This window comes from Schwartzia sp. (in: firmicutes), from assembly GCF_978017985.1.
Map to the genome: position 1 here is coordinate 1 of NZ_CDXDFU010000027.1, position 41422 is coordinate 41422.

Here is a 41422-nt window from a genome sequence, read left to right on the forward strand (position 1 = left end):
CTCCTGCAGCATGGTCTTGTAGTCTTTAAGATTTTCCCCAAGGTCAACCTCAACAAGCTCCTGATGAAGCTGTTCGAGGATATATGTACGGGCTGCTTCGAACCCCTGATCAAGGTAGATAGCACCTATGACCGCTTCAAAGGCATCTGCGAGAATAGAAGGACGCTTTGCGCCTCCCGTCATACGTTCGCCAGGCCCAAGAAGGAGAAAATCGCCAAGCCGCAGCTCTGCTGCCCGACGATGCAATGCCGGTTCGCAAACAACCGAAGCACGGGCCTTAGAAAGGTCTCCCTCTGAAAGATTTGGGAAATGATGGAAAAGATAAGTGCTGGAAGCAAGCTCCAGAACAGCATCCCCCAAAAACTCAAGACGTTCGTTATGCTGCACGCTTGAATCATGGGCTTCATTTGCATACGACGTATGCGTTAATGCCTGATCCAGCAGTGCAAGATTATGGAATGAAATTCCAAGCCGAGAGGAAAGCTGACCTAAGTCAGCCTCCCTCTCGGCAGTCAATACCCTATCCATATTATTCGCTGAACTTCTTAACGACGAGGCACGCATTGTGACCGCCGAATCCAAAGTTGTTCGAAATAGCCGCACGAACCTTATGCGCACGGGACTTGTTAGGAACGTAATCAAGGTCCATTCCCTCGTCCGGTGTCTCATAGTTCATCGTCGGCGGAAGCATATCATTTTCAACAGCCAGTACAGCAGCGATACATTCCACACCGCCTGCAGCACCAAGCAGATGACCTGTCATGGATTTAATGGAGCTTACAGGAACATCCATAGCGCGTGCGCCGAATACCTTCTTGCAGGCTTCAGATTCACCCTGGTCATTCATATGCGTGGAAGTACCGTGTGCATTGACGTAGTCAATATCATCCGGTGTCAGGCCTGCATCAGCAATAGCGAGCTCCATGCATTTTGCCTGATATTCTCCACCCGGAGCCGGGCTTGTAATATGATATGCGTCAGAATTCGAGCCATAGCCGGCGAGCTCTGCGTAAATATGCGCACCGCGTTTCTTGGCATGCTCAAGAGTCTCAAGTACAACAATGCCTGAACCCTCGCCCATTACAAAACCGCTGCGGTTTTTATCGAAAGGACGGGAAGCATGTGCCGGGTCATCATTGTGATCAGAGCAAAGCGCCTTCATGGAGCAGAATCCTGCAACAGCTGCCGGAGAAATGCTTGCCTCGGTTCCGCCTGCTACCATGACATCCGCGTCACCGCGCTGAAGAACGCGAAGAGCATCACCAATGCAGTTAGAGCCTGTTGCACATGCCGTCACGTTGCAGCTTGAAGGACCGTGCAGGCCAAACGTAATAGCCGTCTGAGCCGCAGCCATGTTCGCAATCATCATAGGAATGAAGAACGGGCTGATGAAACGCTGTCCCTTTGCAAAAAGCTTCTCATACTGAGAATGCATCGTCTCAATACCACCGATGCCTGCTCCGATATATGTACCGATACGGTCTCTGTCCTCTTTTTCGAGGTCAATTCCCGCATCCTTCAAAGCCATAGCGGATGCCGCAACTGCAAACTGTGCATAGCGGTCCATACGCTTTGATTCTTTTTTATCAATATATTCTGCCGGGTCAAAATCCTTAACCTCGCCGGCAATCTGCGAAGGATAATCCGTCGCATCAAATCGGGTGATTTTATCAATACCGTTTTTTCCGTCCATCAGCGCCTGCCAAAAAACTTCACGGCCGATACCGATCGGAGAAACAACGCCAAGACCAGTCACCACAACTCGATTCGTCAAAAAAAACACCTCACTCTTAGTTCGCAACAGCCACTTCAGCAAGCAGCTGATCAAAAATATCTTTCACCGGAAGAATTTTCTTAATCCGGGAGATATATTCACCGGTAAAGACAAGTCCTGTATCAACATCTCCCTGCTGCGCGCGTATAAGCGAGCGGATAATACAGAAATTATGCTTGCATTCCTTGAGGCAGTTATCACAGCGTGTCGGCGGAACATTTCCATTCATGATGCGTTCCGCAAACGGATTGTGTACTGCACGGCCGGGAAGTCCGACCGGACTGTGGATAACACAGATATCCTCAAGTTTAGATTTAAGATAAAACTCCTTTAACATAGGAGCTGAATTTGCTTCAACACTGGAAGCGAATCTGGAACCCATCTGGACTCCGCTCGCACCCATCTTTATCAGGTCAACAACATCCTGTCCATGCAGAACGCCACCCGCGGCAATCACGGGAATATCGACAGCCGCAGTAATATCCGGGATAAGCTCCCTTACGGAAGTAGACGTACCAAGATGACCGCCGGCTTCCTTTCCTTCTACGACAATCGCCGTTGCGCCAAGACGCTGTGATATTTTCGCTAATTTAACGGAAGACACAATCGGAACGATCGGAGTCCCCGATTCCTTGCCTAATCCAAACATATCCCTGGAAAAACCAGCGCCGGCCACCACGAGGTCAATCCCCTCGTCAATTGCCGTCTTCACGACTTCACTGAATTTCTTCGCTGCCACCATGATGTTTATTCCAATAATTCCATCTGTCAGCGAACGCGCCAGTCGGATTTCATAACGAAGTTCTTCTTCCGACATGCCTGAAGCCGCTATGAGGCCAATGCCTCCCTGATTTGCCACTGCCGAAGCCAGCCGGGCCGTTGAGAGACGAATCGCCATGCCGCCCTGTACGACAGGAACCTTTGCAATTTTGGCGCCAATTCTCAGCTCTGGAAGCTTCAAGTGTAACTCCTCCCATCTCTGTACCCTGCCTTTAGAAAATCCCGTGAAATTTTCACGGGATTTTACTAAAAGAAAGGAACATACCAGAACGATTACTTGTTCTGATCAATATAGGTCACAACATCCTGAACCGTCTTAATCTTTTCTGCGGCTTCGTCCGGGATCTCGATACCAAACTCTTCTTCGAAAGCCATGATAAGCTCTACGATATCCAGGGAATCAGCACCCAGGTCATCAATAAATGTAGATTCGATCGTAACTTCATCAGCTTCTACACCGAGCTGTTCAACAACGATATCTCTAACCTTTTCAAATGTCGACATGTCTTTCACCTCCCTCCAGTGATCTTACTCAATATCCTAGTTATATCACATAACCATGCCGCCGTCCACCTTGAGCACCTGGCCCGTAATGTAGGCAGCCTGATCTGAGACTAAGAAAAGCACAGCATTAGCCACATCTTCCGGCTTGCCTGCGCGGCCGAGCGGAATTCCGCCCATCATAGCTTCTTTTGCTTTTTCAGGAATCACAGCCGTCATATCTGTCTCGATGAAACCTGGCGCCACCATGTTCACCGTGATACCACGTGCCGCAAGCTCCTTGGCTGCGGATTTGGAAAAACCGATAACACCGGCTTTTGCCGCAGCATAGTTCGTCTGACCTGCGTTACCCGTAAGTCCGACGACGGAAGCCATATTGACGATGCGTCCGAAGCGCTTCTTCATCATGAGCTTCGAGACAAGCTTCGTCGTGTAAAAAATACCTTTGAGGTTTGTATTGATAACCGCATCAAAATCCTCATCCTTCATGCGAAGGAGAAGTCCGTCACGCGTGATACCTGCATTGTTAACAAGAATATCGATCTGACCGAAAGCCTCGGAAACGGTCTGAACCATTGCTTCAACAGAGGCCGGATCTGAAACATCAGCCTGAACGGTAATAGCCTCACCGCCTGCAGCTTCAATCTCTTTTTTAACCTCTTCGGCAGCCGCCGCGCTGCCTGCAAAATTCAGAGCAACCTTTGCTCCCTCGGAAGCAAGCTTCAATGCAATGGCCCGCCCAATGCCTCGGGAAGCACCCGTCACAAGGGCGCACTTTCCATCTAAAAGCATATTAGCGAACCTCCTTCCATGTGTCAAGCGTTTTTTGCAGGCTCTCCACATTTTCAACATTCATGTTTCTGAGGGTACGATCAATGCGTTTATTGAATCCGCAAAGGGTTTTGCCCGGTCCGGCTTCAATGAAATCCGTTGCGCCGAAAGCCGTCATGGCAGCTACGCAGTCCTCCCATTTTACCGGGTGATCTGCCTGCTTTACAAGATTTTCTTTAATTTCGTCAGCTTTTGTTTCAAGCTCACCTGTATAGTTGGAAACAACAGGGAATTTTGCGTCGCGGATTGTAACTTTGTCAAGCTCCGCGGCAAGCTTCTCCGCTGCCGGTTTCATAAGCGTGCTGTGGAAAGGTGCGCTGACCGGAAGAATTACCGATTTCTTTGCGCCTGCCTCCGAAAGTGCCTTGACAGCAGCTTCCACGCCTGCCGTAGCACCTGCGATAACAGTCTGTCCCGGGCAGTTGAAATTTACTGCCTGAACCGGCGAAAGCTTGGACGCTTCCTCACAGATATTTACAATTACATCACGCTCAAGTCCGAGTACGGCAGCCATAGCGCCTTCCCCTACAGGGACTGCTTCCTGCATATACTGTCCACGATGATGCACAAGACGTACCGCGTCAGCAAAATCAAGAACACCTGCCGAAACAAGAGCCGAATATTCACCGAGGCTGTGGCCTCCGGCAACTTCCGGAACCACGCCGTTCTCTTCAAGAATCTTAGCTGCGATGACGCTGACTGTCAAAATCGCAGGCTGTGTATTTGCAGTGAGTTTCAGGTCATCAGCCGGTCCCTCAAAGCACATCTTACTGATGGAGTATCCGAGTGCGTCATCTGCTTCTTCAAACAAACGCTTTGCAGACTCATAACGGTCAAAAAGCTCTTTGCCCATTCCAACCGTCTGTGCACCCTGACCCGGGAAAATGAATGCAAGTTTACCCATTCAATTTCCTCCTTTCCTTACATTTATTTCAATGCCGACTGTGCATTATCAATAGCCGGCTGAATACCGTTTACGAGCTCCTGAATAATCTCATCGCAGGATTTGATATCCTTGAGCATACCGGAAATCTGTCCGATCATTACGGAACCCATATCTACATCGCCCTCGCGTGCAGCCATGCGGAGAGTACCGATTCCGAGCTTCTCGAGTTCCTCTACCGGTGCGCCGTTGCGTTCACGGTCGAGATAGAGACGGGAAAGCTTATTCTGAAGTACACGTGCCGGGTGGCCCGTTGCCATACCGGTAACAACCGTCGAACGGTCGCGCGCTTTAAGTACCATGTTCTTATAGTTCTCATGTGCGATACATTCCTTGGAAAGTACAAAACGTGAGCCCATCTGGACAGCCTTTGCACCCATAGCGAATGCAGCAGCGATTCCGCGGGAATCACCGATACCGCCTGCAGCGATAACCGGAACATCTACCGCGTCAATAATCTGCGGAACAAGTGCCATAGTCGTGACTTCACCGATGTGACCGCCGCTCTCCATACCTTCTGCGATAACGGCATCAACACCCGTGCGGACGAGACGTTTTGCGAGCGCAACGGAAGCAACGACAGGAATAACCTTCGTTCCGATTTCCTTCAGTGCCGGAATGTATTCACCCGGATTGCCTGCGCCTGTCGTAACAACAGCGACGCGCTCATCAACAACAACCTGCATGACTTCCTTAACAAAAGGAGACATCAGCATGATATTTACACCGAAAGGTTTATCCGTGCCTGCTTTTGCTTTCTGAATTTCAGCACGCAGGACATCCGGCGGCATATGACCGGCTCCGATAATTCCAAGTCCGCCGGCATTTGAAACAGCAGCTGCAAGCTCGGCAGTCCCCAGCCAAGCCATACCGCCCTGAAACACCGGATACTTAATGTTAAGCATTCGGCAGATTACATTCTCTTCAAACATGTTTGTTCCTCCTTAGCCCATTTTCATGCAGGACAACCGCATAGTCCGGCATCGAATCCCGCCTACGCAGCGGTATAGCTACCGCAAAGCGTTGTGCCCGCTGCTTCAGCCTGGGCTTTTTTGGAATCGATGCTTTGGAAATTTTGCATTCCAATCCTTATCATATAACTTTTTACCACACTCTGGCAAGTAGTGTATAAAACCTTCCGTCAGACATGGCTTTCAGACTTTTCCGCTTCCTCGAAATCATTCTGGAGAGCTTCATCTTTGACGATTGTCTCTTTTATAACTTCCAAAACATTGCTCTTGGCAAAATCATTTGCAACACGGATCGCGCTGCAGATAGCCTTGGCATTTGAAGAACCGTGGCTGATAATGCAGCAGCCGTTGACACCGAGAAGCGGCGCACCGCCATACTCGGAAACATCCAGACGCTTTGCCAGATGCTTGAGTGCCGGTTTTACCATGAGTGCGCCAAGCTTCGTTAAGATGCCTGCGCTCTTTATCTCATCCTTTACAAGACGGATTATCGTCTTTGCCAGGCCCTCTCCAAATTTCAGAACGACGTTGCCGACGAAACCGTCGCACACAACAACATCAAAGGTTCCTTTTGGAATATCGCGGCCTTCCGCGTTTCCTACGAAATTCAGAAGCGATATGTTTTTCAGCCGCTGGTATGTTTCTTTAACAAGCTCGCAGCCCTTTGTATCTTCTTCACCTATATTCAAAAGACCAATGCGCGGCTGCTTATGTCCGAAGACAAGCTCCGAGTATACAGAGCCCATGACTGCGCTCTGCACAAGATGCAGGGGTTTACTGTCAACATTTGCTCCGGAATCCAGCAGAAGCGTTGCTCCCTTAGGTGTCGGAATCGGAGTCGCAATAGAAGGTCTTTTTATACCACGAATACGTTTAAGTACAAGCTGAGCTGCCGCAACAGCCGCTCCGGTACTTCCGGCGGAAATCACCGCATCGCATTCACCGTCATGAACCAGCTTCATCGCTACCACTACAGAAGAATCTTTTTTCTGTCTGACCGCATCAGCCGGATGTTCTCCCATTTCCACGACCTGTGTCGTGTGATGAATCGTTATCGGAAGCTTCTCCCATCCTTTTTCGTGCTCCAGCACCTTGCGGATCTGAGGTTCGTCGCCTACCAATACGATTTCACAATCAAACTGTTTAGCGGCACGCACCGCTCCGAAAACAATCTGCTCCGGAGCGAAGTCTCCGCCCATCGCATCAACTGCAATCTTCATCAGGAAACTCCTTCCTGTACTACGAAGGGCACACTGCTTCAGCGCCCTATTTCCAAGCTGTTTTAGCCATCAATACGCTTGTTTCATCATTGAACGAACAATCATAGTGAATTATTATAGCGACTTTTTTTCTAAAATGCAAGCAAAAAGAGAGCAGGAAAATTCCTGCTCCCTTTTAACCATTTCTTATTCACCCTGGGAGATAACTTCTTTGCCGTCATAATAGCCGCATTCCATGCATACATGATGCGGGAGCTTCGGCTCATGGCACTGCGGGCAAGAAACATAGCCCGGCACAGTAAGTTTCCAGTTTGAGCGACGCGAATCACGACGCGACTTAGACATTTTACGCTTTGGCGCTGCCATTCGGGGTACACCTCCTTAAACATCCACTTCTTGTACTCAATCTTCGGTCTTCATGAAATCCTGCAAGGCAGCCAGCCGCGGATCTACAGAACGGCGATCGCAATCGCATTCGCCTTTGTTGAGATTCGCGCCGCACCGGGAGCAAAGGCCCCGACAATCCGTCCGGCACAGGTTTTGCATGGGCTGCGCTGTCAGAATCGTATCCCGAATCAGAGCAGCAAGATCTATCATATCTCCGGAAAAGGCAGTACACCCGTCTTCCCCGACCTCAGTATCTTCTCCCGACGCTTCCCGAAAATCCTCACGGAAAGGATATTTCTCCTCCCGCTCAATCTCTTCAAGACAACGGTCACAGACAAAAGAGCGGATACATTTCACCGCTCCGGTCAATCGATATGCGCCGCCCGTATTCTCCATCGTACCTTCGATGATAACATCACCGGAAATCGATGCATTCTGCGGAACAGCATCTAATGCTTTTGCTGTTGTCACGAAGCGGAAATCCGCACGCTCACCGAGCGCCGCCGCATCCGCAACCTTCAGTTTTATACTCATGTTCAGCATCAACCTCGTTCTATTATAGCGACCGACTATCCCATTGTCAAGAAAATCCGACAGCAGGAAAAGCTTCAGTCATTCCATAATTGTAACACAGTCTGTCAATGAATTGCTTTCTTTCTTACACGTCCTCCAATGATATCATTGACCGCATTGATTGTCACGAAAGCGTTCGGATCTTCCTCAAGAACGACTTCCTTCAGCTTGCCGACCTCAAGACGTGTAACAACCGAGTAAAGAATCTCACGATCCTCACCGCTGTATCCGCCGGCGCCGTGAAGCATTGTAACGCCTCGGCCAAGACGGTGAAGAAGTGCTTCGCTTACTGCCTCATGCTCTGTTGTCACAATCATGACCGCATAGGATTCATCAAGTCCCTTGAGCACCACATCAATCATTTTTGAAATGATGAAGTACGCAATGAGCGAATACATTGCCTTGTCCCAGCCGAACAGAAATCCTGCGCCTGACAAAATGAAAAGATTCATGAACATGACAATTTCACCCACGGTAAAGACCGTGCGCTTATCAAGTATGATGGCAACTATTTCCGTTCCATCAAGGGAACCTCCTGCGCGCATGATAAGACCGACACCGATACCGTCGATGATGCCTCCGAATATCGACGCCAAAAACACGTCCTCTGTCACGTTGGGAATAGGCTCAAAGATTGCTGACCACATAGACAGGCAGATAATCGCTGCCGTTGTCGCAATTGCAAAGCTTTTTCCTATCTGCTTGTAGCCCCAGAACAGGAAAGGCGCATTGAAAAGCACAAGAAATACGCCCAGCGGCCAGTCCGTGACTTCACTTGCCATGATAGAAAGACCTACAACGCCTCCGTCAATTACATGGTTCGGAATCAGGAACTCTTCAAGGCCGATGGCGGCAATAAGCGCACCAACCAAAATAGTCAGGTATTTACGCAGATACATCAATACTCTTTTTCTGCCACGAAGTACTTTTTTCTGTTTGCATGGTACAGCAGGCTCCAATGCCGCAGTCTGCTGAATCGGCTTTGGAGCTTCAACGGCCGGTTGGATTTCCGTCGTATCCATCTAAACTCCTCCATTTATCATTGTTATTATATCTATATCTTATCATAAAAAAACGAAAAAAGGCAGGATAGCTTGCCTGCCTTTTTTCCGCTAAGATAAAACTTCATTTGTGCTGCCCATACGATATCCGACCAAGTCAAGCGTTACATAGCGGAATCCAATACCGCGTAATTCTTTTGCAATCTCGTCACGGTGCCTGAGCAGGTTTTCCATTGAGTCGGGCTCTGCTTCAATGCGCGCAATACTGCCGTGATGACGCACACGGAGCTGTCCTTCTGTATACGGCCGAATTGCCTTCTCAGCCATCTCCACCTGGTGCAGCCGCTGATGGGTCAGTTCAAGACCGTACTCGACACGCGAAGCAAGGCACGCCGCACTGGGTGCATTCCAAACCTCCAGGCCCCATGCCTTCGCCTGTCTTCTGATATCCGCCTTCGTCCACCCGCATTCCATGAAGGGAGAAATCACATAAGGAGACAGCTCCTCCAAGGCCCTCATTCCCGGCCGGTAATCTTTTTTGTCATCAAGATTTCCACCATCCGCAACGAATGCATATCCTTCCTTTTTTGCGAAATTCACAAGCTTTTGAAATCTTCCTTTTTTGCAGTAATAGCAGCGTTCAGGCGTGTTCGCGCAGACATCGGGATTGTCCAGATCCTTTGCTTCCACAATCATGTGACGTACCCCTGCTTTTTCTGCCATAGCTTTTGCTTTGTCCAATTCATCAGATGAAAGCATCTCGGATTTTGCCGTTATCGCAATAACATTTTCATCAAGAGCAAGATGTGCCGCATACAGGAGTGTCGAACTGTCCACACCGCCCGACAATGCAACAACCAGGCTCTTTTTCTCCCGAAGAAAAAGCAGCAATTTTTGTAATTTTTCTTCCATTATATTATTCCTTATTCGCCGAGCCTTCTTTTCAACTCTGCCAAAGCTGCAAAACGGACATTTTTAAGAGGAACATTTTTCTCATCTGCAAGGCGCCTGCAGTCTTCATATTCTGCCGATACTGAAACAATATGTCCCTTGTATGCTCCTATCTTACAGTTGACCTCTCCATATGGAGTATCCACTCTAGCTGTGCGGCGTGTCGCTTCGATTCTCTCCGGAACACTCATCACACGGATACCGAGGCTGGTTGTCTCCTGCAGTACAATTTCCGTGCATGCCTCTTTGTTTTCCGCATCAGTCAAAACCGAAAGCATATATGCCGGACGATTTTTCTTCATATAAATAGGTGTCGACCATACATCAAGAGCACCTGCTTCAAACAGGCGGTCATAGATATATCCGAAATTCTGCGGATTCATATCATCTATATTTGTTTCCAAAACATATCTTCTCTGACCGCGGGTCCCCCGAAAATCTCCCAGATACACGCGCAGAACATTGGGAATCGTCAAATCCCAATAGCCCGCGCCGTATGAAACCGTAGATGCTTCAAAATCATAAGGAAGATTCTCCGAGAATTCCGCAAAGGCGTGTATTACTGCCGCTCCCGTAGGAGTCGTCATCTCTTTTTCGTCCGCCGCATGGTAAAAAGGAAATCCTGTCAAAAGCTCGGCTGTTGCCGGTGCAGGAACCATCATTGTCCCGTGTGCGCATTTTACAAATCCGCTTCCTGTATTCACCTTTGAAACGAAGATTTTTTCAATCTCCATATACTCAAGGCAGATGGCAGTACCCACAATATCTACAAGCGAATCTGTAGCACCTACTTCATGGAACCGCACCTCATCCATCGGAACTCCATGCACCTTGCCCTCTGCTTCTGCAAGGCATGTGAATACAGCAAGGCTTTTTTTCTTTACACTGTCGCTAAGTGATGAATCCTCAATCATACGCCTGATATCGGTCATGGAACGGTGTGTATGCGCCCGATGCAGGTGGTCGGGGGTATGTCCGAAATCGTGATGATGTGTGTGCTCCTTCTCGTGCTTTGTCTCACCTTCAGAAGAGTGAGGCTCCGATGCGTATTCCTCATCCGGAGCAGCCACCTCAACATCAACATATTTTGCCTGAATGCCGTTCTTGCTTACATCAGAAACATGGAGCGTAAATTCATCCTTCGGTATAAGCTTATGAAGCTCCTTCTGCAGATGTGTCAAAGGAACTCCCATCTGCAAAAAAGCACCTAAAAGCATATTGCCGCTTATACCCGCGAAACAATCAAGATATATTGCCTTCATACGATTCACCTCATACGATTGATTTTTCCCGCGAGAATTCCCGCGCCGAATCCGTTATCTATATTCATTACCGCCACGCCCGCAGCACAGCAGTTAAGCATCGACAGAAGTGCCGCAATCCCATGGAAGCTGGCTCCGTAGCCCACGCTTGTGGGGACAGCTATTACAGGTTTATCCGTCAGTCCCCCGACAACACTTGCCAACGCGCCTTCCATTCCTGCCACAACAATGATTACATTTGCATTTTCAATTTCCTTTTCATGTGCAAACAATCTGTGAATCCCGGCAACGCCCACATCGAAGCAGGTATCAACGGCATTGCCCATGAGCCGTGCAGTAAGTGCTGCCTCTGATGCTACGGGAATATCGCTGGTTCCCGCGGTTAAAACAAGAACGCGCCTGGTCTCATCAATTATTTTGTCTTTTACCTGCTCTATATACAAAATTCTTGCCGTCGTATCATAAACAGCCTCAGAAAGTGACTCTTTAACAAAGGCCGCTTTTTCTTCCGAAACATGCGTTGCCATTACGTTGTGATGGCTTTCTTCCGCCAGCGCTTTCATAATGGCAAGAATCTGTTCCTTTGTTTTGCCCTCTCCGTATATCACCTCCGGGAACCCCTGCCGAAGCTCACGGTGATGGTCTATCTGAGCAAAGCCCATATCCTCATAGGGCAGCTGCGAAAGCTCGTCCACTCCCTGTTCCAGAGAAATTTTTCCTTCCTTATATTGTACAAGCAATGACCGAATCCATTTCTTATCCATCTTTTCACCAGCCTTCAAAACACCTTGTATAGAAGATTCGACATAACTTTTATAAATCCTTTTTACGATTTTCTTTTCATATTTGTATATTGTGCAGGAAGAACACAAAAGAAAAACGCACAGCATAATATACTGCTGTGCGTCAGATTGCTTAATATATTTTACTGTTCCTGCTGCTCCACGTATTCATTCTGCGGGGACGGCATCTGCTGCTGAACCGGCATACGCTGCAGTTCTTCCTTTGCCTGCTGGAGAACCTGCATTGCATTTCCTACATTAATAATGAGGTGGTCAAAAACCTGATTTGCATACTGGCTGGAGTCTGTGCGAAGCTGCTGCGCCGTCGTATATGCGGCATTCAGAATCTCCTGCTCCTGAGCCTTTGTCTGCTCCATGATAAGCGCAGCCTTTTCCTGAGACTGTTTTACGACTTCGCTTTCATCTACAAGATGATTTGCATATTCCTTTGCCTGATTGACAATACGCTCCGCTTCCTCGCGTGCTTCTGCCAGAATCGCATCTTTATCCTGCATTACCTGCTCTGCCTGCTGCAACTCCAATGGAAGCTCGTTTCTCAGGTCATCAATGAGCCTGACAAGGTCAGGTTCCTCAATGATACTTTTATTGGTGAATACGATATGCTTTCCATCTACAACAAGATTTTCGATTTCATCTAAAATATTGCTTACTGCCATGCCCCAGCTCTCCTTTTTATCGTTTTCGATATGATATCTGACGCAAACCGTCAGCTGTTTTTCTCTATTTCCTTTACGCGGCGTTCAACCGCGGCCTCAACACATTCAGGAACAAGTCCGTGTATATTTCCGTGAAACATCGCAATCTCACGAATTCCCGAAGAACTTACGAAATAATATTCCTGCCCCGTAAGAATAAACACCGTCTCAAGATCAGGAGCAATATGCTTAAGCATCTGTGCCTGCTGCAGCTCATACTCAAAATCTGTAACGGAACGCAGCCCACGGACGATAACATTTGCATTGTGCTCATGCATGTAATCCGGAAGCAGCCCGGAAAACGCGCCGATGGTAAGGTTCGGAATATGCTTCGTTGACTCTTTTATGAGTTTTACGCGTTCATCTACCGAAAAGAACGGTTCCTTCCTTATATTATGGAATACCGCAACAGTAATCTCATCGAACATCGTGCTCGCACGCTCGAAAATATCAATGTGTCCATACGTCACAGGGTCAAAGCTTCCTGAGCAGACCGCCTTCGTCATACATTTTCCTCCTTCAACTGATAGAAACTCAGCTGAGTTGTGCGCCCATACGTTTCATTGCGTACGCGTTCAAGCCTTGAAAGCGCGGGGAGCTCATTTTCATCACGGCCATGCTCGACCACCACAACAGCCTTATCAGAAAGCAGCGGCAAGGTATCAAGTGCCGTAAGCACCTTTTCCCAAAGCCCCTTATGATACGGCGGATCGCAGAAAACGAGGTCAAACACGCGGCCTTCCCGGGCGAAACGCCCCAAAAGAGCAAGCACATCGCCGCGAAAAATATCAGCTCTGTCAGCAAGATGGGTATGCTCCGCATTTTCTTTTACCAGTGCTGCAGTAGCCCGGTCAATGAATGCCGCATTAGCCGCGCCGCGTGAAAGTGCCTCAAGGCCAAGGTTTCCCGTCCCCGCAAATGCATCGAGCACCCGGGTTCCATATACACGCGCGCCGAGGATATTGAACAGCGATTCCTTTATGCGGTCAGCAGTTGGCCGTGTCTCCATTCCCTTCGGCGTTTTCAGCTTCATACCGCGTGCTGTTCCGGTAATAATCCTCATACAGCCACTCCAATCTTCGGGACTGCCGATTTTCCTACGGCATCCCAAACTAACAAACCGCTTTTATTTTAACACATTTTTCTATATTCGTGAACATATATACATATTAAGTGCAAAAAAATCAAAGTCTCATTGTCAGCTTTACACTTTTCAGACATGATTTGAGTATTTTGCCTTTGGCAAAACACAAACAATGCCGTATAATAAATATTGTTGTTATAACCACAAACGGGGAGGAAATAACTTTGAGCGATAAAATAATTCTTACAGGCGACCGCCCGACAGGACATCTTCACATCGGCCACTATGTCGGTTCTCTTCGGCAGCGTGTTGCGCTTCAGAATACAGGCGAATTCAAAAAAGTATTTATCATGATTGCCGATGCCCAGGCTCTCACAGATAACTTTGCCGATCCGGGCAAGGTCCGCAAAAACATCACCGAGGTCGCCCTCGACTATCTCGGCGTAGGCCTTGATCCGGAGAAGTCCATTATATTTATTCAGTCGCAGATTCCTGAGCTCACTGAGCTTACAATGTACTATATGAATCTTGTTTCTCTCGCGCGTGTCGAACGCAATCCGACCGTAAAGGCTGAGATTCAGCAGAAAAACTTTGGTGAGGGTGTCCCCACAGGCTTTGTCTGCTACCCTATCAGCCAGGCATCTGATATCACTGCGTTCAAGGCAACAACTGTACCTGTAGGCGAGGACCAGAAACCGATGCTTGAGCAGACACGTGAAATCGTGCGCAAATTCAATGAAATCTACGCTCCTGTCCTCGTGGAGCCGGACATCCTGCTTGCTTCCAATGAGGCATGTCTGCGTCTGCCGGGTACTGACGGCAAGGCAAAAATGTCCAAGTCCATCGGCAACTGCATATACCTCTCGGATTCTGCAGATGATATCAAAAAGAAAATCATGTCCATGTATACGGATCCGACTCACATTCAGGTATCTGATCCGGGACACGTTGAAGGCAACACTGTCTTCACTTATCTCGATGCGTTCTGCAAACCTGAACACTTCGGACGTTATCTCAGCGACTACGCAAATCTTGATGAGCTCAAGGACCATTACAAGCGCGGCGGTCTTGGAGATGTCAAAATCAAAAAATTCCTCAATGAAATTCTTCAGGAGGAGCTTGAACCGATTCGTAAACGCCGCGAAGAATACGCAAAGGATATTCCCGCAGTATACGACATGCTCAAAAAGGGCTGTGAAAAGGCAGAGGAAACTGCCGCACAGACTCTTGCCGAAGTCAAGCATGCAATGCAGATTGATTATTTCTCGTAAGAGCATAAAGAAAGCCGACAGCCATTTGGCTGTCGGCTTTTTAATTGCATAATCATTTCCCAAAGGGGCGGAACGGTGGAATCCCTCCTGATGGTTTGGAATTAAAGAAATCCGGAACCTTAAGATCCTCAGCACCCTTCTTCTGTTCAGAAGATATCCTTTCCTCTCCCTCAATCGGCGGAAGCGGACGTACATTGGGTATCTCACGCTGAACCGGAGCCTGCTGAACAGGCATCTGAGGAATCGGCGGAGCCTGTTGCGCAGCAGGCTGCATAGCCACCTGCGGTGTCTCAGGAAGCGGCTGGCCCAGACGCGGCTGACGCACAATAACGCTGTCGATAAAATCCGTCGCCACAATGGTAGCGCGAACGTGTCCGTTAAGATTCTTATCAATTACCGTACCGAATATGACATTCACATCCGGATGAGTGTTTTCACGTATGTACTCCGTTGCTTCATTTACCTCAAAGAGACTCAGTGTTTCGTCTCCGCTGATATTCAAAATAATGCCGCGAGCGCCGTTAAGCGAACGCTCTATAAGCGGGCTGGTGATTGCAAGCTGCACCGCCTCCACCGCACTGCCCTTTTCGCTTTCTCCGATTCCAAGAATCGCATCGCTGGACTCGCTCTGACGGAAAATAGACGTAACATCTGCAAAGTCTACGTTTACAACACCCGTCGTCAGAATTACTTCCGAAATACAGCTTATTGCCTGCTTCAGCACTCCGTCGGCAAGTTTGAATGCCTCCATCAAAGGCATCTTCCTGTTGTCGATGAGCTTCATGAGGTTATCATTATGGATAACGACAAGCGCATCCATATACGCCTGCATTTTTGCTATACCTTCCATAGCAACACGCATCTTTCGTCTGCCCTCAAAGGAAAAAGGGGCAGTCACGACGCCTACGGAAAGGATTCCCATTTCGCGTATGCAGCGCGCTACAATTGGTGCGGCTCCGGTACCGACACCGCCGCCCATACCTGCCGTGATAAACACAAGGTCGGCGTCACGCAGCGCAACCTGCAGCCGGCTCTCATCGCTCAAAGCTGATTTCTCACCGATTTCAGCAGCGCCGCCTGTGCCGCGTCCTTTTGTAAGACGTTCACCAATCTGCAGAGTAGGCACGCCAGCCAGCTGCAAAGCGCCAAGCTGTTTGGCATCGGTATTGATAGCCAGAAGCTCAACTCCCGGAAGCTGGTCCTGAGCAAGGCGGAGCAAAACACTGTTTCCTCCGCCGCCAATACCGACTACCTTGATTCGTACGATTGCATTCCTGATATTCGCATCAAAATCCATATAGTTCGTCTCCTCCGCGTGGGAATCATTTCATCTGTTCAGCAACTTTTCTACAACTATATATATTTCGCGTTTCATTCTCATTTTCCTGCCTGTTATCATGAATTTACGCAAATATATCTCAATTTTTTTCAGCAAGACATGCGGCGATTGCGGCACCAAGTGCCGAACCATCTTCCACGGTACGGATTTCGACATTCTTCGCCTCGCTGCCCAAAAGCTCCACAAGTGCGTCATGAAGCGCAGCCTGCAGGAAAGGAACATTTTCATACAGTGAGCCTTCCACCGCAATACGCTGCGGAAGAATCATTCCACCTTCCGCCAAATGCCACAGTGTTCCGGTAAATTCAGCTGCCACGAGTCTTGCGGAACGGCGGCAAACGGCCTCTGCCAATGCTTCCGCCTGCGAAAGCTCTTCTTCGGAGAGTCCTTCAATCCCTCTGAATGCCAGTACTTTCTCTGCTCCTTCGGATAGAATCATTGACAGCTCCTCTCCCGAAAAAGCCATTACAGTCCCCTCATCAAGCCCTAAGCATGATTCAACAGCCAATGCATAAAGCTCTCCGAGATATCTTCCTGAGGTCATTTTTTCCATGCGCTGTTCACCCGGTTTTTCTGACCGCGCGTCAAGCGCAGTATCAAAAACATTCGGAACAAGCTTGGAAAAACCTCCCGATTCCATATTCAGAATCATCTTTGGACTCCGCCCGCCGAAATTCTCCAGATAACATACATTATGGCCTGTGGCGTAAATAGAACCGATATAAACGTCCTCCGCAGCATAAGCCGCCGCCAGCAGAACCGCTACTGTATCATTGACGACCGCTACAGGAGTTACATTTGAAAATCCATGACGTACAAGTGCCCGGCGAAGAAGTTCATTAACATATTTTCCTTCAACTCCCTGCACTGCAAATTCCTTCGTCCATATGATGAGTTTCGCATCATCAAGAGAATCCTGCTCCGAAGGAAACGAGAATGTATGCCCCAGAATACACGGAGTCTGATTGTCCCCGTCCAGTGCCGAGTCTACAAGTCCTGCCAAAAAATCAAAAAGCTCTTCTGCAGGGGTATCTTTTCCAATATAATCATAAATCGCGCAGCGAAGGGGAGCCGCTGCCTTTTTGATTATTTCCCATCGTCCTTTTCCATGAAGACGAAGGTGAAGAACGCGCACATTCGTTCCTCCGAAATCCAGTGCCAGATAATCTCCCGTCTCCGTTCCTTTGGGAAGTGCCACGTACGAGGGCAGCATACGGAGTGAAGATAGTCCATTCTGCTTCAGTCCCTGCTCAATATCAAACCGAAATGCCGCTGCGACAGATGAAAGCTCTCCTCCCCGAATGTGAAAAGCTTCCTCCGCCTCCCGCGCCTTAGCGCTGTTCCACACGCAGTTCACTGAAAGCTCCCATGGTCCGAAGGAAGGATTTCCGTCCAATATCCGTCCGGGTCGCTTATGAAGTAAATTTCATGCTCCGGGTCTTCGTAGCAAATGCAGTTCATCTGATCATGAAGCATATGCGCAACGGCAAAATTATCCACCGAAAAAGCCAGATGGACTTCATTCTCTCCGAGATCATACGGAGTTGTACGGTCATGCACAAATGTGAGCTCAAGCTCATGTCCCGAGTGTCCGTCGCTCAGATAAACGAAGGTACGACCGTGTCCCTCCACGCGCCTGCACTCGCGCAGACCCAAGGCCTCTCCGTAAAATGCAATAGACCTCTCCAAATCCAAAACGTGCAGATTGTTATGAACAAATGTAAACTGCATATAAGATTCCCCCTATGCGCGCGTCAATTCCCCTGTTCTGCAATTCCTTCAAGATATGTCCAGCGCTCCATCAGCGCATCAAGCTCTTCGGTAAGTCTTGTCTGTTCCCTGGTAAGTTCGGCAAGCTCCGTATAATCATCTGCCGCAACGAGTGTCATCTGTACTTCGACACCCTTCAGTTCTGCCTCCTTCGAAGCAATTATATCTTCTATTTCCGCATATTCCTTCTGTTCGCGGAATGTCAGCTTTTTCTTTTCTGCCGGTTTTGGAACCGGTTTGTCAGCTTCTGTCTGTGCAGCCCTTCCTGTTCCTTCAGACTCCGTATTTCTGATGGAAGCCATGCTTTCCTCTATGCGGGCCTGCTGTTCAGACCAGCCTCCGGTATATACAGTCCATTTGCCGTCACCTTCCGGAACAAGCACACGCTCTGCCAGACGGTCCACAAAATATCTGTCATGTGAAACGAAAATTATCGCACCTGCAAAATCATCAATGAAGCCTTCCAATGCCTGCATTGTTTCAAGATCAAGGTCATTGGTCGGTTCATCAAGGAGCAGTACATTAGGAGACTCCATGAGGATACGCAGAAGGAACAGTCTTCTCTTTTCTCCTCCGGAAAGCTTCGAAATAGGAGCCCACTGCAGGTCCTCCGGAAAGAGGAACCGCTCCATGAGCTGAACTGCTGAAAGCCTTGTACCGTCAGCAAGTGTCACATGTCGTGCCGTTTCCTGTATATAGTCAACAGCGCGCATACGAGCGTCCATCTCCGCTGTGTCCTGTGTAAGATGCCCTATTTTTACAGTCTGCCCGATAGTTACAGTCCCATTGTCAGGCGTGAGCTTTCCTGCAAACACATTGAGAAGTGTGGATTTCCCGACTCCGCTCGGGCCTAACACAGCCAGTCTGTCCTTTCGGCGCACTGTATAAGTGAGTCCGCGGACTATCTGTCTGTCACCAACCGAAGCCGAAACATTCTCAAGCTCGATTACAGTCCGTCCCAAACGGCTTCCCGCCAGTCCGATTTCAACAGTCTGCCTCGATAAATCAACACTCTCAGCCTTGACTGCTTCATACCGCTCTATGCGGGCACGCTGCTTTGTAGAACGTGCCTGTGCCCCGCGCCGTATCCACGCAAGCTCGCGGCGCAGAAAGTTCTGGCGTTTGCGCTCACCGGCTTCCTCACGTTCAATACGCGCAGCCTTCTGTTCAAGAAAACTGGAATAATTTCCGGTGTATGTATAGGTCTTTCCTTTATCAAGCTCAAGAATACGGCCTGCCGTATTGTCGAGAAAGTAGCGGTCATGTGTAACCATAAGAAGCGCACACTTCTGCTGGCGAAGGTATTCCTCCAGCCACACAATGGTATCACTGTCCAGGTGGTTAGTAGGCTCATCAAGCAAAAGAAGGTCAACGGGGCGTATCAGTGCCGCCGCAAGGGCAAGTCTTTTTTTCTCTCCGCCCGACAGGGTTCCAACCGGCTTTCTGAAATCGGTAAACCCGAGACGAGTCAGTATCATCTTCGCGCGATTTTCAAGCTGCCAGCCGTCGAGCGCATCAATACGTGCCGAGAGCTTTATGATTTTTTCTTCAGCCGCGTGGTCTGCAGAAGACTCTGCATCTGCCAGAGCCATCTCATATTCTCTAAGTGCCTCCATCAAAGGGCTTGTGCCGCGCAGCGCTTCCATCAGGATTGTGTTTTCCGGAGCAAGCTCTTTATCCTGCTCCAGATACTCCATATCAAGCCCGCGCTGGCGGTGGATTGTTCCCTCATCTGCCGGAAGGACTCCCGCAAGGGTTTTCAAAAAAGTAGATTTTCCCGTTCCGTTTACGCCGACGATTCCGATTTTATCTCCTTCGCCGACGGACAGATTAACATCGGTGAAAAGTCTTTTTTCACCGTAGCTTTTTGTCCATCCTTCAACCGATAAAATCATTCCGAATCTTCCTCCCGGCGTCCCGGCGCATGAATCTCGTCATGCTCTTCTTTAAGGTCATGTTCAAGCTTCACCAGCACACGCGTAATTCGAAGATGCTCGACTTCCTCGACAAAGAATGAATTGCCCTCGTATGAAACCTTCTGTCCGATTCTCGGTGGTGTTTCAACCTGCGCATAAAGCCAGCCTCCGAGAGTATCGACATTTTCTGCCTGAATATTTATTTCAAGGATATCATTGACCTCCTCAAGCATAAGCTTTGCATCAACAGAGAAAAGACGGTTGCCCTTGCGTTCCACTGTCGGCCTTTCATGGTCGAACTCGTCCTGAATATCGCCTACAATCTCCTCAACAACGTCCTCTATTGTTACCATGCCGGCAGTTCCGCCGTATTCATCAACAACAACCGCCAGCTGTACCTTCTTTTGCTGCATTGTCTGCAAAAGACGCGGAACGGACATAGGTTCCGGAACAAAAAGAGTTCTACGCGCCAAACGGCGGAGATTCGGGCGGCGTCCGTGGCAAAGCGGATCAAGCAGGTCTTTTATATGCAAAAATCCTATAATATCGTCCTTGCCCTCCCGGCATATAGGATACCGTGTAAGGCGTTTTTTTAGTGCCACCTGGATATTTTCTTCAACGGTATTTTCCAGGAAAAGACATACCATATCGGTACGGGGCACCATTATATCGCGCACCGATTTATCCGAAAAATCAAAGACATTATCAACAAAATCGTATTCCGTCTTATCGATTGCTCCGTGCTTGCGGCTTTCTGCCATCAAAATGCGCAGCTCCTCTTCGGAATGGACATCCTCCTTCTCCGGAGTAGGCTCAAAACCCAGAGCGCGCGTTACAAAATTCGCAACATGATTCAAAAGCCAGACAAACGGGTATGTAATCTTCTTGAAGATAAGAAGCGGAATCGCCAAAAACAAAAGCGCGTTCAGCGCCTTCTGTATGGCAATATTTTTCGGTGCAAGCTCACCGAGTATAATATGAGCCGCCGTGATTATTGAAAAAGCAACCGTAAACGAAATAGTCTCCGCAGCGGCACCTGTAATGCTTACCGCTTCGAACAGAGGCTGCAGCAGGCGGCTTAAAAACGGCTCACCAACCCAGCCCAAACCCAGGGACACAAGTGTAATGCCGAGCTGTGTTACAGACAGAGAAACATCCATCTGATCCACCAGCATTTTTGCATAACGTGCCCTTGTCTTTCCCGCCTTTATAAGTTCCTCGAGCTGTGACGGGCGTACCTTGACAATAGTGAATTCAGCGGCAACAAAAAAGCCGTTGAAAATGATAAGCACCATTATCAAAATCAGATTGCCCGAGACAAACGCAAAATCCAAACAAACAACCTCCAAAATCTCTACAAAATCACTTCTATTGTAACACCCTGTCCCCTGTCACGGCAAGACCGGACGTCCCTTGCTGTCATCATATGTAGCCGTGCAGTTGGGATAATTTGAGCAGCCCCAGAAATCACCGTTCCTTCCATGCACCAGCTGCAGGCTTCCTTCCTTGCAGTGCGGGCAAAGCCACGGGCTCTTCTCCTTGGGCTTGGTCATGTGCTCCATAGGTGCCGCGGAGGGCTTTGGCTCATTTCCCCATTTGCGTACCTTCGGAGCTGCCGTCTGTGCCAAAAAGGCCTGCGCCGAAAGCTCAGGCTGATACTGTGCAGTAAACGCGGCCATTTCATCTTCACTCATCATGAATGACGATGGCTGCGGAGCAGGCTTGTTCGGGGTGTACTGCCTCTGTGAAGTACGTGCAGCAGCAGGCTGATACGAGCCCCTGTTTGACGCACCCGAAATATCAGGCTTCCCGTCCATGTCATTGCAGGTCATTCTGCACCGTGGGAAATTTGTACAGCCCCAGAAATCCCCGTTCTTTCCATGTTTCTTTGTCAAAACACCCTGATGGCATCTGGGGCATGGATACTCTCCCTTTACCTCCATCTTCACCCCAAAGGCCTTTTCACAAAGGCGGCGCGCAAAGTCCTCCTGCTCCTTCAGAAACGCGTCAATGGTTCCGTTGCCTGCCGCCATGGAGTGGAGCTCGTCCTCCCACACGGCTGTTTTGTCAGGATATGTCATATCATCAGGCAGCGCATCTACCAAAAGCTCAGCCGACGGCTGAGGAATCAGATATTTCTTCTTGCCCTGCTGACTCAGAAACTTTCTCTTGATAAGGTCTTCAATGATTGAGGCACGGGTCGCTTCCGTCCCTATTCCGCTCACGTCCTTTAGCTGTTTCTTTGCCTCCGGGTCCTTCACATATTTATGAATATCCTTCATGGCAGCAAGAAGCGTGGACGGAGTAAATCTCTGCGGCGGCTTTGTTTCCTTTTCATCAAGCTTTCCGCTCTTATACTGCACGGCATCCTGCTTTTTCATCTGCGGAAGCTGTGCGCTTTCGTCGTCCTTCTCCTCGTCCTTTTCCGCCTGTTTTCCGCTATAGAGCGCCTTCCAGCCCATCTCCTTCACCACGCGGCCGCTGGCTGCAAAAAGTTCTCCGCCGTAACGGACGCTGATTTTTGTCTGGTCGTATGTATGCTCAGGATAAAACTGCGCAAGATATGCCTGTGCAATCAGGAAATACATATTCCGCTGCATAGGCGTCAGCGTCTGGAGCTGAACACGTACCGTCGTGGGAATGATTGCATGGTGGGCCGTGATTTTTTTATCGTTCCAGGCACGGCTGCGGATACTTTCGTCTGCGCCTGCCGCCCATGCCTGAAGCTGCTCATCATCGATGCCGGTAAGATTTTTCAAAATTGCCTTAGATGCGGGAATCTGGTTTTTCGGAAGATATTCGCAGTCCGAGCGCGGATATGTGGTAAGCTTCTTCTCATACAGCTGTTGAGCGGTATCAAGCACCTGCTGCGGGTCATAGCCAAATCTTTTTCCCGCCAGCACCTGCAGAGACGACAGGGAAAACGGCAGACGCTGGGGCTCCTTTTTGCCCGTGGTCTGATACGAAGAAATAATGCCGTCCGTTTTCGCATTCTCAAAAGACTGCAGTCTTGCTTCCGCTTCATTTTTATCTACCAGGCGCCCCTCACTGTCAAGTCCGTTCTGACTTTCCTTCGGTTTCCATGCGGCATCAAACTCACCATTTTCATGCGTAAAATGAGCCTTTATCGTGTAATAGGAAACAGGATGAAAATCCTTTATCTCACGCTCGCGGCGTACTACCAGAGCAAGCGTAGGAGTCTTTACGCGGCCTATAGGCAGTGTCATGTCATGGCCTGCTCTGCGCGCGGCAAGTGTGTAGGCACGGGAAAGATTCATACCGATAAGCCAGTCGGCACGCGCACGTGCAAGTGCCGACTCCTTCAAATGCGCGAAATCACGGTTGTCACGCAAATCAGCATTTGCTTCCCGTATGCTCTTTTCATCAAGTGCGTTCAGAAGAATACGAAGTACCGGCTTCTGATTACCTACATATTCAAGTACTTCATCAATAAGCAGCTGTCCCTCACGGTCCGGGTCTCCCGCGTGCACGATTTCGTCCGCGCGCTCAATAAGGCCCTTAACAATGCCGAACTGCTTGCGGCATGACTCCGCCACCATGAGCTTCCATTCCCGCGGCACGATGGGAAGGTCTTCCGTTCTCCATTTTTTATATTTTTCATCATATTCCTCAGGCTCTGCCTGCCGAAGAATATGTCCGAATCCCCATGTCACGATACCGTTAGGTGTTTCCAGAAATCCATCGCCCTTGCGTACCGGCGCACCGAGAATCTTTGCAATCTCCCTGCCCATGCTGGGCTTTTCCGCTATATAAAGACGCATCATTCACACTTCCTTTTATGGGAAAGCGACTCACTCACGTCTGTACGTCGCTTTTCTTTCCAAATACATACAGTATTTTACCATATTTTCATGGTTCTCTCTTGCATTTTCAAATCTCTCAGGTATAATATTTTTGTATATGTACACTTGTAAAGTATAACATTAAATAGATAAAAGGAGACTTATTATGGCAGACGAACAGACAAAAGAAGAACCAAAAAAGAAAGAATTCTCTGAGCGCGTAACACAGCTTATCGCGCTTTCTGCGCTTTTCCTTGCAATATGCGCCACCTTTGCATCACTGAAGGCAGGAGCCTACGGCAACAAGGCAATTCTTGCGCAGAATCAGGCCTCGGACGGCTGGTCTTATTATCAGGCAAAAAGCCTCAAGGAAAACACCTACAAGGTGCAGCTGGATCAGATGAAAATGAATCCCTCCCTTGATGCCGAAGCGAAAGCAAAAACTACTGAGAAATATAAGTCGACAATAGAGCGTTACAAAGCAGAGGAAAAAGAAATCAGCGAAAAAGCAAAGACTGCCGAAAGCCTGCGCGATAAATCCCTTGCATTTCAGGGACGCTTCGCCGAAGCACTGACCTATCTGCAGATTGCCATCCTGCTGGTTTCCCTCGCGGCTCTTGTAAAACACATATACTTCTGGTACATCGGCCTTGGAATAGGTTCAGTCGGTGCATACCTGTTTATCTCAACTTAAATGGACACACTCTAACCACAGGAGGCAGACAACATGACGAAGAAAACATTCCCTCTGAATCAGGCACAGCTTGAGGAAGTTATAAAAAAATATCCTACCCCATTTCACATTTACGATGAAAAGGCTATCCGCGAAAATCTCCGCCGTCTTTTCAAGGCTTTTTCCTGGGCTCCGTCCTTCCGCGAATATTTCGCGGTAAAGGCAGCACCGAACCCGGCACTCTTACAAATCATGAAGGAGGAAGGTGCCGGGGCAGACTGCAGCTCCATCGCAGAGCTTGAGCTCTCCCACATGGCAGACATAGGCGGAGAAAAAATCATGCTCACCTCCAACGACACTCCTGCAGATGAATTTCAGCGTGCCATTGAGCTTGGTGCTATCATAAACCTCGACGACATATCCCATATCGACTACCTCGAAAAGAACGCCGGCTTCCCTGAAGTGCTTTCCTTCCGTTACAACCCGGGAGCATGCATTGCAGGCAACGACATCATCGGACGCCCTGAGGAAGCAAAATACGGTCTCACGCATGATCAGCTCATTCAGGCGTATAAAATCGCGAAGGAGCGCGGCGTTAAACGCTTCGGTCTCCACTGCATGGTCATCTCCAACGAGCTTCATTCCGATGCCTTCATCAACACCGCACGCCTTATGTTCAATACCGCGGCTGAAATCTACAAGGAAACAGGCATCAAGCTGGAGTTCGTAAACCTTGGTGGCGGCATCGGTATACCATATCATCCTGAGGACAACGCAGTCGACCTCGAATACGTCGGTGAAGGTATTCACAAGGTCTACAAGGAAATCATCGAGCCTGCAGGTCTCAGCGGTCTTGCCATCGCAATGGAATCGGGCCGTGCCATCACAGGTCCCTACGGCTGGCTGGTATCTACAGTACTTCACGAGAAAAAAACCTACAAGGACTACATCGGTCTCGACTCCTGCATGGCTAACCTCATGCGCCCGGCTCTTTACGGCGCATACCATCACGTAACGGTAGTTGGCAAGGAAGATGCTATCTGCGATCATGTCTATGACATCACAGGCTCCCTCTGCGAGAACAATGATAAATTTGCCATTGACCGCTGGCTTCCGGAAATCTCCATCGGCGATCGCATCATTATCCATGATGCCGGTGCTCACGGACACGCAATGGGCTTCAACTACAACGGAAAACTCAGAAGCGCGGAGCTGCTTCTGAAGGAAGACGGATCGGTTGAACTCATCCGCCGTGCCGAAACTCTTGACGATTACTTTGCAACCCTTAACTTCCCCGGCTGCAAATATAAGATGAAAAAATAACTGAGTTTAAACAAATAAGAGCTGCCGCAAAAGGTTTCCTTTTTGCGGCAGCTCTTATTTTACAATTCTTTTCCCAAATATACCGGTACTCACAAATAAAATTTTATCTATGCTAAATTATCTATGGATAAAGTTTATAAATCATGTTATTATATATACAGAAAAACGGTTTATATCGTTTTTCCAAACTCCATCTGTTTATACCCCGTGTCTGTGTTTCACTGTACACAACCCACTGAACAGAACTGGCCGCCGTCCCTTTTTCCTGTCTTGAGACGGCAGTTGGTACCCACTCCTAAGGAACTGAACACACCTTAATGAGCACAGACACAAAAACCCCGCCTTTCGGCGGGGTCTTTTTTTATCCTTAAATCATTCCGATGCGTTAAGCACTGCTTCTCTCATTTCTTTTCCGGCCACAGTATTATAAAGTCCTGCAAGAACTACAGGCATTCTCTTTGTGCTTGTTGTCATCTGCTGTACGGAAACAACATTTCCTTTTGTATCAAGCACAGTTTCCGTAAGCATTACTTCGTAGTCATGATATCCGCGCGACTCTCTCTGCCGTTCCGTTTCATACTGCTGAACGAGAGCATATCTGCAGCCGTTGGCCCGGGCAGCAGCCGCTATTCCCGCAAATGTATCAGGAACCTCACTTCCTACGACGAGGCCGTCAATCTGATGTGAAAGCAGCTCCGCGGCCGCACGTGCAAGATAAGGCGCATCTCCGGCAACAGGCTCGTCAAAACCCGCGCTCACTGCCAGAAACACACGAGGTGAATCTCCCGGAGCAAGGGTAAAATCCGCCGGAATCGTATCGTAATACTCACGCATTATTCCGTCAACATAGCCGACCATCGCATGAGCCTCTCTTTCCGACCCTTTAGGTGCCGTAAGCTTGCGCTTTTCTCCAAACTGTGTGTATCCTGACCTCAGTGACTGCAGCACTGCTTTTACCGGGTCTCCGGACATAGTCACACGCCGTACATTCAGCTTTTCGAATTTCTTTGCAAAGGCATCATTTCCTACCGCGGGAGCACCAAAGGTAACAACATCTATCTGTTCCGCAGGGACTCCCATATCTACAAGACGTGCCGCAAGCAGTACAGATACAGCTCCGCCCAGACTGTGGCCTGTTATACATATACGGCTTTCAGGATGCGCAAGAAGCTCATCGCGAAGAAGCTCTCCCATTGTCCAGCCGTTTATCTTATTTGTGAAAAAAGCTGTTTGGGTATATGTGTTAAATCCGCTGTGCACAAGCGGTTCCTTTGCCGTCATTGTGGTTCTCGCAGCTTCAGCGGCAAACTCTTCAGGCGTTTTCCCGCCAAAGGGAATCTTTGTCAGTGAAAGATCGTTTTCGATATCCTTCCATGTTGACGTCCCCATAATGGAAAGCATATACTGTGCCTTTCCGCCGGGCTGATCCTGTCTGACAAGGTAAAACTGAGTATCTGCTTTTACGTTTTTTTCGTGAAAGGGTTCCATATTCCAGCCCGCTGCCGCAAGCTCGCTGCGGGCAATCTGCCCCAGCCTGTCGTTATAGCTTGCAAGAGACAGCCACGCACACATATAATCCTGTTCGATGGTAGATACCGCTTCTGCCCGCTGCATGATTCCCGTCAGGAAAATACATACAGCCAGCAGCACTGCTCTGACTAAGCGAAGTTTTTTCTCCATTGAACCTTACCCTCCCTTATCCGACATGTCTGCCGCAAATACTTAAGGAAAACCACTCAATACTTCTGGCGCTCGCGGAGATCTCTCTCCATATCGCGCTTTGCCGCCTTCTCGGCAAGGTCTCTGCGCTTATCGTAGGTGTGCTTTCCGCTTACAAGAGCAAGCTCTACCTTTGCCCTGCCCTTCTTGAAATACACCTTAAGAGGAACAAGTGTGAAGCCCTTTTCTCTTGTCTTCCCGAAAAGCTTGAGGATCTCCGCCTTATGCATCAAAAGGCGCTTCGGACGAAGCGGGTCGCGGTTAAAAACATTGCCGTGCTCATATGGGCTTATGTGAAAATTCTCGAGAAATATTTCCCCGTTCTTTATGGAGCCGTAGCTGTCCTTAAGATTGGCCTGTCCTGCCCGAAGAGATTTAACCTCCGTACCGAAAAGCTCAATCCCGGCTTCGTATGCTTCATGTATGAAATAATCATGGCGTGCTTTTCGGTTTTCGCAAACCATATGCTCAGCCAAATTTTTCTTTCCCATGCTGCTCCCTCCGTTACTCTTTGTCCTTTCGGCGTCCGCCCCGCGGTTTCTTCTCTGCCGCAGGCTTCGGGTCAGGCCATACGGCCTTGCTCGGAAGTCCGTCCAGGATAGGATTTACCTTACGCGAGGAATCACGTTTTGTCTTTTCCTTCGTCCCTGACGTTTTTTTCTCTGAGCTTTTTTTCGCAGCCTTTTTAGACTCTGATTTCACGTCAGACTTTTTTGCAGCCTTTTTCGACTTTTCCTTCTTCGATACTTCTTTTTTTGCAGCCTTTTTCTTTGAAGAAGCTTTTTTCTTGTCAGCAGGCTTCTCTGCCTTTACGGATTTTGCGCTGCTGCCTTTTTTCGCCTTTTCCTGTCCGTCGGACACGTAGACGCCGTTATCCTTAAGAATAAAGTCGATATTTCTTTCCTCTACGCTGGCGCGTACCAGAACTACCTCAACCTCGTCGCCGAGCTGATAGGATTTTCTTGTGCGTTCGCCAATCAGGGCATACTGCTCCTCAACGTACTCGTAGTAGTCATTTACCATGCGTGATACATGGACAAGACCTTCTACACCGTTTTCAAGCTCTACGAAAATACCGAATGCAGTAACGCCGCTGATTACACCCGTGAAGGTATCACCGACGAACTGAGTCATGTATTCTATTTCCTTCATCTCAGTAGTTTCACGCTCAGCTTCTACCGCCACGCGCTCTCTGAGAGATGTATGCGTCGCAATTTCAGGCAGAATTCCGCGCACGTAATCCTGCTTTTTCGCAGACATTGAGCCTGTTGCAAAGGTCTCACGCAGGAGTCTGTGGACAATAAGGTCCGGATAGCGGCGGATTGGTGACGTGAAATGCGTATAATACTGCGCCGCAAGTCCGAAATGTCCGAGATTTGCATCAGCGTAGCGTGCCTGCTGCATTGAACGCAGTGATACCGCGCTTACGATACGCTCTTCCGGACGTCCTTCCACACGCTCCAGCACCTTCTCCACATCACGGGGACGGATTGCTCCCTCCTCGTCCTGCTGTACATGAAGTCCAAACATAGCCAAAAGATTGTTGAGACGTTCTATTTTTTCGCCGTTCGGCTGCTCATGAACACGGTACAGGAAAGGAAGCTCCTTCTTTTCCATGTGCTCCGCTACAGTCTCGTTTGCGAGAAGCATACATTCCTCAACAATAGACTCCGAAAGCGAGCCCTCTCTCTTAATGAGCTCAATCGGGTGGCCTTCCGCGTCCAGCTTTACTTTAATCTCAGGAAGATCAAAGTCTATAGAGCCTCTTGCATGGCGCACCTTTTTGCGTGCATTGCGCAGCTCACGGAGAGTTTCAAGCATCGGGAGAAGGTCCTTATTCTTCTCCGTCGCCTCAGGATCATTGTCTACGAGAACTTTATTCACGATATTGTACGTCAGACGGCGGTATACACGTATGACCGCCGGGATAATTTCATAGCTTTCAACCTTACCGCTCGGGGAAATCTGCATTTCGCACGCCATTGAAAGACGGTCCTCGCCCTGGTTAAGGCTGCAGATTCCGTTGGAAAGCTCAAAGGGAAGCATAGGAATAACGCGGTCAACGAGATAAACACTCGTTCCGCGGGCATATGCCTCTTTGTCAAGGGGTTCTCCCTCGCGTACATACCAGCTCACATCGGCAATATAGACACCAAGGAACCAGCCACCGTCTTTACGGCGCTCCGCATAGACCGCATCATCAAAATCCTTGGAGTCATCACCGTCAATAGTGACCGTTGTAAAGTCACGGCGGTCACGGCGGCCTTCATATTCCTGCGGCATAACCGTCTGCTGAATATGATCTGCCTGATTCTGTACATCAGCAGGAAATTCCTGCGAAAGGTCATATTGGCGCATTACAGAAAGCACATCTACGCCCGGATCGCCCGTTTTTCCGAGTACTTCCGTAACCTGTCCTTCAGCACTGTGTCGTCCTTCAGGCCATTTTGTGATTTCCACAACGACCTTCATTCCGTTCTTTGCTCCGCCAAAAGCTTTTTTCGGCACAAAAATATCCTGTCCGAGCTTCTGGTCATCAGGCGTTACAAACGCAAAGGAGCGCGTTGCCGCAAAAGTACCTACAATTTTCGTGTTGGCACGTTCAACAATGCGGATAATTTCACCCTCGCGGGAACGTCCCGGTATAGGCGACGGCGTTACACGAGCGACTACGTGGTCGCCGTGCATGGCACTTCCCAGCATTGCTCCCGGAACAAAAACGTCTGTCTCGGTTTCAGTAAGGCGTACATCGGGAATGATAAATCCGTAGCCCTTGCCCGACATGCTGAGTTTTCCGACCACGAGGTTCATGTGCTCAGGCAGTCCATAAAGTCCGCTTCGGTTTTTAATGACTGCGGCACGTTTTTCCAGCGCAGAAAGCGCCTCCCAAAAAGCGTCCAGCTCCGCGCCGGAAATAGCCATTCCGTCCGCAAGTTCCTCCGCCGGCATATGGCGGTGGACCTTTTCTCTCATGTAAGTTAAAATCTTTTCTTCAATTTCTTTTTGCATATTTCACTCCATTACGGCTATTGTAGCCGTTCCTTCTGCTGTTATCGTCCCATCGGGCAGAGCGATTTCTGCCTTCATTTTGACGAAATTTCCTTTTTTCGAATCAATCCAGCCCGCAATGGTGAGTTCCTCTCCAATAGGGGTAGGACGGCGGTAGCGTACGTCAATTCGTGCCGTGACGGAACGCTGTCCGCTTATTTCATAAAGATAGCCGCCCATTGCTTCATCAAGCATTGTAGACACGATGCCACCATGAACAGTTCCTCCGTAGCTCTGATATTCACGTGTCAGTACCTTTTTCGTCACAAAACGGTCATTCTCTACACGAAAATCAAGGTGAAGCCCGTAGGGATTATTCGGTCCGCAGCCAAAGCAAAATCCATCGCCCTCTGCCTGGTTGCGGTTAAGTTCTTTTTCTTCCATGGTTATACTGCTCCTGTCTTCAAAAATGCAATCGTATTCTCAAAAACGGTATCCCGTTCACAGTCAAGCATCACACGGTGGCCCGAGGATTTTAGCCACAGGAGCTTTTTATCCGATGAGCCCACGTGCTCCATGATAAACCTTGCGCTCTCGGCATCCACAGTATGATCACGCTCACTCTGTACCACCAGAAGACGTGTTTTGACCTTTGAAAGCTGCTCCTTCGTCTCCGCAATCATTTTCAAAAGCTCGTGAATAGAGAGAAAAGGAATAACACGGTAACAGAAACCATATTCCGGCGGCACATTCTGCATTTTCTTTCTTATGCGCGGAAGAAATTTCCCTCTGCAGCCTTCACGGGGCGGAAGCAGATGAAGCTGCCGTGCCTCACGGATAAAAACCGGTGCTGCCAATGCTACCACCTGCCAGACAGGCTCCACAGTCGAAAGCCAAAGAGCGAGAAGCGCCCCCATGGAAATTCCAACAACTGCCGTCCGTTCACAAATGGCGGATAAAATATTCCATCCGTCGACGACTGCATCCCGCCAGTCATCTACAGTCATATGCTCCATATCCTCAGGAGTCGTTCCGTGTCCCGGAAGACGCACTGCAAGAACGGTAAATCCTGCCTTGTTCAATGCCTCTCCGAAAAGCCTCATTTCAGACGGTGACCCTGTCAGCCCATGTATCAAAAGTACGCCGTCAGTTCCTCCGGGCAAAAAAAACGCTCCGGCACCCTGTTGTATCACCAGCAACCCCTCTTCCGAAAGTGCGTAAAGAAAGTCCCTTCAAAGAACAAAAACGTCCCCGGCTTTACGTCGGGAACGCTTTAATCGTCTTCTTACATTGTCATCTTTGCAATGACGAGCGTAATGGCTGCGAAAAGAATCGCAAACACCACGGTAATGCGCGCCAAAAGTGCATCTATTCCTCTTGCCTTCCCGCTGAAAACGGTATCTCCGCCGCCATCGAGCCCGCCCATGCCGGCCGACTTCGGCTCCTGTCCCAGGACTGCCGCAATGAGGACGATCGCAACAAGCGCGTCGAGAACCATTAAAACCGTAAGCAATGTGTTGCCTCCTCCATTTAAAACCTATCACTTCATCTTACCACATCTTACGGAAGTTAGCAACTCATTGTTCCCCGTCTGCCTGCGGAGCTTCCATTTCGTGACCGACAGCACTCTCGATAAGAGCATATACCTCCTGCAGGTGCGCATAAGCTGAATCAATGATTTCAGTCATAAGCTTTGCGTCAAACTTCTCTGCCGAACACGGAACAACGGCATCAAGCACAAGGTCTCCGTCCTCGTTTACGTAGTATTTGAAGGATTTGAACTGACGGTTCATCTGGTTGATATAGTCAGCAATCTTTGCGCTGTTCTCTTCCGTTACAGAACGAAGCGCTGCCCAGACACGAACTATGGAATAGGCCGTGTTATCAAGAATAACAATCATCGGCACCTGATATCCGTCCTTAACCTCAAGACTGGAACGGAAAAGTACCGTATCAAAATCATCCTGCGTTTCCTGTATGCTGAAAATATCGTCTCCCAGTGTCGAAACATACTCGTTAAAAAGCTCGGCTTTCTTATTCAATGAAATCGCTCCTTATTTTAGTCAATTGTATAAACACGCATCGTACTGGTCTTACCTGCAACATTCTTGATTCCCGAGGTTATGACCGCAAGGTCTCCCGTTTTTACAAGGCTGTAGCCCTTGGCTATATCCGCAGCCGTTTCAAGAATTTCCGTTGTGCTCTTCCAGCGCTTTTTGGTCAGCATCGGAACAACACCCCAGCGAAGATTCAGATGACGCGCCACAACAGAATCGTAAGTCATGGCCGCGATAACTGCCTTCGGGCGGTATTTTGAAACCATCTGTGTCGTGTAACCGCTCTCGGTCGGCGTAATAATAGCCTTTGCGTTTATTTCATATGCTACCTGCACTGTTGCATGGGCAATGGCCTCGGTTGTCGCGCGGCGCATTATGCCTCTTCCCTCGAACAGGCTCTTGTATTTCAGGGCTTTTTCTATGCGGAGCGCTACACGGTTCATTGTCTGCACCGCTTCCACCGGATAATCGCCGCTTGCAGTCTCGCCGCTGAGCATGATTGCATCAGTACCGTCGAGAATTGCGTTAGCCACATCGGCAACCTCCGCACGTGTCGGACGCGGATTTGAAGTCATTGACTCAAGCATCTGTGTTGCGACAATGACAGGCTTTCCTGCCTTGTTGCACTTCTCGATAATTTCTTTCTGAATGAGAGGAACATCCTCCGCGGGGACCTCAACGCCCAAATCACCGCGGGCTACCATAATGCCGTCCGATGCCTCAAGAATCTCGTCGAAATTTTTCACGCCCGCAAGATTTTCAATCTTCGGGATAATTTCCATATGCCCGCCGTGTTTTTTGATGAGTGCCCTTATGGCATGCACATCTTCTACACGCTGAATGAAGGATGCCGCAACGAAATCCATATCATTTTCAATACCGAAGATGATATCCTTCTCGTCCTGCTTGGAAATTGGCGGCAGTCCGAGAGTGACACCGGGTGCTGCGACACGTTTTTTCGTGCTCATCGGTCCGCTGTTCAAAATTTTCGTGATAATGTCCTTGCCCTCGATTTTTTCAACCTTAAGTCCGACCAGTCCATCGGAAAGCAGCAGCGTATCACCGGGCTTGACCTCTTTCCAGAGGTTTTTATGATTGACCGACACATGTGTCTCATCACCCGGTGTATCTTTATACGTAAGCACGAAACGATTGCCCTTAACAAGCTGCACCTTGCCGTCCTTGAATTCTCCAAGGCGCATCTCAGGGCCCTTTGTATCAAGAATAAACGAAATGACCTTGCCTGCTTTTTTTGCCGCTGCACGAACCTTTTTTATGCGTGCCTTCTGTTCCTCATGTGTTCCATGTGAAAAATTGAACCGCGCGCAGTTCATTCCGTTTGCCATCAGTGCCTCAAGAACTCCCTTGCGTTCCGTTGCCGGGCCGACCGTGCAAACAATCTTCGTTTTTTTCAGCATTCCTTTAACCACCCTTTCTTCATCTATTTATGAAATAATATACATTGCATAACTTCTATTTGTATTGTACATCAACCACACTGCAAAGAAAATGAAAAATCTATCGTTTTTGAAAATTCGCAGTTCCTTTCATACTGTCAGCCGTCCTTGACAAGAGCTAGAAAAAATCGGTATGATAGATATGCTGTTTAAGCATTGTATAAAAAATACACTGATATAGTGTCTGTATAGAAAGGACAACACCTATGGAACTTTTCAACTCAATCATTTCTGATATAAGTAATGTTCTATGGACTTATATCATCATAGTCGTTCTCATTGCCAGCGGCATATGGTTCACCCTGCGCACACATTTCGTACAGCTCCGTATGCTGCCTGAAATGCTTCGCCTTTTGGTTCCGGGAGGAAACAAAAAACACTCCGCAGGTGCGGTAAGCTCTTTCCAGGCATTCTGTGTCAGTACCGCCTCCCGAGTCGGTGTCGGCAATATCGCCGGTGTCGCTATCGCAATCGTAACAGGCGGTCCGGGCGCAATCTTCTGGATGTGGGTAATCGCCTTTATCGGAAGCGCTACAGGCTTTATCGAAAGCACTCTTGCACAGATTTACAAGCTGCCACGAGGAAAGCACAATTTCCACGGCGGACCTGCATATTACATTCAGAACCGTCTCAATCAGCCTGCAGTCGCAAAGCTCTTTGCTGTACTTCTTGCCGTGACCTTCGGTCTGATATACGTTTCCGTACAGGCAAACACCATAGCCCTTGCGGTAAAATCCGCTTTCCAGGTTCCTCCGGTTATGACTGCGGTGGTACTTGCGCTGCTTACTGCCTTTTCCATAACGGGAGGCATGCTCCGTATAGCAAAGATTACGGCGTATTTTGTTCCTATAATGGCAGGCATTTATCTTTTGACGGCTCTTGCCGTTATCATCATGAATATCGACAAGGTTCCCGCCATGTTTGCGCTCATCTTCCATGATGCGTTCACTCCGCAGGCTGCTGTGGGCGGTGGTCTCGGAACTACGATTCTCACAGGCGTACGCCGTGGTCTTTTCTCCAACGAAGCAGGTGAGGGCTCCGTACCGAACGCTGCGGCTACCGCGCACGTCTCCCACCCTGTCAAGCAGGGCCTCGTTCAGGCATTCGGTGTCTATGTTGATACATGGATTGTCTGCACGGCTACGGCATTCATTGTTCTTCTCTCAGAGCAGTACACCATCGGCGGCGAACTTACAGGTATCGAGCTCACGCAGAAATCCCTTGAAAGCATTTTCGGTTCTCTCGCCCCCGGCGCAGTCGCGATTATGATTCTGCTTTTTGCTTTCAGCTCGGTAATCGGCAACTATTACTACGGCGAAATCAATATTGCGTTCTTTGAGCTTAAAACGAAGCTCCCGCTGACGTTCTACCGTGTGCTGGTCGTAATCATGGCAGCCTTCGGATGTGTAGCGCAGCTTCCTCTCGTTTGGAATCTCTCCGATATTTTCATGGGCTTCCTCGCTTTAACAAATCTCTATGCCATTGCCCGTCTCGCGAAATACGCGTATGTGGCTCTTGAAGATTACATAGAAAAGAAACGCTCAGGCACCGTCGAACCTGATTTCACTCCTGAAGTCATGGGCGATACCACAGGAATCCACGCCTGGGGAATGGAAAAAAGTAAATAATTTACAAAACACGAAGCTCCCATACGCCGGATTTTACTCCGACATATGGGAGCTTTTTCATAGAAGCAAATTGTTCACTTGATGAAGATAACCTGCTTTCTTGCATTGAAGAAATCTCTGTAAGCCATATAGCAGGCAATAAAAGATGCAATTGATGTAGTAGACATGAGCATAAAGGAAACCATCAGCTGATATTTAATCGCTTCCATTGGATGCGCTCCTGCCAGAATAAGACCTGTCATCATGCCGGGCAGTGATACGATACCCAGCGCCTTCGCTGCATCCAGTGTCGGAAGCATTCCTGTCTTTATGGCATCACGGATGATTTCAATGGAGGACGGCAGAATATCAGCTCCCAGAGAGAGCTTTGTTTCTACCTCTGCACGTTTATTCTTGAAATCCTGAGCCAATTGACGATAGCATAAACCCAAAGCAATCATGGCATTGCTTACAATCATGCCGCTGATGGGCACCACCTGATACGGCTCATATTTAATAATTTTTGACATCACCAGAACGAAAATGGTTGCGCTGGCACCCGCAGTTATGGCAATAAAGGAAATGGGCAGCCCGTTTTTCACGGCTACTCCGCGCTTTGCAGCATTATAGGCGGCATTGAAAAACATAACCAAAAGCAGAAGTGTTGTAAAAACAGGACTTTCGCAGCCGAAAATATATTCCAGCACATAGCCCACGGCCACAAGCTGAATAACTGCCCGTACCGCGCTGATTATAATATCCTTTTCCAATCTGAGTTTCTGCCAATAGGAAAAAAACAGCGCCACCAGAACAAGGGAAGACGTGAACACCAACGACATGACATCTACACTGGCTGTATTGTTCATTTTGCCACCTCCTCAAAGGACTTGACCCTGCCTTCTTCAATAGTAAGTATCTTATTGGCATATTTTCTGCTTTGCTCCGGGCTGTGAGTAATCCAAAGAATTGTTGTTCCCGAAGCATTAACCGATGCAATTATATCCTCCACAAGAAGGGTATTGTCTACATCCAAAGCAGAGGTGACTTCATCAAGGAGGAGGATTTTCGGCATAAAGAGCATACTCCTTATGAGAGACAGCCGCTGCTTTTCACCGCCCGAAAGATTTTCCACGTCACGGTTCAAGTAATCATCAGACATTCGGAATTGGTCGAACAACGATTTTATCCTTTCCATATCCGGTTTCTTTTTACGAATTACGTAAGGAAATTTGATATTATCCATTACCGTGCTTCCGAAAAGATGAGGAATCTGAAAGCAATACCCTATTTCCTTCCGCAGCTCAACAGGAGAATAATCCATGAAATTTTTACCGTCATAAAATATTTCCCCTTTTGTAGGGCTTATCAAATCACTGCATAGTTTAAGAAAGGTACTTTTTCCGCTCCCCGACGGGCCGACAACTGAAATAAAATCTCCTGCCTCTGCACTGACGGATATATCACTGAGAATATTCTTATCCGCCACAGAAAATGCAACGTACTTAAATTCCAGCAAGGACATTATGCTCCCCCCTGTCACAGTTCCTGTTAAACAAATTATCAGCTCTGTTTTAAAAATCCTGCATTATCAAAATCATCTCCCGTAAACACGGGTATATCCTTTCGGAAAATTCGTCCGGAATAACCCTCGTGGGGCATAGGAATAAGGCGTGCGGTGCTCTGTCTGAACGCATTGCGGTAGAGCGGGTCGCACAAAACAGCCTCTGACGAATTAATTGCATCTACCAAAGCCTCCTCGTCGATTCCCTCTTCCACATCAGGGTAAATCACACGGATTTCGGCATTCTGCCCCAGAACATCAGCCGCTGCCTGTGCCATGGAGAACGCATATACTTCCTCGCCCACAACCAAAAGGTCATTTTTCTTTATGCCGGCTTCTTCACCCGGCAAAAACAACCCCCTTTCAAACACTTTGCGGTTCTTCTTGTCATTTTCAGATTGAAGTACTGCCTCAGCGATTTTATCAGTCATTCCGCTGCCTACAGGAGTTCCTTCCACGAAAGGAATCCCTGCCTTTTCCTGCAGGAATCTCGCGGGCAGCCTGCCTGCCGAGGAAACCACCACATTTACAGAGGCACGGCACACCTCCTGCAGCCCTTCGAAGCTCTCCCCCATGGCACCGACAGCCTGTACCTTAAATCCACGCTTTTCAAAAGCTGCCTTCATGGAATCAACAATTTCCTGCCTGGAGAAATCTATAGGAGTAACGCCGAGAAGATTTATTGTCTTGGACTCTGAACGCAGAGAGAAGTCAGCAAAGCGCCGAAACCATTCCCTGAGCGCAAGTCCGACACCTCCGGTATACATGCGAAGCCCATTTGTAGGGACAGGCAGCACAGGTATACCCGTCTTTTTTTCTATAATGTGCGCGACTCCCTTAAAATCAAAAGCAATAATATGAGGAATAGACGCTCCGCAGAGAGTAATAAAGCGAGGCTTATAATCCTCTGCCGCCGCGCATACATCATCAATGAGAACATTATCATCGCCAAGGACAGCCGTAAGCTCGTCTATCCCCGACGCAAACATCAGCGCCTTCGAACCGTACCAGCGAGGTTCATCATGCGTCGTATAGGTGGAGTTGCACCCGTCAGGATCATGAAGTATCGTCATTCCGCCCAGCTCATACATAACCGAGCATACTCCCGATACATCTGCCGTATATGTAGATGTGAAAACATGCACATGCCAGTCGCGCATCAGCAGTCCTCCTTAACGCAGCAGTTCCAGCCCTTTTGCTGTATAAGCGTACGCATATCCTTCGGCTCTGCCGCTGCTTCCTCTATAAGCTCCATCAGCCGCCGTATTCCGGCATATCCATAGAGTCCCGCATTTTCAGTCATATTTACGAAATACGGAGTGTCATAGAGATATGCGCTCTTTTGCCCTATGCCTACGATTTTACCTTCGTATTTTGTGCGTGCGCGGCGCATATTCCAGCCGTGCGCCGAATAAATCTTGAGCTCAGGTTTTTCCCGCTGAAGAGCATAGAAAACCTCCTCCGGCTCGGAATTGACATCCATAACCACCGATTCCACACGGAATCCATGTCGAGTAAGATACAGAGCCAGCTCGAGAGGCCTGTCGACCGCGCTGTCATCTATGGAAACAGGAACATCTCCAAGCGCAGCTTTCAGCCTGTCAACAGCCGCCTCGGTCTTTTCCCTTTCCTCTCGCACCGTTTCACTGCTCAGTGGCAAAAGCCCCAATGCCTCCGCTGCCGCGCTCATATCCGCATCAATTGTATCGTAATCATAGGATTCTCTCATAACAAGCCAGCGCTGCTTGAGACGTATTTCCAAATCCTTTCCCGCCCATGCTGCCGCATTATGAAAGGTAAAATTTATTCCTGAGTGCTCCATGACCTTGAAGTCATCATACTTGCGCATTGTGGTGAGATCGCATATACGTATCCCATTCTCCCGCAGGAAATTCGTCAAATCGCAGTGCTCTTCCATGGGGAAGCAGTTCCCCACAAAGGACACCTGCTTTTCATCAAGCTCCGCAGGCTTCAGCACGCGCAGAATCTGCCGTCTGAGCGACGGCATAGGTGGAGTTTTCCTTTTCATTATGGGGTTCATGTAGCAGTCTATAAAATCTATATCCGGATACTCGCTTCGCAGGATTTTATAGACACGCTGATAATTCACCGCAAGAAAATGATGAATGCAGCTTGTAAAAATCATGACCATACGCGGGCGCTTCGGCAGCGTGTCAATAATATGCTCGACACCGTGCAGAACCTGTTCCTCCAGGTCTCCGTTCAAAATATTATCCTCGCCCACCGCGATAGTTGAGAGCTTTTCCATGGCCTCCGGCCCCATCTCCGCAGTGGTCAGAACCACTCCCCGAAGGCAGCTCACAGGACACACATAAATCTGATGCCCCTCAGGCACCAGTGTCCCATAATGTACTATATTCCACGCTCCGCGGCACGGACTGGAATAAGAAAGACCGATATCCGCGCGATAGACATATTCTATATCCTTAATGTATTGAAATTCCTTCATAGCTTCACCCTTTGCAGCTCACAAATCACATTTGTCTGCTGCGCGCTTGCCTTCCATATCGGAGCTTGCGTAAAGAATCCCTCTGTCTTCACCGCTCTGGGGCGCATTTGCAAAAATGTATTCGGCAAGGCTCCTTATTTCCTTTGCAAACGCACAGTCAGGAAAAGCTTCCATAACGGGACGATTCTGACGCTCAGCCTCCGCGATGGTATTATCACGCGGAAGGTCGGCTATAATAGAGGATTCTATGTCACTGCAAAGCGTCTCAACCTTTTCACGCTCATCAGGTACGCCGCGCCGATTGAGTATCACTCCGCCAAGAGAAGCATAACCGCGCTCCCTGAAATTGCTCACAGCCATTGCAATATTCGCTGCCGCGTATATAGCCATATTTTCTCCTGAGGTAACAATATAGACCTGGTCCGCATAGCCCTCGCGGATAGGCATAGCGAACCCTCCGCACACCACGTCGCCAAGAACATCATAAATAACCACATCAGGTTTTATTATATCGAATGCTTCACGTTCCTCAAGGGCCTCAAAGGCAGCAGCTATACCGCGCCCCGCGCAGCCAAGCCCCGGTACGGGCCCGCCGGATTCAGCGCACATGATACCGCTGACACCTTCAAACACTAAATCATTCAGTTCCGCCGAAGCACGCTTCTTTCTAAGCGTCTCAAGAATCGTCGGAATCCTTTTCCCGCCGTGGAGATATAAAGTAGAATCGGCTTTAGGATCGCAGCCCACCTGCAGCACACGCAGCCCCTTCTCCGCAAACGCGCAGGAGAGCGCCGCGGCTGTGGTGGATTTACCTATACCGCCCTTTCCGTAAATCGCAATTCTAAACATCAACAGACCTCCTATCGGTCATCATATACTAACAGTATAACCTATCTTCAAAAAAACAACTAAACAATTTATACCGCCAATCGGTAAGTTTTTCCTTAAAAAAGCGCAAACTAAAACCGCCGTACAGTTAAGCCGTACGGCGGTTATGCTTCATAATATGAAAGGAGTGAATCAAAATCTGTTCGAAATGTCCTTATCTCAGCAGCATAAGAACCTGAGTGGAATTTTGGTTAGCCTGCGCAAGCATGGACTGTGCTGCCAACAGAAGAACATTATTCTTCGTGTACTCTGTCATTGCCTGTGCCATATCAGCATCGCGAACCGCAGATTCGGACGCCTGGACATTCTCAATGGCCGTTACAAGGTTCGTTGATGTGTATTCGAGTCTGCTCTGTACCGCACCGATAGCAGTCTGTTGGTCAAGCGCCTTTTGAATTGCATTATCCATTACATTGATAGCTGCTGTAGCCTGCTTCTGACTTCCGATGTTCAGCGTTGAACCGTCAGTCCCTTGCAATCCCAAAGCCACCGCACGCATATCACCCAAAGCAATTTTTATTGCCTGATTTGCCTTCGTGCCAATCTGCAGAACAACCGCAGTATCTTCTATTTCTTCGTTTTCCCCGATAATCGTTTCATTCCAAGCATCAAGTACCGCATTGACCGATTTTTTGATATTTCCATCCGTATCAGATACGCTGACCGTAAAGCCCGCGATTTGACCGCTGGTACCGCTGTTCATGGCTGTAACGGTAATGGCGCTCTCATTGTTTGCCGTGTAAACAATCTCATCAGCACGGGAAATACCAACTTTATCGCCAGACAACAGCTTCGGACCTGACA

Annotated in this window: 41 protein-coding genes; 4 read left to right on the forward strand and 37 right to left on the reverse strand. The window is 48.7% G+C overall.

Annotated elements, in window-relative coordinates:
- The 17 genes from rnc to rsmD form a co-directional block, all read right to left on the reverse strand.
- Positions 1–528, reverse strand: a 528-nt coding sequence (gene rnc / locus ACY69O_RS01100) for a ribonuclease III (protein WP_462331627.1), incomplete at its 3' end; no start/stop codon positions are given.
- A 1-nt stretch (position 529) separates the two neighbouring features.
- The gene (fabF, locus tag ACY69O_RS01105; protein WP_462331628.1) at positions 530–1774 is read right to left on the reverse strand and encodes a beta-ketoacyl-ACP synthase II; all 1245 of its coding nucleotides are present in this window, start codon (positions 1772–1774) and stop codon (positions 530–532) included.
- Between the two features lie 16 nt (positions 1775–1790).
- Positions 1791–2735, reverse strand: a complete 945-nt coding sequence (locus ACY69O_RS01110) for an NAD(P)H-dependent flavin oxidoreductase (protein WP_462331629.1) — start codon at positions 2733–2735, stop codon at positions 1791–1793.
- A 92-nt stretch (positions 2736–2827) separates the two neighbouring features.
- Complete coding sequence (locus ACY69O_RS01115) at positions 2828–3058, reverse strand: acyl carrier protein (RefSeq protein WP_072934445.1); 231 nt, start codon at positions 3056–3058, stop codon at positions 2828–2830.
- 45 nt (positions 3059–3103) lie between these two features.
- On the reverse strand, positions 3104–3847 hold the full coding sequence (gene fabG, locus ACY69O_RS01120; protein WP_462331630.1) for a 3-oxoacyl-[acyl-carrier-protein] reductase: 744 nt from the start codon (positions 3845–3847) through the stop codon (positions 3104–3106).
- Position 3848: 1 nt separating this feature from the next.
- The gene (gene fabD / locus ACY69O_RS01125; protein WP_462331631.1) at positions 3849–4790 is read right to left on the reverse strand and encodes an ACP S-malonyltransferase; all 942 of its coding nucleotides are present in this window, start codon (positions 4788–4790) and stop codon (positions 3849–3851) included.
- 23 nt (positions 4791–4813) lie between these two features.
- Positions 4814–5761, reverse strand: coding sequence for an enoyl-[acyl-carrier-protein] reductase FabK (gene fabK / locus ACY69O_RS01130; protein ID WP_462331632.1), 948 nt, complete (start codon positions 5759–5761; stop codon positions 4814–4816).
- 209 nt (positions 5762–5970) lie between these two features.
- Positions 5971–7020, reverse strand: coding sequence for a phosphate acyltransferase PlsX (plsX, locus tag ACY69O_RS01135; RefSeq protein WP_462331633.1), 1050 nt, complete (start codon positions 7018–7020; stop codon positions 5971–5973).
- Positions 7021–7206: 186 nt separating this feature from the next.
- A complete protein-coding gene (gene rpmF / locus ACY69O_RS01140) occupies positions 7207–7386 on the reverse strand; it encodes a 50S ribosomal protein L32 (protein WP_462331634.1) in 180 nt (59 codons plus the stop codon).
- Positions 7387–7422: 36 nt separating this feature from the next.
- The gene (locus ACY69O_RS01145) at positions 7423–7941 is read right to left on the reverse strand and encodes a YceD family protein (protein ID WP_462331635.1); all 519 of its coding nucleotides are present in this window, start codon (positions 7939–7941) and stop codon (positions 7423–7425) included.
- 104 nt (positions 7942–8045) lie between these two features.
- Positions 8046–8879, reverse strand: coding sequence for a YitT family protein (locus tag ACY69O_RS01150; RefSeq protein ID WP_462331664.1), 834 nt, complete (start codon positions 8877–8879; stop codon positions 8046–8048).
- Positions 8880–9092: 213 nt separating this feature from the next.
- Positions 9093–9893 carry an ATP-dependent sacrificial sulfur transferase LarE gene (gene larE / locus ACY69O_RS01155; RefSeq protein WP_462331636.1) on the reverse strand — a complete coding sequence of 267 codons (801 nt, stop codon included), beginning with the start codon at positions 9891–9893 and terminating at the stop codon, positions 9093–9095.
- An 11-nt stretch (positions 9894–9904) separates the two neighbouring features.
- Positions 9905–11194 (reverse strand): nickel pincer cofactor biosynthesis protein LarC, encoded by a 1290-nt coding sequence (gene larC / locus ACY69O_RS01160; RefSeq protein WP_462331637.1) that lies wholly within the window; start codon positions 11192–11194, stop codon positions 9905–9907.
- 5 nt (positions 11195–11199) lie between these two features.
- The gene (gene larB / locus ACY69O_RS01165) at positions 11200–11958 is read right to left on the reverse strand and encodes a nickel pincer cofactor biosynthesis protein LarB (protein ID WP_462331638.1); all 759 of its coding nucleotides are present in this window, start codon (positions 11956–11958) and stop codon (positions 11200–11202) included.
- A gap of 161 nt (positions 11959–12119) precedes the next feature.
- The gene (locus tag ACY69O_RS01170; RefSeq protein WP_462331639.1) at positions 12120–12653 is read right to left on the reverse strand and encodes an ATP synthase subunit B family protein; all 534 of its coding nucleotides are present in this window, start codon (positions 12651–12653) and stop codon (positions 12120–12122) included.
- A 50-nt stretch (positions 12654–12703) separates the two neighbouring features.
- On the reverse strand, positions 12704–13198 hold the full coding sequence (gene coaD / locus ACY69O_RS01175; protein WP_462331640.1) for a pantetheine-phosphate adenylyltransferase: 495 nt from the start codon (positions 13196–13198) through the stop codon (positions 12704–12706).
- Positions 13195–13755, reverse strand: coding sequence for a 16S rRNA (guanine(966)-N(2))-methyltransferase RsmD (gene rsmD / locus ACY69O_RS01180; protein WP_462331641.1), 561 nt, complete (start codon positions 13753–13755; stop codon positions 13195–13197). Before rsmD ends, coaD begins: the two co-directional genes overlap by 4 nt.
- A gap of 245 nt (positions 13756–14000) precedes the next feature.
- On the opposite strand from rsmD, the gene trpS reads away from it, so the two are divergent.
- Entirely contained in the window at positions 14001–15047 is a 1047-nt protein-coding gene (gene trpS, locus ACY69O_RS01185) for a tryptophan--tRNA ligase (protein WP_462331642.1), read from the forward strand.
- Between the two features lie 52 nt (positions 15048–15099).
- On the opposite strand, the gene ftsZ is transcribed toward trpS, so the two are convergent.
- The 6 genes from ftsZ to ACY69O_RS01215 all read right to left on the reverse strand — a co-directional run bounded on the left by ftsZ (position 15100) and on the right by ACY69O_RS01215 (position 23854).
- Positions 15100–16344, reverse strand: a complete 1245-nt coding sequence (gene ftsZ / locus ACY69O_RS01190; protein ID WP_462331643.1) for a cell division protein FtsZ — start codon at positions 16342–16344, stop codon at positions 15100–15102.
- Between the two features lie 121 nt (positions 16345–16465).
- On the reverse strand, positions 16466–17743 hold the full coding sequence (locus tag ACY69O_RS01195) for a hexokinase family protein (protein ID WP_462331644.1): 1278 nt from the start codon (positions 17741–17743) through the stop codon (positions 16466–16468).
- Positions 17740–18117 (reverse strand): VOC family protein, encoded by a 378-nt coding sequence (locus ACY69O_RS01200; protein WP_462331645.1) that lies wholly within the window; start codon positions 18115–18117, stop codon positions 17740–17742. The genes ACY69O_RS01195 and ACY69O_RS01200 overlap by 4 nt, the downstream gene beginning before the upstream one ends.
- A 23-nt stretch (positions 18118–18140) precedes the next feature.
- The gene (locus ACY69O_RS01205; protein ID WP_462331646.1) at positions 18141–20051 is read right to left on the reverse strand and encodes an ABC-F family ATP-binding cassette domain-containing protein; all 1911 of its coding nucleotides are present in this window, start codon (positions 20049–20051) and stop codon (positions 18141–18143) included.
- On the reverse strand, positions 20048–21406 hold the full coding sequence (locus tag ACY69O_RS01210; RefSeq protein ID WP_462331647.1) for a hemolysin family protein: 1359 nt from the start codon (positions 21404–21406) through the stop codon (positions 20048–20050). Before ACY69O_RS01210 ends, ACY69O_RS01205 begins: the two co-directional genes overlap by 4 nt.
- Before the next feature lie 57 nt (positions 21407–21463).
- Complete coding sequence (locus ACY69O_RS01215; protein WP_462331665.1) at positions 21464–23854, reverse strand: DNA topoisomerase III; 2391 nt, start codon at positions 23852–23854, stop codon at positions 21464–21466.
- Between the two features lie 187 nt (positions 23855–24041).
- Between ACY69O_RS01215 and ACY69O_RS01220 the strand changes: the two genes are divergently transcribed.
- Complete coding sequence (locus ACY69O_RS01220; RefSeq protein ID WP_462331648.1) at positions 24042–24569, forward strand: DUF4337 domain-containing protein; 528 nt, start codon at positions 24042–24044, stop codon at positions 24567–24569.
- Between the two features lie 33 nt (positions 24570–24602).
- Positions 24603–25871, forward strand: coding sequence for a diaminopimelate decarboxylase family protein (locus ACY69O_RS01225; protein WP_462331649.1), 1269 nt, complete (start codon positions 24603–24605; stop codon positions 25869–25871).
- 372 nt (positions 25872–26243) lie between these two features.
- Here the strand turns inward: ACY69O_RS01225 and ACY69O_RS01230 are convergent, their stop codons facing one another.
- From ACY69O_RS01230 to pyk, 8 genes are all read right to left on the reverse strand, one after another.
- Entirely contained in the window at positions 26244–27551 is a 1308-nt protein-coding gene (locus ACY69O_RS01230; protein WP_462331650.1) for a lipase family protein, read from the reverse strand.
- Between the two features lie 56 nt (positions 27552–27607).
- On the reverse strand, positions 27608–28081 hold the full coding sequence (gene smpB, locus ACY69O_RS01235) for an SsrA-binding protein SmpB (RefSeq protein ID WP_462331651.1): 474 nt from the start codon (positions 28079–28081) through the stop codon (positions 27608–27610).
- Positions 28082–28094: 13 nt separating this feature from the next.
- A complete protein-coding gene (gene rnr / locus ACY69O_RS01240; protein WP_462331652.1) occupies positions 28095–30599 on the reverse strand; it encodes a ribonuclease R in 2505 nt (834 codons plus the stop codon).
- 3 nt (positions 30600–30602) lie between these two features.
- Positions 30603–31022 (reverse strand): PaaI family thioesterase, encoded by a 420-nt coding sequence (locus ACY69O_RS01245; protein ID WP_462331653.1) that lies wholly within the window; start codon positions 31020–31022, stop codon positions 30603–30605.
- A 2-nt stretch (positions 31023–31024) separates the two neighbouring features.
- Positions 31025–31771: an alpha/beta hydrolase gene (locus ACY69O_RS01250; protein WP_462331654.1), complete on the reverse strand. Its 747-nt coding sequence runs from the start codon at positions 31769–31771 to the stop codon at positions 31025–31027.
- A gap of 92 nt (positions 31772–31863) precedes the next feature.
- Positions 31864–32076 (reverse strand): preprotein translocase subunit SecG, encoded by a 213-nt coding sequence (secG, locus tag ACY69O_RS01255; protein ID WP_462331666.1) that lies wholly within the window; start codon positions 32074–32076, stop codon positions 31864–31866.
- 79 nt (positions 32077–32155) lie between these two features.
- The gene (locus tag ACY69O_RS01260) at positions 32156–32620 is read right to left on the reverse strand and encodes a YbjN domain-containing protein (RefSeq protein WP_462331655.1); all 465 of its coding nucleotides are present in this window, start codon (positions 32618–32620) and stop codon (positions 32156–32158) included.
- Between the two features lie 17 nt (positions 32621–32637).
- A complete protein-coding gene (gene pyk / locus ACY69O_RS01265; protein WP_462331656.1) occupies positions 32638–34053 on the reverse strand; it encodes a pyruvate kinase in 1416 nt (471 codons plus the stop codon).
- A 245-nt stretch (positions 34054–34298) separates the two neighbouring features.
- Here pyk and ACY69O_RS01270 point away from each other — a divergent pair, with 245 nt between their 5' ends.
- On the forward strand, positions 34299–35720 hold the full coding sequence (locus ACY69O_RS01270) for an alanine/glycine:cation symporter family protein (protein WP_462331657.1): 1422 nt from the start codon (positions 34299–34301) through the stop codon (positions 35718–35720).
- A gap of 74 nt (positions 35721–35794) precedes the next feature.
- Here the strand turns inward: ACY69O_RS01270 and ACY69O_RS01275 are convergent, their stop codons facing one another.
- The 6 genes from ACY69O_RS01275 to ACY69O_RS01300 form a co-directional block, all read right to left on the reverse strand.
- The gene (locus ACY69O_RS01275) at positions 35795–36565 is read right to left on the reverse strand and encodes an ABC transporter permease (protein ID WP_462331658.1); all 771 of its coding nucleotides are present in this window, start codon (positions 36563–36565) and stop codon (positions 35795–35797) included.
- Complete coding sequence (locus ACY69O_RS01280; RefSeq protein ID WP_462331659.1) at positions 36562–37221, reverse strand: ABC transporter ATP-binding protein; 660 nt, start codon at positions 37219–37221, stop codon at positions 36562–36564. The genes ACY69O_RS01275 and ACY69O_RS01280 overlap by 4 nt, the downstream gene beginning before the upstream one ends.
- Before the next feature lie 38 nt (positions 37222–37259).
- Positions 37260–38420, reverse strand: coding sequence for a nitrogenase component 1 (locus ACY69O_RS01285; protein WP_462331660.1), 1161 nt, complete (start codon positions 38418–38420; stop codon positions 37260–37262).
- Positions 38420–39730, reverse strand: coding sequence for a nitrogenase component 1 (locus ACY69O_RS01290; RefSeq protein WP_462331661.1), 1311 nt, complete (start codon positions 39728–39730; stop codon positions 38420–38422). Before ACY69O_RS01290 ends, ACY69O_RS01285 begins: the two co-directional genes overlap by 1 nt.
- A gap of 18 nt (positions 39731–39748) precedes the next feature.
- The gene (locus tag ACY69O_RS01295) at positions 39749–40579 is read right to left on the reverse strand and encodes a nitrogenase iron protein NifH (protein WP_462331662.1); all 831 of its coding nucleotides are present in this window, start codon (positions 40577–40579) and stop codon (positions 39749–39751) included.
- Between the two features lie 193 nt (positions 40580–40772).
- Positions 40773–41422 (reverse strand): flagellin (locus tag ACY69O_RS01300; protein WP_462331663.1); only part of this gene is annotated, 650 nt, incomplete at its 5' end.

What these genes read in the sequence shown, in the direction of transcription:
- ACY69O_RS01115 (WP_072934445.1), bottom strand. Translation starts at nt 3,058, where the DNA reads ATGTCGACATTTGAAAAGGTTAGAGATATCGTTGTTGAACAGCTCGGT.
- fabG (WP_462331630.1), bottom strand. Translation starts at nt 3,847, where the DNA reads ATGCTTTTAGATGGAAAGTGCGCCCTTGTGACGGGTGCTTCCCGAGGC.
- fabD (WP_462331631.1), bottom strand. Translation starts at nt 4,790, where the DNA reads ATGGGTAAACTTGCATTCATTTTCCCGGGTCAGGGTGCACAGACGGTT.
- fabK (WP_462331632.1), bottom strand. Translation starts at nt 5,761, where the DNA reads ATGTTTGAAGAGAATGTAATCTGCCGAATGCTTAACATTAAGTATCCG.
- plsX (WP_462331633.1), bottom strand. Translation starts at nt 7,020, where the DNA reads ATGAAGATTGCAGTTGATGCGATGGGCGGAGACTTCGCTCCGGAGCAG.
- rpmF (WP_462331634.1), bottom strand. Translation starts at nt 7,386, where the DNA reads ATGGCAGCGCCAAAGCGTAAAATGTCTAAGTCGCGTCGTGATTCGCGT.
- ACY69O_RS01145 (WP_462331635.1), bottom strand. Translation starts at nt 7,941, where the DNA reads ATGAGTATAAAACTGAAGGTTGCGGATGCGGCGGCGCTCGGTGAGCGT.
- ACY69O_RS01150 (WP_462331664.1), bottom strand. Translation starts at nt 8,879, where the DNA reads ATGTATCTGCGTAAATACCTGACTATTTTGGTTGGTGCGCTTATTGCC.
- larE (WP_462331636.1), bottom strand. Translation starts at nt 9,893, where the DNA reads ATGGAAGAAAAATTACAAAAATTGCTGCTTTTTCTTCGGGAGAAAAAG.
- larC (WP_462331637.1), bottom strand. Translation starts at nt 11,194, where the DNA reads ATGAAGGCAATATATCTTGATTGTTTCGCGGGTATAAGCGGCAATATG.
- larB (WP_462331638.1), bottom strand. Translation starts at nt 11,958, where the DNA reads ATGGATAAGAAATGGATTCGGTCATTGCTTGTACAATATAAGGAAGGA.
- ACY69O_RS01170 (WP_462331639.1), bottom strand. Translation starts at nt 12,653, where the DNA reads ATGGCAGTAAGCAATATTTTAGATGAAATCGAAAATCTTGTTGTAGAT.
- coaD (WP_462331640.1), bottom strand. Translation starts at nt 13,198, where the DNA reads ATGACGAAGGCGGTCTGCTCAGGAAGCTTTGACCCTGTGACGTATGGA.
- rsmD (WP_462331641.1), bottom strand. Translation starts at nt 13,755, where the DNA reads ATGAGGATTATTACCGGAACAGCACGCGGTATGAAGCTGAAAACGCCG.
- ftsZ (WP_462331643.1), bottom strand. Translation starts at nt 16,344, where the DNA reads ATGGATTTTGATGCGAATATCAGGAATGCAATCGTACGAATCAAGGTA.
- ACY69O_RS01200 (WP_462331645.1), bottom strand. Translation starts at nt 18,117, where the DNA reads ATGCAGTTTACATTTGTTCATAACAATCTGCACGTTTTGGATTTGGAG.
- ACY69O_RS01205 (WP_462331646.1), bottom strand. Translation starts at nt 20,051, where the DNA reads ATGATTTTATCGGTTGAAGGATGGACAAAAAGCTACGGTGAAAAAAGA.
- ACY69O_RS01215 (WP_462331665.1), bottom strand. Translation starts at nt 23,854, where the DNA reads ATGCGTCTTTATATAGCGGAAAAGCCCAGCATGGGCAGGGAGATTGCA.
- ACY69O_RS01220 (WP_462331648.1), top strand. Translation starts at nt 24,042, where the DNA reads ATGGCAGACGAACAGACAAAAGAAGAACCAAAAAAGAAAGAATTCTCT.
- ACY69O_RS01225 (WP_462331649.1), top strand. Translation starts at nt 24,603, where the DNA reads ATGACGAAGAAAACATTCCCTCTGAATCAGGCACAGCTTGAGGAAGTT.
- ACY69O_RS01230 (WP_462331650.1), bottom strand. Translation starts at nt 27,551, where the DNA reads ATGGAGAAAAAACTTCGCTTAGTCAGAGCAGTGCTGCTGGCTGTATGT.
- smpB (WP_462331651.1), bottom strand. Translation starts at nt 28,081, where the DNA reads ATGGGAAAGAAAAATTTGGCTGAGCATATGGTTTGCGAAAACCGAAAA.
- rnr (WP_462331652.1), bottom strand. Translation starts at nt 30,599, where the DNA reads ATGCAAAAAGAAATTGAAGAAAAGATTTTAACTTACATGAGAGAAAAG.
- ACY69O_RS01245 (WP_462331653.1), bottom strand. Translation starts at nt 31,022, where the DNA reads ATGGAAGAAAAAGAACTTAACCGCAACCAGGCAGAGGGCGATGGATTT.
- secG (WP_462331666.1), bottom strand. Translation starts at nt 32,076, where the DNA reads ATGGTTCTCGACGCGCTTGTTGCGATCGTCCTCATTGCGGCAGTCCTG.
- pyk (WP_462331656.1), bottom strand. Translation starts at nt 34,053, where the DNA reads ATGCTGAAAAAAACGAAGATTGTTTGCACGGTCGGCCCGGCAACGGAA.
- ACY69O_RS01270 (WP_462331657.1), top strand. Translation starts at nt 34,299, where the DNA reads ATGGAACTTTTCAACTCAATCATTTCTGATATAAGTAATGTTCTATGG.
- ACY69O_RS01275 (WP_462331658.1), bottom strand. Translation starts at nt 36,565, where the DNA reads ATGAACAATACAGCCAGTGTAGATGTCATGTCGTTGGTGTTCACGTCT.
- ACY69O_RS01280 (WP_462331659.1), bottom strand. Translation starts at nt 37,221, where the DNA reads ATGTCCTTGCTGGAATTTAAGTACGTTGCATTTTCTGTGGCGGATAAG.
- ACY69O_RS01285 (WP_462331660.1), bottom strand. Translation starts at nt 38,420, where the DNA reads ATGCGCGACTGGCATGTGCATGTTTTCACATCTACATATACGGCAGAT.
- ACY69O_RS01290 (WP_462331661.1), bottom strand. Translation starts at nt 39,730, where the DNA reads ATGAAGGAATTTCAATACATTAAGGATATAGAATATGTCTATCGCGCG.
- ACY69O_RS01295 (WP_462331662.1), bottom strand. Translation starts at nt 40,579, where the DNA reads ATGTTTAGAATTGCGATTTACGGAAAGGGCGGTATAGGTAAATCCACC.